This is a genomic window from Chryseobacterium sp. PMSZPI (assembly GCF_002835665.1).
Taxonomy (GTDB): domain Bacteria; phylum Bacteroidota; class Bacteroidia; order Flavobacteriales; family Weeksellaceae; genus Chryseobacterium.
Window position 1 is genome coordinate 1 of the sequence record NZ_PIZV01000002.1, and the last position, 57,671, is coordinate 57,671.

At 34.3% G+C, this 57,671-nt stretch carries 54 protein-coding genes (1 of these 54 running past the window's edge); 26 read left to right on the forward strand and 28 right to left on the reverse strand.

Translation table 11 applies throughout. The features are described from left to right. Positions 1 to 122: 122 nt before the first annotated feature. From CW752_RS00220 to CW752_RS00240, 5 genes are read left to right on the forward strand one after another with little or no spacing between them, the layout of a single operon-like run. Positions 123 to 497 carry a GxxExxY protein gene (locus tag CW752_RS00220; protein ID WP_101237792.1) on the forward strand — a complete coding sequence of 125 codons (375 nt, stop codon included), beginning with the start codon at positions 123 to 125 and terminating at the stop codon, positions 495 to 497. Positions 498 to 552: 55 nt separating this feature from the next. Next, positions 553 to 903, forward strand: a complete 351-nt coding sequence (locus CW752_RS00225) for a DUF7009 family protein (protein WP_101237793.1) — start codon at positions 553 to 555, stop codon at positions 901 to 903. Between the two features lie 21 nt (positions 904 to 924). Next, positions 925 to 3,321, forward strand: a complete 2,397-nt coding sequence (locus tag CW752_RS00230; RefSeq protein WP_101237794.1) for an FdhF/YdeP family oxidoreductase — start codon at positions 925 to 927, stop codon at positions 3,319 to 3,321. A 15-nt stretch (positions 3,322 to 3,336) separates the two neighbouring features. Further along, positions 3,337 to 3,831, forward strand: coding sequence for a molybdopterin-dependent oxidoreductase (locus CW752_RS00235; protein WP_228401544.1), 495 nt, complete (start codon positions 3,337 to 3,339; stop codon positions 3,829 to 3,831). A gap of 34 nt (positions 3,832 to 3,865) precedes the next feature. Beyond that, on the forward strand, positions 3,866 to 4,783 hold the full coding sequence (locus tag CW752_RS00240; protein ID WP_101237796.1) for a bestrophin family protein: 918 nt from the start codon (positions 3,866 to 3,868) through the stop codon (positions 4,781 to 4,783). A 482-nt stretch (positions 4,784 to 5,265) separates the two neighbouring features. Here the strand turns inward: CW752_RS00240 and CW752_RS00245 are convergent, their stop codons facing one another. The 5 genes from CW752_RS00245 to moaA all read right to left on the reverse strand — a co-directional run bounded on the left by CW752_RS00245 (position 5,266) and on the right by moaA (position 9,891). Further along, the gene (locus CW752_RS00245) at positions 5,266 to 6,306 is read right to left on the reverse strand and encodes a HesA/MoeB/ThiF family protein (protein WP_101237797.1); all 1,041 of its coding nucleotides are present in this window, start codon (positions 6,304 to 6,306) and stop codon (positions 5,266 to 5,268) included. A gap of 190 nt (positions 6,307 to 6,496) precedes the next feature. After that, positions 6,497 to 7,102, reverse strand: a complete 606-nt coding sequence (locus CW752_RS00250) for an NTP transferase domain-containing protein (RefSeq protein WP_101237798.1) — start codon at positions 7,100 to 7,102, stop codon at positions 6,497 to 6,499. Then, positions 7,080 to 7,559, reverse strand: coding sequence for a cyclic pyranopterin monophosphate synthase MoaC (moaC, locus tag CW752_RS00255; RefSeq protein WP_101237799.1), 480 nt, complete (start codon positions 7,557 to 7,559; stop codon positions 7,080 to 7,082). Before moaC ends, CW752_RS00250 begins: the two co-directional genes overlap by 23 nt. A gap of 139 nt (positions 7,560 to 7,698) precedes the next feature. Then, positions 7,699 to 8,901, reverse strand: a complete 1,203-nt coding sequence (locus CW752_RS00260) for a molybdopterin molybdotransferase MoeA (RefSeq protein ID WP_101237800.1) — start codon at positions 8,899 to 8,901, stop codon at positions 7,699 to 7,701. Positions 8,902 to 8,904: 3 nt separating this feature from the next. Beyond that, positions 8,905 to 9,891, reverse strand: a complete 987-nt coding sequence (moaA, locus tag CW752_RS00265) for a GTP 3',8-cyclase MoaA (RefSeq protein ID WP_101237801.1) — start codon at positions 9,889 to 9,891, stop codon at positions 8,905 to 8,907. Positions 9,892 to 10,201: 310 nt separating this feature from the next. Here moaA and CW752_RS00270 point away from each other — a divergent pair, with 310 nt between their 5' ends. Further along, positions 10,202 to 11,062 (forward strand): helix-turn-helix domain-containing protein, encoded by an 861-nt coding sequence (locus tag CW752_RS00270; protein ID WP_101237802.1) that lies wholly within the window; start codon positions 10,202 to 10,204, stop codon positions 11,060 to 11,062. 6 nt (positions 11,063 to 11,068) lie between these two features. Here CW752_RS00270 and CW752_RS00275 read toward each other — a convergent pair whose 3' ends face one another. The 3 genes from CW752_RS00275 to CW752_RS00285 are packed head-to-tail and all read right to left on the reverse strand — an operon-like array spanning position 11,069 to position 13,857. Then, complete coding sequence (locus CW752_RS00275; protein ID WP_101237803.1) at positions 11,069 to 11,824, reverse strand: LytR/AlgR family response regulator transcription factor; 756 nt, start codon at positions 11,822 to 11,824, stop codon at positions 11,069 to 11,071. Then, the gene (locus tag CW752_RS00280) at positions 11,821 to 12,888 is read right to left on the reverse strand and encodes a sensor histidine kinase (protein ID WP_101237804.1); all 1,068 of its coding nucleotides are present in this window, start codon (positions 12,886 to 12,888) and stop codon (positions 11,821 to 11,823) included. Before CW752_RS00280 ends, CW752_RS00275 begins: the two co-directional genes overlap by 4 nt. A gap of 60 nt (positions 12,889 to 12,948) precedes the next feature. Beyond that, entirely contained in the window at positions 12,949 to 13,857 is a 909-nt protein-coding gene (locus tag CW752_RS00285) for a DUF6268 family outer membrane beta-barrel protein (RefSeq protein ID WP_101237805.1), read from the reverse strand. A 706-nt stretch (positions 13,858 to 14,563) separates the two neighbouring features. Here CW752_RS00285 and CW752_RS00290 point away from each other — a divergent pair. Continuing rightward, the gene (locus CW752_RS00290) at positions 14,564 to 16,030 is read left to right on the forward strand and encodes a tetratricopeptide repeat protein (protein ID WP_101237806.1); all 1,467 of its coding nucleotides are present in this window, start codon (positions 14,564 to 14,566) and stop codon (positions 16,028 to 16,030) included. Positions 16,031 to 16,818: 788 nt separating this feature from the next. Continuing rightward, on the forward strand, positions 16,819 to 17,229 hold the full coding sequence (locus CW752_RS00295; protein WP_228401546.1) for a hypothetical protein: 411 nt from the start codon (positions 16,819 to 16,821) through the stop codon (positions 17,227 to 17,229). A gap of 134 nt (positions 17,230 to 17,363) precedes the next feature. On the opposite strand, the gene CW752_RS00300 is transcribed toward CW752_RS00295, so the two are convergent. After that, positions 17,364 to 17,801 carry a hypothetical protein gene (locus tag CW752_RS00300; protein ID WP_228401548.1) on the reverse strand — a complete coding sequence of 146 codons (438 nt, stop codon included), beginning with the start codon at positions 17,799 to 17,801 and terminating at the stop codon, positions 17,364 to 17,366. Positions 17,802 to 17,804: 3 nt separating this feature from the next. Continuing rightward, positions 17,805 to 18,152: a DoxX family protein gene (locus CW752_RS00305; RefSeq protein WP_101237807.1), complete on the reverse strand. Its 348-nt coding sequence runs from the start codon at positions 18,150 to 18,152 to the stop codon at positions 17,805 to 17,807. A gap of 842 nt (positions 18,153 to 18,994) precedes the next feature. On the opposite strand from CW752_RS00305, the gene CW752_RS00310 reads away from it, so the two are divergent. Next, positions 18,995 to 20,236, forward strand: coding sequence for a hypothetical protein (locus CW752_RS00310; RefSeq protein WP_101237808.1), 1,242 nt, complete (start codon positions 18,995 to 18,997; stop codon positions 20,234 to 20,236). A gap of 575 nt (positions 20,237 to 20,811) precedes the next feature. Here the strand turns inward: CW752_RS00310 and CW752_RS00315 are convergent. From CW752_RS00315 to CW752_RS00330, 4 genes are all read right to left on the reverse strand, one after another. Further along, on the reverse strand, positions 20,812 to 21,222 hold the full coding sequence (locus tag CW752_RS00315; protein ID WP_101237946.1) for a hypothetical protein: 411 nt from the start codon (positions 21,220 to 21,222) through the stop codon (positions 20,812 to 20,814). Positions 21,223 to 21,417: 195 nt separating this feature from the next. Then, positions 21,418 to 22,620 carry an MFS transporter gene (locus CW752_RS00320; RefSeq protein WP_101237809.1) on the reverse strand — a complete coding sequence of 401 codons (1,203 nt, stop codon included), beginning with the start codon at positions 22,618 to 22,620 and terminating at the stop codon, positions 21,418 to 21,420. 179 nt (positions 22,621 to 22,799) lie between these two features. Continuing rightward, positions 22,800 to 23,411 (reverse strand): response regulator, encoded by a 612-nt coding sequence (locus tag CW752_RS00325; RefSeq protein WP_101237810.1) that lies wholly within the window; start codon positions 23,409 to 23,411, stop codon positions 22,800 to 22,802. Positions 23,412 to 23,416: 5 nt separating this feature from the next. After that, complete coding sequence (locus CW752_RS00330; RefSeq protein WP_101237811.1) at positions 23,417 to 26,410, reverse strand: sensor histidine kinase; 2,994 nt, start codon at positions 26,408 to 26,410, stop codon at positions 23,417 to 23,419. A 506-nt stretch (positions 26,411 to 26,916) separates the two neighbouring features. Here CW752_RS00330 and CW752_RS00335 point away from each other — a divergent pair. The 8 genes from CW752_RS00335 (at position 26,917) to rsgA (ending at position 34,713) form a co-directional block, all read left to right on the forward strand. Further along, positions 26,917 to 27,126: a hypothetical protein gene (locus tag CW752_RS00335; protein WP_185117543.1), complete on the forward strand. Its 210-nt coding sequence runs from the start codon at positions 26,917 to 26,919 to the stop codon at positions 27,124 to 27,126. Between the two features lie 528 nt (positions 27,127 to 27,654). Next, entirely contained in the window at positions 27,655 to 28,017 is a 363-nt protein-coding gene (locus CW752_RS00340) for a helix-turn-helix domain-containing protein (protein WP_101237813.1), read from the forward strand. A gap of 443 nt (positions 28,018 to 28,460) precedes the next feature. Beyond that, a complete protein-coding gene (locus CW752_RS00345) occupies positions 28,461 to 29,717 on the forward strand; it encodes an aminotransferase class I/II-fold pyridoxal phosphate-dependent enzyme (protein WP_101237814.1) in 1,257 nt (418 codons plus the stop codon). A gap of 6 nt (positions 29,718 to 29,723) precedes the next feature. Beyond that, positions 29,724 to 30,356, forward strand: a complete 633-nt coding sequence (locus tag CW752_RS00350; protein WP_101237815.1) for a TetR/AcrR family transcriptional regulator — start codon at positions 29,724 to 29,726, stop codon at positions 30,354 to 30,356. Between the two features lie 98 nt (positions 30,357 to 30,454). Then, the gene (dnaX, locus tag CW752_RS00355; RefSeq protein WP_101237816.1) at positions 30,455 to 31,540 is read left to right on the forward strand and encodes a DNA polymerase III subunit gamma/tau; all 1,086 of its coding nucleotides are present in this window, start codon (positions 30,455 to 30,457) and stop codon (positions 31,538 to 31,540) included. A gap of 278 nt (positions 31,541 to 31,818) precedes the next feature. Next, positions 31,819 to 32,154: a hypothetical protein gene (locus CW752_RS00360; RefSeq protein WP_101237817.1), complete on the forward strand. Its 336-nt coding sequence runs from the start codon at positions 31,819 to 31,821 to the stop codon at positions 32,152 to 32,154. 391 nt (positions 32,155 to 32,545) lie between these two features. Continuing rightward, positions 32,546 to 33,631 (forward strand): chorismate mutase, encoded by a 1,086-nt coding sequence (locus tag CW752_RS00365; protein WP_101237818.1) that lies wholly within the window; start codon positions 32,546 to 32,548, stop codon positions 33,629 to 33,631. A 155-nt stretch (positions 33,632 to 33,786) separates the two neighbouring features. Next, a complete protein-coding gene (gene rsgA, locus CW752_RS00370; RefSeq protein ID WP_101237819.1) occupies positions 33,787 to 34,713 on the forward strand; it encodes a ribosome small subunit-dependent GTPase A in 927 nt (308 codons plus the stop codon). Between the two features lie 362 nt (positions 34,714 to 35,075). Here the strand turns inward: rsgA and CW752_RS00375 are convergent, their stop codons facing one another. After that, complete coding sequence (locus tag CW752_RS00375) at positions 35,076 to 35,393, reverse strand: hypothetical protein (RefSeq protein WP_101237820.1); 318 nt, start codon at positions 35,391 to 35,393, stop codon at positions 35,076 to 35,078. A gap of 363 nt (positions 35,394 to 35,756) precedes the next feature. Here CW752_RS00375 and CW752_RS00380 point away from each other — a divergent pair, with 363 nt between their 5' ends. Continuing rightward, complete coding sequence (locus tag CW752_RS00380) at positions 35,757 to 36,173, forward strand: nucleoside-diphosphate kinase (RefSeq protein ID WP_050021164.1); 417 nt, start codon at positions 35,757 to 35,759, stop codon at positions 36,171 to 36,173. 72 nt (positions 36,174 to 36,245) lie between these two features. On the opposite strand, the gene CW752_RS00385 is transcribed toward CW752_RS00380, so the two are convergent. Next, entirely contained in the window at positions 36,246 to 38,093 is a 1,848-nt protein-coding gene (locus tag CW752_RS00385) for an alpha-L-fucosidase (RefSeq protein ID WP_101237821.1), read from the reverse strand. 192 nt (positions 38,094 to 38,285) lie between these two features. Between CW752_RS00385 and CW752_RS00390 the strand changes: the two genes are divergently transcribed. Genes CW752_RS00390 through CW752_RS00400 form a run of 3 tightly spaced genes read left to right on the forward strand, consistent with a single transcriptional unit; the run spans position 38,286 to position 40,136 of the window. Then, positions 38,286 to 38,513, forward strand: coding sequence for a hypothetical protein (locus CW752_RS00390; protein WP_101237822.1), 228 nt, complete (start codon positions 38,286 to 38,288; stop codon positions 38,511 to 38,513). A gap of 3 nt (positions 38,514 to 38,516) precedes the next feature. Beyond that, entirely contained in the window at positions 38,517 to 39,614 is a 1,098-nt protein-coding gene (locus CW752_RS00395; RefSeq protein ID WP_101237823.1) for a DUF692 family multinuclear iron-containing protein, read from the forward strand. A gap of 30 nt (positions 39,615 to 39,644) precedes the next feature. Continuing rightward, the gene (locus CW752_RS00400; RefSeq protein ID WP_101237824.1) at positions 39,645 to 40,136 is read left to right on the forward strand and encodes a DUF1772 domain-containing protein; all 492 of its coding nucleotides are present in this window, start codon (positions 39,645 to 39,647) and stop codon (positions 40,134 to 40,136) included. A 181-nt stretch (positions 40,137 to 40,317) separates the two neighbouring features. On the opposite strand, the gene rpe is transcribed toward CW752_RS00400, so the two are convergent. Both rpe and CW752_RS00410 read right to left on the reverse strand, forming a co-directional pair. Then, a complete protein-coding gene (gene rpe, locus CW752_RS00405) occupies positions 40,318 to 40,968 on the reverse strand; it encodes a ribulose-phosphate 3-epimerase (RefSeq protein WP_101237825.1) in 651 nt (216 codons plus the stop codon). Positions 40,969 to 41,072: 104 nt separating this feature from the next. Further along, positions 41,073 to 42,146 carry a M28 family peptidase gene (locus tag CW752_RS00410; RefSeq protein ID WP_101237826.1) on the reverse strand — a complete coding sequence of 358 codons (1,074 nt, stop codon included), beginning with the start codon at positions 42,144 to 42,146 and terminating at the stop codon, positions 41,073 to 41,075. 51 nt (positions 42,147 to 42,197) lie between these two features. On the opposite strand from CW752_RS00410, the gene CW752_RS00415 reads away from it, so the two are divergent. After that, on the forward strand, positions 42,198 to 42,902 hold the full coding sequence (locus tag CW752_RS00415) for a DUF4294 domain-containing protein (protein WP_101237827.1): 705 nt from the start codon (positions 42,198 to 42,200) through the stop codon (positions 42,900 to 42,902). A gap of 28 nt (positions 42,903 to 42,930) precedes the next feature. On the opposite strand, the gene CW752_RS00420 is transcribed toward CW752_RS00415, so the two are convergent. Then, positions 42,931 to 43,347: an NUDIX domain-containing protein gene (locus CW752_RS00420; protein ID WP_101237828.1), complete on the reverse strand. Its 417-nt coding sequence runs from the start codon at positions 43,345 to 43,347 to the stop codon at positions 42,931 to 42,933. Positions 43,348 to 43,539: 192 nt separating this feature from the next. After that, the gene (gene mnmD, locus CW752_RS00425; RefSeq protein WP_101237829.1) at positions 43,540 to 44,214 is read right to left on the reverse strand and encodes a tRNA (5-methylaminomethyl-2-thiouridine)(34)-methyltransferase MnmD; all 675 of its coding nucleotides are present in this window, start codon (positions 44,212 to 44,214) and stop codon (positions 43,540 to 43,542) included. An 85-nt stretch (positions 44,215 to 44,299) separates the two neighbouring features. Between mnmD and CW752_RS00430 the strand changes: the two genes are divergently transcribed. From CW752_RS00430 to CW752_RS00440, 3 genes are all read left to right on the forward strand, one after another. After that, on the forward strand, positions 44,300 to 45,370 hold the full coding sequence (locus CW752_RS00430) for a branched-chain amino acid aminotransferase (protein WP_101237830.1): 1,071 nt from the start codon (positions 44,300 to 44,302) through the stop codon (positions 45,368 to 45,370). A gap of 713 nt (positions 45,371 to 46,083) precedes the next feature. After that, complete coding sequence (locus tag CW752_RS00435; protein WP_101237831.1) at positions 46,084 to 46,596, forward strand: FKBP-type peptidyl-prolyl cis-trans isomerase; 513 nt, start codon at positions 46,084 to 46,086, stop codon at positions 46,594 to 46,596. Positions 46,597 to 46,677: 81 nt separating this feature from the next. After that, positions 46,678 to 47,715, forward strand: a complete 1,038-nt coding sequence (locus tag CW752_RS00440) for a peptidylprolyl isomerase (RefSeq protein ID WP_228401559.1) — start codon at positions 46,678 to 46,680, stop codon at positions 47,713 to 47,715. A 536-nt stretch (positions 47,716 to 48,251) separates the two neighbouring features. Here the strand turns inward: CW752_RS00440 and CW752_RS00445 are convergent. The 8 genes from CW752_RS00445 to CW752_RS00480 form a co-directional block, all read right to left on the reverse strand. Continuing rightward, a complete protein-coding gene (locus CW752_RS00445) occupies positions 48,252 to 48,497 on the reverse strand; it encodes a hypothetical protein (protein WP_133121629.1) in 246 nt (81 codons plus the stop codon). A 796-nt stretch (positions 48,498 to 49,293) separates the two neighbouring features. Then, positions 49,294 to 50,652: a M20/M25/M40 family metallo-hydrolase gene (locus CW752_RS00450; protein ID WP_101237833.1), complete on the reverse strand. Its 1,359-nt coding sequence runs from the start codon at positions 50,650 to 50,652 to the stop codon at positions 49,294 to 49,296. 2 nt (positions 50,653 to 50,654) lie between these two features. Next, complete coding sequence (locus CW752_RS00455) at positions 50,655 to 52,016, reverse strand: M28 family peptidase (RefSeq protein ID WP_101237834.1); 1,362 nt, start codon at positions 52,014 to 52,016, stop codon at positions 50,655 to 50,657. 1 nt (position 52,017) lies between these two features. Beyond that, positions 52,018 to 53,424, reverse strand: a complete 1,407-nt coding sequence (locus CW752_RS00460) for a M28 family peptidase (protein WP_101237835.1) — start codon at positions 53,422 to 53,424, stop codon at positions 52,018 to 52,020. 55 nt (positions 53,425 to 53,479) lie between these two features. After that, positions 53,480 to 54,724 carry a DUF1015 domain-containing protein gene (locus CW752_RS00465; protein WP_101237836.1) on the reverse strand — a complete coding sequence of 415 codons (1,245 nt, stop codon included), beginning with the start codon at positions 54,722 to 54,724 and terminating at the stop codon, positions 53,480 to 53,482. Between the two features lie 2 nt (positions 54,725 to 54,726). Further along, positions 54,727 to 55,692 (reverse strand): D-2-hydroxyacid dehydrogenase, encoded by a 966-nt coding sequence (locus CW752_RS00470; RefSeq protein ID WP_101237837.1) that lies wholly within the window; start codon positions 55,690 to 55,692, stop codon positions 54,727 to 54,729. Positions 55,693 to 55,806: 114 nt separating this feature from the next. After that, positions 55,807 to 56,871, reverse strand: a complete 1,065-nt coding sequence (gene serC, locus CW752_RS00475) for a 3-phosphoserine/phosphohydroxythreonine transaminase (protein ID WP_101237838.1) — start codon at positions 56,869 to 56,871, stop codon at positions 55,807 to 55,809. A 117-nt stretch (positions 56,872 to 56,988) separates the two neighbouring features. Further along, entirely contained in the window at positions 56,989 to 57,339 is a 351-nt protein-coding gene (locus CW752_RS00480; RefSeq protein ID WP_101237839.1) for a 4Fe-4S binding protein, read from the reverse strand. Between the two features lie 59 nt (positions 57,340 to 57,398). On the opposite strand from CW752_RS00480, the gene CW752_RS00485 reads away from it, so the two are divergent. Beyond that, positions 57,399 to 57,671: the 5' portion of an acyl-CoA reductase gene (locus tag CW752_RS00485; protein ID WP_101237840.1), read on the forward strand. The gene runs 762 nt beyond the window's last position; 273 of the gene's 1,035 nt are visible here — the first part of the coding sequence; it begins with the start codon at positions 57,399 to 57,401; the stop codon falls past the right edge of the window.

Sequence of the window (57,671 nt, forward strand, 5' to 3'; positions counted from 1 at the left end):
AATCTTCGCAGTGGTAAAAAGAGAGGAACCTTTTGTAAATTTAACAAGATATAATTTGCACATGTCTTAGAATACACGAATAAAAAAGTCTGTATTGAGTGGAGATAAAAACAAAATGATGAATGACAAATTTAGTTTATAAGCAAGAATCCTATGCTATAATCGGTATATGCATGGAAGTGCATAATAATTTAGGTTCGGGATTTTCAGAGATTGTTTATAAAGATGCCTTGGAATACGAAATGAGGCACGCTAATATTTTATATGAAAGAGAGAAAGAATATCTCATTCATTATAAGGGAACTGTACTTCCACATAAGTTTTATGCTGATTTTGTGGTGTTTGATAAGATAATACTAGAAGTAAAAAGCAGATCGGATATAGCGGATGAACATATAGCACAAGCAATAAATTATTTAAAAGTATCCGAAAATAAATTAGCACTGATAGTCAATTTTGGAGAGTTAAAATTAGATTACAAACGAATACTATTATAAATAACCAGCATGCATTTGAAATTATTCGTGCATTCGTGGCAAAAGAAAGAAACTAATGAAAATAAGAATAAAAGATAACTCAGTAAGATTTCGTTTAACCCAATCAGAAATTTCAGAATTAGGAAAAAACGGAATTGTTTCGAGCTCTACAGAATTTGTAGACCGACCATTTATCTATGTCATAGAGAAAACAGATGATGAAGAATTGTCTGCTGTATTTATTGAAAATAAGATGGTAATGAAAATGCCTGAAAGAATGGTTGAAGAGCTTGTGTCTACGGATATTGTAGGCTTCGATGGCCAGTCAGGATTAGTAAAACTATTGGTAGAGAAAGATTTTGTGTGTATAGACAATACTTTGGAAGACCAAAGTGATAATTACCCGAATCCCAATCTTACCTGTTGATCACTTACAAAATAGAAGGTTATGGAAGAAAATAACAAAAACAAAAGAGTAGAAGAAGAAATCAGCAGAGAACCTAATGCTGAGAATCCCTTTACTTTATTGGATCTTAAACTTACCCATGTAGAAAAAGCCGCCGCGGGGGTACCTGCTGTAATGGCAGCTTTTAGTGATTTATTTGAAGAAAAAACACCTGTCCGTGGAATGAGGGCATTATTCAAAATGAATCAAATGGGTGGTTTCGACTGTCCCAGTTGTGCATGGCCTGACCCTGATGATGAACGTTCTGTGTTGGGTGAATATTGTGAGAACGGAGCAAAAGCTCTTGCTGAAGAAGCTACAACAAAAAGAGTTACTCCGGAATTTTTTAAACAAAACTCTGTATATGACCTTGCTAAATTAGATGATTATCAAATTGGCAAAATGGGACGTCTTACCGATCCTATGTATCTGGCCCCGGGGGCAACCCATTACGAACCCATTAGTTGGGATAAGGCTTTCAAAAAAATAGCTGAACATTTTAATGCCTTAGAATCTCCCGACGAAGCAGCTTTCTATACTTCAGGAAGAACAAGTAACGAAGCATCCTTTGTGTATCAACTATTTGCAAAAGAGTTCGGAACCAATAATATGCCGGATTGTTCCAATATGTGTCATGAAACTTCAGGATCTGCTTTACGTCCTACAATAGGGATTGGTAAAGGAACGGTGACATTGGAGGATTTTTATGAAGCTGAAGTTATTGTTATTATAGGTCAAAATCCTGGAACCAATGCTCCAAGAATGATGAGTGCTTTGGCAAAAGGAAAAAAGAATGGTGCTAAAATCATTGCGATTAATCCATTACCTGAAGCAGGATTAATGGGATTTATTAACCCGCAGAGTGTAAAAGAAATCCTTACAGGAGGAGTACAGCTTGCAGATCTTTATTTACCTGTGAAAATCAACGGAGATATGGCTTTGCTAAAGGCGCTTGAACTTCTGTTAATAGAATTTGAAAAGAAAAATCCGGGTAAAGTTTTTGATGAAGACTTTATTAAAGATAAAACAATAGGATACGAAGACTTTATGAAGCAATTTGATCAATATAAACTGGATGAGCTTGCCGAGCTTTCAGGAGTATCCGGAGAAGCTTTGTATCAGGCTGCTGAAATGATCGCCTTCAAGAAAAAGATTATTGTAAGCTGGGGAATGGGGCTTACCCAACAGCCTAATGGCGTAGATATGATTCGTGAGATTCTTAATATTCTTTTGCTTAAAGGAAGTATAGGAAAGCCTGGAGCAGGGGTTTGTCCTGTTCGTGGTCATAGTAACGTACAAGGTAACCGTACCATGATGATTGATGAAAAACCTACAGATGAACAACTTGATCGTCTTGAAAATTTCTATGGTTTCAAAGTTCCCCGTAAACATGGATACGATGTAGTAAGAGCTATAAAAGCAATCCATGAAGAAAAAATAAAAGTAATGTTCTGCATGGGAGGAAATTTCCTTTCTGCAACACCGGATACAACGTATACCGCAAATGCATTGAGAAAACTTAATCTTCTGGTATGTGTTTCAACAAAATTGAACAGAGGACATCTTGTTCATGGAAAAGAAGCTTTGATCCTCCCAACTTATGGAAGAAGTGATAAGGATATTGTAAATGGAGAAATACAGATCATCAGTACGGAAAACTCTATGGGAGTCGTTCAAAGCTCAAAAGGAATGTTGGATGCCGTATCTGATAACCTGATCAATGAAACCCAGATTGTATGCCGCATGGCTATGGCTACCTTAGGAGACCGATCTGTAGTGGATTGGCAGCGTTTTCACGACAGCTATGATGCCGTAAGGGATGATATTGAGCAATGTATTCCGGGATTTACAAATTATAATATCCGTGTAAGAGAAAAAGGAGGATTCTACCTTCCAAATGCCGCAAGAGATGAGCAAAGCTTTTCTAAAGAGCTGGGAGGGCGTGCTCCGTTTACTTTAACGGAAATACCGGATAATACATTGGCTTCCGATGAGTATATGATGGCAACCACACGTACGCATGATCAATTTAATACCACAATCTACGGATTAGACGATAGATATCGCGGTATTAAAAATGAACGACGTGTAATTTTTATGAATCAAAATGATATCGATAAAGCAGGATTTAAAGCCGGAGATAGAGTAGATCTGTACAATTATGATGACGGAATTGAGAGAATTGCTCCTTTATTTATCATTGTTTCTTATCAGATCCCTGAAAAAAATACAGTGACCTATTTTCCTGAGACCAATGTTCTGGTTTCTGTAAATAACGTAGTAAAGGAAAGCAACATGCCTGCTTCGAAATATGTTAAAATTAAAATTAAAAAACATGATCCGGAAGTATATAAAAAAGTAGATAATATGCTTTATCAGGGAGCTATTCAAAAACCATAATGATTGATATTTAATATGATTATACTGAAGAAAATCTTGCCGTTGATTTTATTGCTTACTTCGGGTTGGATGTTTTGCCAGTCCGATTTCAGACTTAAAGTAATTGGAGAAGTTTCCCGGCCTCTGGAGTTGAGCCTGAGCGATTTATCAAAAATGCCCAGAAAAGAAGCCTCATTAAAAGATAAGGACGGAAGCATTCATATTTATAAAGGAGTTTCCGTATCGGATATTCTGGCAAAGGCAGGAGCTCCTTCCGGGAAAGAGCTTCATGGTGAAAATATTTCAAAATATCTGCTGGCAAAGTGTACAGATGGGTACCAGGTATTATTTTCATTGGCCGAACTGGATGCGTCCATTGCGGATAAAAATGTGATTGTTGCAGATACAGTAGACGGAAAGCCATTACCTGAAACAAAAGGACCACTGCGTCTTATTGCCGAAGGAGAGAAAAAGCCTGCACGTAGCTCCTATCAATTAGAATCCTTATCAATAGGGCAGATTAAAAAATAATTTTTTAAATTAAGGGTTTTTACGAAAAAACTGTATGATTATAAGAAAGAAGGAACATTGGTTCAAAATGCTTTTTGTATGGAACGGTTCCGTATTACCGGGGCTGTTGCCTCGTCTTTTTTTACTTTTTATTTTATCGTTGGGAGTAGTGTACCTGCGAGGGGTAATTTTTTCCTTTAAAGTCCCGCTTAATCCGGCTCCGTTAACGTTGTTCGGATTCGTGTTGGCTTTGTTTTTAGGATTCCGGAATAATGCAAGCTATGACAGATTTTGGGAAGGGCGAAAATTATGGGGTGCTTTATTGAATACGGCACGCTCGTTAACCCGTCAGGCCCTTACTTTGAAAAACATAAACGAAACTAATGTTTCTGTTTCTGAATTTATAGAATTATTGGGAGCCTTTATTTTTGCTTTAAAACATCAGCTTAGAGGCACAGATGCTTACGAAGATTTAAAAAATAAGCTTACCGAAGACCAATTGAGAATCGTTATTGCCTCAAAATATAAACCTGCTGTTATTATGCGACTACTGGCAGAATGGGTACAACAGGCAAAAGCTAAAGGTTGTATAGACTCTATTCAACAAGCACGTTTTGATGAGAATTTTGATAAACTTTCTGATATTGTAGGAGGATGTGAAAGAATAGTTTCTACACCCATTCCTTACAGCTATCGGGTTTTACTACATCGTACAGTATATATTTACTGCTTTTTGCTACCTTTCGGTCTGGTAGACTCTTTGAGGTGGTTTACTCCGCTTATTGTTGTTTTTGTAGCGTATACATTCGTAGCATTTGAGGCAATAGCAGATGAAATTGAAGAGCCTTTCGGAACAGAAGCGAATGACCTTGCCCTTAACAGTATGTGTGTAATGATCAATGAAACTATTCATGAAATGGGTGGAGAACAGATCACAACATCTCAAAAAACAGATAGGAATATTATAGATTGATATTTATTCTGAATAAATACAATAAAGATGTCTGAATCACCTGTTATTTATACCATTGGACATTCGGTTCATCAATGGGAATATTTTATTGAAATGTTGAATTCGTTTGATATTAAAATCCTTGCGGATGTACGGAGATTTCCCGGTTCTAAAAAGCCAGTCTTTATGCATAATAAGTACACCTGAGTTTTGTGAAAATCTTTGATTTTTACCTTATGTGAACTTTTTAGCGGAATCATTTTAAACTTATTTAGGCGAACTAGATTGTTTTAGAATGAATATTTTGTGACTTTTGTGGTTTTGTAAAGTTAAATAGCTTTGGAGTCTATATACAATTTTACACCATTGTCATTCTGACGAAGGAAGAATCTCATATTTGGCTTAGATTCTTCATCTCACTTCGTTGTATTCAGAATGGCAAGGTCAAAATAATAAAACATTTGGGTTAGTGTAAAATTGTATATAATTACCATAACTTTTATTTATTGAGACAGTTGATGTATTCCGCCTTTTAAAGAAAACACTTCTTTTTCAGGAAATACTTTTATTATTTTTCTGGCTGCTTCCAGGCTGCGTTTTCCAGATTGGCAATATACAATAATAGGAGAGTGTACAGAAGATATGCTGTCATAATGAGTCTCCAGTGTTTCCAAAGGCATATTTTTTCCTCCGATATTGAAAGTATGATGCTCCTGTTCTGTACGTACATCTATAACTTCGAAATCATTTTTGTTTTGTAAAAATTGTTCAAATGTAATAAGTTGTATCGTGTGAGGTAAAGCTGTAATTCTGGTGGCGCTTTTTTTTAATTTGATGATTTGCGTTTTGCCATTCATTACATTCATCAGCCACAATTTTCCGGCTAAAATATCTTCTGATCGGGTTAAATATTTGATGGCTTCATTCGCTTGCATACAGCCTACAATACCCGCCAGAGTTGGAATAACGCCACCTTCTCTGCAATTAGGAACCTGTGATTCTTCTGCATTAGGAAAAACATCGCGGTAATTTGGTGAATAGGTACCGTCTTTTTGTAAAACATTCCATATGCTTACCTGGCCCTCATATTGATAAATAGCACCATAAACCAAAGGCTTTTCGGCTAATACACAGGCATCATTCAACAAACATTTGGTCTCAAAATTATCCGTTCCTTCAATGATGAGGTCAAATTCTGCAATCAAATTCATAATATTAGAAGAGGAAGCCCTCATTTTATAAGCAACAATAGAAATCGAAGGATTCTGTAACTTCAGTTTTTGAGTGGCAATATCTACTTTATAGGCGCCGATATCATCAGGAGTATACAAAATCTGACGGTGGAGATTACTTAAAGAAACTACATCATCATCTACAAGGCCAATGGTTCCCACCCCGGAGGACGCAAGATATTGTGCAGCGGGACATCCAAGTCCGCCCATGCCTACAATCAGAACTTTGGCATTTTTTAGCAATTCCTGTGAAGAAATACCGAATCCGGGTAAAGCCATCTGACACTGATAACGTTCAAATGAATCAGTCATAATTTATATTTTTAACAATATTATGTTCTAATATTCTAGGATTTTATTCGTGCATTCGTTACATTATTATCATCGGGAATCTGAATTTATAATAATGTTTTTTAAGTTTAAAAATCTGCGAAATCAGTGCGATCTGCGTGAAATTAAACTTTTTAAATTTCTAGATTTCCCAATTAATCTATTTATCAGATTATTTTTTCAATCTTTCCTGGGCTTTGACAGCTTCTTCCGGAGTGTTTACATTCATCAAAGCATGTGGGTTATCAGGTTTGAGAATAAGAGTATCACTATTCATCAAAACCTTTCTTGGGCAAGTATTCCCTATTCCTAAAAAATTCAGAAGTAGAGGATAGCTTTTCGGTTCCCAAATGGTAATCAATGGTTCAGGTAATCCGTCAAAAGGACTTTCATAAGTAGTTGCAGCTTTTTCCGGATCCCTGGATTGTATTAAAAAGTCTAATGATTTTTTGTCTAGCAAGGGCAGATCGCAGGCAATAACTAGCCATGCCTTATCTCTTTGAGCCCGCAATGCGGAAAGAATTCCTCCAAAAGGCCCCATATTCAGGAATGTGTCGGTAAGGAATTGATAATGAGGGTTAAAATTTTCCAGTTGATCCTGTCTGCAGGAAATAAAGACTTCATCACAAAATGAAGCCAGCAGATCAGCAGCAAAATAACGTTGTTCTTTCCCATGCCAGTTTAGAAGATCTTTGGCGGTTCCCATTCTTCTGCTTTTTCCCCCGGCAAGGACGAGGCCGTTGATAGCCGGAATTTTATTCTGTTCTTGTGAAATCATTTTTACCTCCGGATTTTTCTATTAATTTAATCTCTTTAATGACAATATCATGGCTCAAAGCTTTACACATGTCATAAATCGTCAGGGCAGCAACAGACGCTCCGGTAAGAGCTTCCATTTCTACTCCGGTTTTTGCTTCGATGCTTGTTGTACATTCAATCACAATTTCATTGTTATCATTCAATTGTATATGCAAATTACAATTATCAAGCCCAATGGGATGACAAAGCGGGATGAGTTCGCTCGTTTTTTTAGCTCCCATAATTCCGGCGATAATGGCAATCTGAAAAACGGAACCCTTTTTTGTATTGAAATCGTCTTGTTGTAATGCTTTTAAAACAGAATCAGGCAAAGAAATAATAGCTTGTGCAGTAGCTTTTCTTGCGGTAGTTTTTTTGTGGCCGACATCTACAATGGCAGGTTCTCCGTTTTTATTAAGATGGGTAAATTCTGACATATTCTATCTTTTTAATCAAAAACACAAAGTTTTTATTCGTGAATTCTTGGCATTATTTTTAAAAACTATGAGCAACAAGATTGTCCTGTTTTTGCCACCAGTGCACGATTTGTTTTCTGTGAATTTATAACGTTATTTATTAAAAATTATAGCTCCATATTTTATAAACTTCACCTTTTCTGAAACTATTTTGTTCTAAAGGGAGCTCTATAAAAGCATTTGTATCAGCCAAATGAGAAAAATCTCCGGAACCGTTTGTATTTACTGATTCTGCAATGAGTTGTCCCAAATGATTAACATTAAGCTTTACTTGTGCAAAATATTGAAGAGGATAAGGAAAATCAATATCGTTTTGTAAAACGGCAAACTGCGGTGTATTGTCAATAATGGCTAATGATTTTTCAAGCCAGGGAATAAAATACCGGTGCAGACACATAAATACAGAAACAGGATTTCCCGGAAAGGCAAAAACCGGTTTCTGATCTTGAGTTTTACCAAACCAGAAAGGTTTCCCGGGTCTTTGCTTTATTTTGTGAAAAAGTTTTTCTACTCCAATGTCTTCGCAAACTTTAGGTAAATAATCAAATTTTCCCATAGAAACACCACCACTCATCAAAAGAACATCATATTCCTTCATGCATTGGGAAACTTTCTGTCTGATTTCATCATAATCATCGTTAAGATGGATAGCATCCGCCTGAATGCCATATTTTTTTAAAACAGATTGTATGGTGATTCCGTTTGAACGTCTCAATTGAAACGGGCTGGGAACAGATTCTGCACTTACCATTTCGTCTCCCGTAGAAATAACAACAACTTTAGGTAATTTTTTTACAGATATCGTTGTTTTCCCAATAGATGAAGCAATACCGGTAATGGCAGGAGTAATTACCTGATGAGCTTTTACTAAAACCTCACCTTCTTTTTTATCCCTTCCTTTAAGATGAATATTTTGTCCTTTTTTAATGGCTATATTAATTGTTGCAATTCCATTATCTATTAAGATATCTTCATAGCGAATAACCGTGTCTACTGAAGAGTCGAGCGCTGCTCCGGTCATGATTTCAATACACTCAGTCTCCGAATCAACAGATAGGGAGCTTTCTCCTGCAGATTGTATGGCTTTAATAGTAAAAGCACGATTCCCTTTTTCATAACCATCATAGCAAATGGCAATGCCATCTACTGTAGGCCTGTCAAAAGGTGGTAAATCACGATCAGCACTAAGATCTTCTGCCAACACTCTTCCTAATGCATTAGTGTAGGGAATTGTTTCTCTGCCAAAATCCTGAGTTTGGGAAAGTATAATATCTTCTGCCTGTTGTACGGTTATCATTTCCATAATTTATCCTCCTATTGTAGCCATTGACTGATGAATTGAAGAATCTGTAAGTGTCAGTTTTTCGGCTTCCCATCCGTCTTTTGGTTTTTTATCTATACTGTTGATGATGATCTCTTTAAGTTCCTGATCTGTTTTTCCCGACCTGATTTCATCTTTTAAATTAATACCGCCTCCTTCATACAAACAGGTTCTCAGTATACCGGAAGGAGTAATCCGGATTCTGTTACAGTCTCCGCAAAATGAACGGGTATAAGCGGCAATAATGCCAACATCTCCCTTGAATCCCGGTATTTTATAGTGATAAGCAGTGGAGCTTTTAGGATCAGCTATTTTTTCTATGGTAGGGAAGTGTTCCTGAATATACTTGTAGATCTGCGGATAATTCCATTTCAATGAAATGTTTGTATCATTTCCGTTAAATGGCATTTCTTCAATGAAGCGTACGTCAACCGGCAATTCTTTTGTCAGCCCAACCAAAGGAACAATATCCTCGATATTCTGATTTTCCATCACAACAGTATTAATTTTTACTTTGAAATGATATTTCAGTAAGCCGTCTAATGTTTTCATGACTTTATCAAAGCTTTTCCGACGGGTGATCGTAAAGAAACGGTCTTCATTTAAAGTATCAAGGCTGAGGTTGACAGATTTTACCCCAAATTCTTTAAGTTGTGGTAAGTATTGTCCAGTAAGAAGTCCATTGGTTGTCAAACTTAGATCGGTAAGTCCTTCAAGTTTTGATATCTTTTCAATAAGGTCAATACAATTTTTTCTTACGAAAGGCTCGCCTCCGGTTATTCTGATTTTATCAATACCTAAATCGGTAAAGACAGAACATATTCTAAGCATTTCCTCATCGGTCATCAATTCATGTTGCTTAATCCATGTAAGACCATTTTCCGGCATACAGTAGGTACAACGGAGGTTGCAGCGGTCTACAACTGCCAGTCTTAAATAATTAATATGTCTTCCGAATTTGTCTTTTAACATGTTTAAAGGGTAATGAACCTTATACAAATATACTTATTGTTTTAACGACATACTAAAAATCTCTATATTGAAATTAAATCGGTTGAATTGAGTTATAAGACATTGAAAATGAGTGGTAAAGATTGGTTATTTCAATATGTTTTTATTTTTTTGAGAGTATAATCTATCGTTAATTGTATTAAAAGATGATATTCCTGTCACGGTTTCTGATATTCGTAGGAAGTAGAGAGAATGTATCTTTGCACGAGCAAATTATTATAGATATTTCATAAATTAGTTTGAGATATAGTGGACTTGTACTAAAAAATATATGGTAATAGATAAAACATTGATCAATAAAAACTCTGTGGAAGAGGTTTATAATAAAGGAATAGACGTTGTTTTTCAGGATGAAATCAATGCAGAATCACTCAACTTTTTTCCGGAAAATTCTTTTACTATTATTTTATTAGATGAATGTGAGCGAGGAAAATGTACTACCGGTCTGGGTAAATATGATTTAAAGGGGCAACAATTATTCATCCACCTTCCGAAAAGAGAATATAAATGGGATTTGCCTCCTGATACGGTCGGAAGAAGGCTTATTATCAATGATTCTGTTTTAAAAACATTTTCTCCTACACTAAAATATACATTTTCTTCTTACAGTAAGTTTGAAATGATTAATCCCGACGATGAAACATATCATCGGTTCAGTGTTGAATTTAATGCAATCAGAAAAGAGATTGTTGCAGATACTGTTTTTCCTGAGCTAATTAATGCAAGGGTGAGGCTTTTAGCTTTGATTATCAATTTATGGGTTGAACATGCCTATGGTAACAAAGCGCTGAATACTCCGGATAACCTTGCCTTTCGTTTTCATATGTTGGTTGACAAGAATTTTAAAACCCAAAAAAATGTAGCTTTTTATGCCAAGGAATTATGCATTACCCCTAATTATCTTGGCGTAATATGTAGAAAGCAATATCAAATTTCACCTTTGGAATTTATTAAAGAGAGGGTTATTCTTGAAGCTAAAAATTTACTCCATAGTTCCGATAAATCCATTAAAGAAATTGCCTTTGAACTGGGATTTCAGAACTTCTCTCATTTTTCTTATCTTTTCAGAATAAAAGCAGGATTAACTCCCAAGAACTACAGAAAGAAGTTGGAAGATTCCAGCTTAGAATAATACACTTTAATCATCATTCAGCCACTCAAGAAAGTGCTGAACACGTACCCGGCTTACAATGATTTCATGTGGGCATTGAGGTTCAAATTCAATGGCGAGTCGACTGTTGGCTACTTTCTTAATTCCTTTAATGGCTTTTAAATTGGCAATACAATTGCGGGAAACTCTGAAAAACAGGTCTTTTGGCAACTGATTTTCTAGCTGGTCCAAAGTATAATTAACAATATATCTTTTATCATCAAAGGGATGAAGCATGACTACTTTTTCTTCACTATAGAAGTAGGCAATATTTCTGGATTCTACATACAGATAACCTTCTCTGGAGTGTACCAGAAAACGGTTTTTAATTTTTTTCATTAAGGAATCTTCCACCATACGGATTCCTATGGCTTCCCGTTCCTTATCAAAATGTAAATCTTCCAGTTTGATAATAGCACGTTCCAAGTCCTCTTCTGAAATAGGTTTCAGAAGGTAATCAATGCTATTAACCTTGAAAGCCTGAATGGCGTATTCATCATAGGCTGTAGTAAAGATAATGGGAACTTCCACCTTGATATGATTAAATATTTCAAAACAGCTGCCGTCAGACAGGCTGATATCCATTAGAATAAAGTCCGGCTTATTCTCCTGCAGAAATTCTACAGATTCTAAAACACTTTGAGTCCTTTCCAATAAAGTATAATCCGGACGAAGTTTGTCCATCATTCGTTTTAGTTCAGAAAAAGCCAGACGTTCATCCTCAACAATTAAATATTTTTTCATTCTATGAAAGGTATTGTTACAATAAACTGATCGTTAATTTCTTCTATTTTAAGTTTCTTGTGATAACGGTCATATTGAGTATTCAGAAAAGAAAGACCTATTCCTTCTCCTCGTGTAATATCATTACGCAAAGATATTTTGTTTCGGAAAGATACTCCGTTTTCATCAACAGAAATATAAATAAGTAAAGGATCGGCTGCTGAACTTATATTATGTTTGAACGCATTTTCAAGAAGAAGCTGAAAACTGAATGCGACCAGTTTATGGTGTTCCCATTCTTCTATGGGGGCTATATCAATTTTAAATCCATTTTCAAATCTTATTTCCATTAAGAAGAGATACTGCCGGAAAAAGTGCATTTCCTCTTTCAAGGTGTTTAATGGCTTTTTACTGACAGACAAAACCTGTCTGTATACCTGTGATAACGCTTTTGTATATTTATTGGCTTGATCCTGATTTTCATAGATAAGAGAAGATAGCACATTCAGTGAATTGAATAGAAAATGAGGATTTACTTGTGCTCTTAACGCATTGTACTGATACATTAGCATATCCCTCTTTGATTTTTCGGAAACTTTAATGGCATTACGTTCTGCCTGGAAATAAAATAGTAAATCCAGAACCAGAAGGATGGGTAAATTGGCTGTAATATTAAGAATAAGACCGGTTTTATACGAAAGAGATTGCTTAATTCCTACATCGAATATCTCTGTAACCATAAAATTGAATGCAAAATACAACAGGATACACAGCAAAATATTACTCACAAATAAAGATGAGGCATGTCTGTACATACTGGTGTGCATGGGAGTGATCTGGTTGATCAATTTGATCAGAAGGTAATCCAAAAAAGTCATCACCAATACAATAGGGTAGATCAATACAAATTGTAACAGAAAATTATCCCAAAGACTGACTTTAGATAAAATACTGCTGTTCATAATGGTATTGAAGAAAAATATCTGATATACTGTATAAATAGCAGTGACAATAAAATAATAGAGAATGAGCACATATCTCTTAGTCTTCTTTTCCTGATCCCGGAAAATTTCAGAAAAATCCATACGTCGTTTTATATAAGATTTTTATTAAAATGTATGTTTATCATTGATATGAGTTCGTGATTATTTTCGTTTTCCTGCAAAGTTATACTTAATCCCTGCAGAAACATAAAATGAAGGGTCAAAAGTAGCATTTCCCCATTTCAAAAACTGGGAAGGTTCTCTATCCCTATATCGGTCGGTACGTCCAAAATTAGCACCAAAGGTACCACTAACAATCCAATTATTTATTTTATACTCAGGTTCTAAACCCAGGCTTACATAGTGGTGATCAAAATATTTTTTTTGACCATCAATTTTGGCAGTGGAGAAGAAAAATTTAGGTCGGTTCACGATGCGTAACGCAAACTCATTATTGAATCTGTATCCCACAGAAAATTTAGGGGTATAACTCAGTTCTGCATGATATTCCATTCCACGTTTTTTCTCGCTATGGTATTGAAAGTAGGGCATAGGTATCAGCATAGGTTTGTCAAAAGCATTATTACCGACGAGAGCTACTCCGATTTTTATTTTAGGTCGGATCTGCCATATAAATGATGAATACATATTGACAATGATGTTATCCGCTTCCAGTTTTTTAAGGTTGGTATGAGTAGAGTATACGCCTGCTGATACACCTCCTATAAACATTAATTTTTCATGTATAGGGCTCATATATAACACTCCCAGATCTGCAGAACCTATTTCTTTTGGAAGGACTTCTGCAGCTACGCCGTCATTATCAAACGAAGTGTAGGATGCATTGAGTGTAGCAGCCCACACTCGAGGTTGTGGATAAGCCGTAGGCTTTACATTTACAGGAATCATAGCATTCAAAGTTGTTGTTATTACAGAGCTTTTACCTTCTGTTTTATCGCCATTATCATTAATATACTTTTGCTTCGGCAAATATTCTGATCGTAACTCTATTTGTGCAAAAGTGTGAACTGCCTGTACCAGTGCAGCTATTAAAATCCATTTTTTTCTCATTACTTTCTCATTTGAAAGCACAAAGAAACTTTAATAATTTTGTAACTAAATGATATTTAATTGGTTAAATGATGGAGTTGATTATTCTAAGGATGAATTGCATTATTTCAGGAATGAATTTTTACCTATTACACTCAAAGTTATTGATCTATGTGATAAAGGAGAAGGAAATAACCTCCGATTAATGAATCAAGTGTTAGAATGAAAAACTTGAGATGTATTTATATGTTCATTGTTTGAAGAAGCAATCTGGAGAACATGTGTTTCCCCTTCGCAAAGCAGATAATTCCTCTTTTTTAGTTGTATAATTTCTAATTCCGTAGTGTTATAATCAATACCTACTTCTTTTATAATCACTATTTATCTTAAATATTCAATAAATAGTGAAAAATTAAGGTTTGAGCTCATATTACTTTATCTTTAGGATGTGAAATAATTAAATCATAATTACGAGAATAATATTAAAAATTTATGTAAATATAAAAGATTCGTTTATATGAGCCAGTATAAATACAAACTACTCGTATTGTACCGTTTATAATTATAGATATATATCTATAAAACTATTATCGAATTGGATTGGAATGTTATTTGTAATGCAATATTTAAATGTTATCTAATCGAATTTATTAACAATCAAACAATTATAATTAATCGTAAATGATTAAAGCTTTAGTAGTAACTATTTTATTAAAAAAAACAAATCATGTTCCCACCTGAAAATAAAGTAAACAGAGTACACATTTCAAGTAATAATTTCTTATTATTCCTGTTTTCCTGTCTTTTTTTGAATGCCGGTTTAGTTTATGGCCAGGGGCGTTTTTCCCCTAAAAATTTTGACAGTATCTTGCTTAAAAAAACAGAATCCTTGCGTATTCAAGGGGATTATGAGAGCCTTGTTCGCCTTAATAAGGATTACCTTCATGTGGCTGAAGAGAATAAATATAAAGAAGGAGTTATTCTTTGTTACATTAATATTTCTAATATTTCTTCCACCATAGGAAACTATAAAAGAGGATTATCTTATCTTGCTTTGGCAGAAAAAGAACTTAAAACAATTAATAATCCTGTTCTACAGGCCAGAGTTTATCAAGAACATGGCCAGTTGAATGGTGTTATCAAACTTTATAAAAGTGCATTAGATCTGAACTCAAAAGGAATGTACTATTTGAAGACTATCTCGGATGCTGATAAAAGAAAATTTTATTTATATAGATTATATTCAAACAGAGCTGACTTCTTGAGCAAAACGAATAAAGTGGACTCTGCTTATATTTATCTCCAAAAAGGAAAAAGAGTAGACAGTCAGGGAGTTTTGCTGAATACCCTTTTGGCAAAACATCATTTACAATATACCAAAAACAAAGATTCAGCTTTGATTTACCTCCAAAGAGCTTCGGAGCGAATTGAAAACACAGGTAAAGAGAATGTTCAGAGTGGATTTGTTAATTTAATTTATGGAGACTATTATTTTGAATCAAAAGACTATAAAACAGCTTTAGAATATTATAATAAAGCCCTTGATAATTATAATAAAACAAATAGATTATATTATATTCCCGACGTATATCAATCCATAGCCAAAGCATATAAAATGCTTAATGAGCCTCAAAAAGAGGAGGAAGCCATGCAAAAGTATGCGGAAGAAAAGACAGCGTTGGAGAATATTCAAAATGATGCAATTAATATATCAATAGACCATATGTTGACGGATAAAGATGAAGAATCTTATGGTTTTCAGAAAAAAATATATTTTTATAGTGGGCTCATTGTTATTTTATCAATTATCGTATTTATTTTACTTTACAGACATAACAGGTTATTGAGACAAAGAAAAAATGAATTCAAAAGTGAAGCTCTTTCATTGAAAAGCAAGATCAATGACTCATTTGATGAGTTGGTAAATTTGGCTAAAAAGAATGATTCTACATTTTTGACAAGATTTCAGGAGATTTATCCCGATTTTTGTCCGAAATTATTGGAAATTAATCCGAAATTAGGTGCATCTGAACTAGGGTTCTGTGCGATGATCAAACTTAATTTTACCTCGAAAGAAATTGCTGAATATACCTTTATCCAACATAAGTCGGTTCAGCAGAAAAAACACCGTCTGCGTAAGAAACTCAATGTTCCAAGCGATCAGGAGCTCTTTATCTTCTTTGATTCTTTATAATCATCAGATATAAAACTTTAAAAACAGCCTTAAAAATCTTCAATTAATTAGATTTTTAAGGCTGTTTTTTATTATAATGATTTGAAAATAAGAACGATAATGAGATTGATGTATATGTGTGGTATATGAGCATCTTTAATTTTTCTTTGATTCTTTAATTTTTCTGTTACTTAGCAGTTCCAATCGTTCTTATTTACTATACTTTCTCATATGATGATTGGAATGTGGTTTAAAAATCTTAGTGTAGGGAGACTATTCATCTTAATGAATAGTCTCTCTTTTTTATAAGCATTTTTATGGTGTTGATTTAATTCTGGTTATCAGTATTCTATTACCCGGTGGAAACAAAAACTGAATCAATTATATTGATTCTTTCTAAGGGTAGGCGTATCTACATCGCTTTATCAGTGACCTTTGTCGCCTTCTTAGCTCCTTTATCAATAATGAATTACATCTTGTCTTTGCATTGAAATATGAATATCGTTTGGAAATTATCTCTTCTATGAAAAAAATAATAGATGTTTTGATTTTTACTATTTTTTTTACATAAAAATTCAATGTAAAAGTCCTGTTTATCGTGAAAAAACTCAAATGTGGTATATGTGTAGTAGGATGATGTAGTTGTTATTTTTAATAAGTTTTTAAAATTTGCAAAACAAAAGAGGGGCATTAAAAATATGCATTAAAAAATTCTAAAAACACAAATGATTCGCCCCTCTTAATATTTTAGAAAAGTTTGTCTCATCAATAAATAATAAAATTCAATTTTAAAAATTAATATAAATAGAATGAAAAAAGTAAAATATTTAATTACAGCAATGACGGTTACTTTATTTGCTACAGGGGTTGCAGCACAAAAGATAACTCCAAAAGGAGCGGATTCTGATAAACATGGATGTAAAGGTTCTGCAGGATTTACATTTTCAGTAGTAAAGAATGATTGTGTGAGACTTTTTGATGAGAAAATACAGCTGAAAGAAGTTGCCTCTAAAAAATCATACACCTCAGGTGCAGCAGTGATCCTTAGTACAGACGAAAGCAAAGCAGAGGTCTTCTTACCGTCATCTACAGGAAGTATTGTCCTTAGCAAGTCCCCATCCAAGAATGCTAATATCTACAAAAAAGGACAATATACGTTGACTAGAGACAAAGATGCATATACCCTTAAAAAATCAAATAAAGTAATTTTTAAAAGTTAAACAAGAAATAAAAAACAATCTTCATTAAGTATAAAAACACAAACGAACTGTGTTTTAGAGAGGCTACTTGTAGTCTCTCTTTTTGTTTTTGCACAGGCGCAATATACTTTTGAGAATAAGAAGTTCTTATTGCACTATTTGGCTTGCCCAATATCTAGCCTTTCAAATTTTCCTTCAGCATTTTTATGAAATTTAAAAAACACAGGAAATGTTCCCCATTGCCCGGCTTTAAAATTTCCATAAATATCCTTTCCATTATTTTCAACCCGATCTATACTAAGAAACAATTCTTTACCCAAAGCATTTGAAAAAAACGATTTGAAATCTACAATATTGCCATCATCAGTCATGATAGGACTTTCTGTAAAGTAAGTATACCAGGTCTTATTTCCTGCTTGTAATGCCTCTATGGCTCCCTTTACCATTGCGTCAGTAATTTTTGATGTATCCATTTTTTGTTGTTTTTGAGTTGAAACTGTCTTTTGATGATGTTGACCTTTTGCTGTATTCTGTTCATAAGCAATCATAGGGATGGCTATAGTGAAAAGAAGTATTAAGCCATATTTCTTCATATTTTAATTTTTAAGTGGATGTTGTAAATAAATAATAAGGAGATTCAGAAAAAAGAAAGGAAGTTCTATCATAACACCTTTTAGATCTTTATCAATAAGATGAAAACAGATAATGAGTAATATACCGGCTGCCATTATAAAATTACCCCAGACAAATGTTTTTGGAAATAATATCATGATAGAGGCAAGAATCGTTACAAGACCATTAATCATGAGACCTGTTTTATCAAAGCCCCATTTTCCAAACATCTCTGTCATCGCAGGCTTTCCTGAAAACATGGCAATTCCTTGTTTAAATCCCATAAAAACGGCTGTTAGAATAAGAATAGAATTTATAATTTTTAGTACCATTTGTATATTTTTATGTTGTTATTATTAAAAACAAATATGCATTAAATGAATGAGTTGTAAATGGTGAGTTTTTCGGAAATTATTTTTTATCCGAATATTCTTAGTCATTTATTTAAGAATATCTACTTGTTTGAAATTTTTCAATAACATTTGAGTTCCAATTAGGTTTGATTTAAAGTGTTACTAGCTTACTCATTCATATAAGGCAAAAGTAAGGTGTAGTAGGAAAGTGTTTAATCTGATACATCGTTTCAGTAGATGAAGGTCACCCCGGCTGAGAATAAGAATCTTGAAAAGAAAATATGTGCTTTGAAAGCTGTGTTGTTTTTATTGTGAAAATTGACAAATTTATTAAAAATCATTGTTTTTATTTAATATAAGTGATATTTAATACATTATTAATAATAGTTTTTTTTAACTAATAATTAGTTTTTTATTAAAAATTAATTATTAGTAATATGGTAAGATCTTAATAATTATGTATGACATTATAAATTATAATATAAATCTGTCATTGGTGATTTTTTTAATAATTTAAAATATTAATTAATAGTTAATTATGATTATTTATGCTTAATTTTTATTCACGAATTGAAGATTTATTTTTATTTATAATACTTTTTTATATATATTTGATTCACCAAATTTTTAACAATTTTATTTTATCTAAATGGTTCTAGAAACTGCAATTATTAAGAACGATATTCTTTTTTCTCTCCTTTTTATTGGAGAAATCATTTTTAAACAGATTTTTGGCAATGTTAATAATGATGCCTCTTTCATTTTTTACTATAAATTTTACACACCATAAATAATTATCAACTTATAAATTATTTTACATTATGATTAAAAAAAGTTTATTACTACCTCTTGTATTAGTTACTTCTTTATCAACGCATGCACAGGTAGGTATTCAAACACAAAACCCTCAAGGAGTTTTCAATGTAGACGGATTAAAAGATAATCCGGCAACCGGAACTCCTACGCCAGCTCAACAGCTTAATGATTTTGTCATCACTTCTAATGGAAGTGTCGGGATTGGAACCACATCTCCCGATAATAGTGCAAAATTTGAAGTTAAAGCTCAAGATAAAGGAGCTTTGCTGCCTAGAATACCCCTAACCAGCTCAACGGATCAAACCACAATTCCTTCACCTGCAGTAGGACTTTTGGTATATAACACAGGAACAGGCGGACTTGGATATAAGGGCTATGTTTTCTGGAATGGGACGGAATGGAGAACTTTCAACAATTCATCAAGTGATGATGGAACTGTAGGATCAATTATTTGCGGTAGTGCAAATTTATCTCCGTCTTCTTATACTGCAGGTACTTTTTATAATGGTACAATGACCGTTCCTTATACCGGAGGTAACGGAGGAGCGTATCCTTCCCAGGTGATAGGCCCTGTAAATGGACTTACGGCAACATTAACCCCCGGGAATTTCAATATAGGTTCAGGCACTTTGGTGTATAGAATATCCGGTACACCTACTGTTACAAGCCCAGTAACAACTACTTTTCCATTGAATATTGGTGGGCAAACCTGTAATGCAACTGTAGGCCAGGGGACACAGCTAGATGTGGGAGGTGTAACAGGAACAACCTATTTTGCCGATGCTACTACAATGAACGTAGCAGGAAAGTATATGTCGGCTAATGTTAAATACGGAGCTTCAATGCCTGTTTTTGAAGGACTGATGTTTGATGTAGTTTCGGTAAATGCAACCTATTATAAACCTATTTTAAAAAATATAACAGGAAGTCCGATTGTAGTTCATATCAACACTGCTGCACACTCCGTGAATGAAGGAAGACAGCTGATTGGTTTAACAATACCTCCAAATGTAGAACAGGGAATTGATAGTAATGATATTGTTTTTTGGCAAGGTCCACCAGTAGGAACTGTACCAACAGCACCTGTAGGAGGAACCAATTATAATGCCGAAGTTTCAGAACTTTTCCTTGCAGTAAGAGTGGCAACAGGAGCTCCGGATACTTACAAATTCTATAGATTCCTATATCAGATTGTCCAGTTTAATGGTGAAAAGGTAATGTTTACTACACTTCAAAGAGTTATGTAAGTTTGCATATTTAGCTGTGAAATAAATATGTTCCCAAATCCTTATTAACAGCTAATAATTAACTTAAAAAGAAGCGTACATTCTAAAAACAAAGCAGTTCAATATTGATGGATTTTATTGTCCAATGTTTGATATTGAGTTTGCTTGATCTAACAAATGAATAGTTTTTATTACAATCAAAAAAAATTTATTAACGATCTACTTATTCATTATATTCTAAGTAGGTATTCAAACATAACACCCAAAGAGTCTTTAATGTAGGCAGGTGTAATTTGGCAATCAAAATGCCTATTTTTCCTTCTGCAGTGAGACTTTTGTATGCAAAACTTTAGTATTGATAAAATCCTGCATGATCAGGTAATTAACAATATCATTTTTTTAAAATTAGTGAAGAGAGATTACAGTATATGGGATAGAAATATCCCGTATCTGTAATTTCGTTTTATAAGGTTTTTATTCTTATTCATGGAGTATAGAAATAAAACTTACGTTCTAAGCTAGATTAATTGATAAAAAAGAAGCCACTACAAATTTTGCAGTGGTTACTTCTTTTAATAACTAAGAACTATTTAATATTATTCTGCCTTTAAGTAGCCATAATTGTAGGTTGGCTCTTTTCCGAATAAACACGAGAAAATATTTTGGAATTCGTGAATATATCTACATTTTATAGTATTTCCATAGATTTTAAGGCCCTCCAGAATTTTTCGGGAACTAAGGTCAAAATCATACTTTATAAATGCTTCCGGTCTTTCATACCGTATTCTCTGATCAGAGCTGTAAGTTCTCGAAAATCCAAATTTTTCAAGCCACTCTTCCGTTATCTTGATTGGTTTAATAGAATCTGTCGGCACTGAAATACGGTGAATATCATTTTCAATTTTAACAAAATACGCCTGTTCGACACTCTGAAAAATTTCAGTGATCATATAAATCTGATTTTTGTACTCGACTAAATTTTTGATTTTAAGATCTGCTACGTTCATAATATTTTGATTTTTTAGTGATTGTTTGGATGATATTGGTATATCATATAACTGCAAATATTATGCCTTGCATCCTATTGTAAATGAGTGTTTTAATCAATATTGTGTTAATTTTTTTAATTAAAAATTAATAATTCGTTAAAGAATAGAGTGTTATCGGAATATACAGATTGTTTTCGTGGTATGTATGTGGTACTAATGTATTTTTTGAGCGCTTTGGGATTTACTTCCGGTTGCCAATAAAAGAGCGAATATGATGGAAATCATAAGGATGGAAATAAAAGTATTCCATGAAGAAGCATGCAGCAAATATCCGGTACCACTTCCTAGGATACTGGAACCAAAATAATAAAATAGCCAGTAAATAGAAGTAGCGGAGGATTTTCCCCGTTTCGCATACAATGCAGTCATTTGGCTTGCTATGGTATGGGCTGCAAAAAATGTCAGGGTAAAAATACCGAGTCCAACAATAAGAATATAGATGTTTTCTGAAAGCAACATGCAAGCTCCGACAAGCATGAATAGGATGGAAGCTTTCAAAATACTATTGTGTGGTAATCTTTTGGAAAGTTTACCAACAATCATTGTCCCAAAAACGCCAAAAATGTACATTAAAAATATAAATGCAATGATAAAATGACTTAAAGAAAAAGGTTTTGCCTCCAACCTGAAAGTAAGATAATTATATACACTCACAAAAGATCCCATCAATAAAGCTGCAATAACATATAAACGAAGCATATAAAGATTTGTTAAAAAGAACTTCATTTGTTTTATCTTTTGATGGTAATCTGTTTTCTGTGGGTTAAAAAATCTGGACTCCGGAAAGAGTTTCCAGAATATTATTCCCAGAACTAAACTTTCTATTCCAATGATAAGAACGGCATTACGCCATCCGAACTCTCCGGCTAAAAGCGTTGCCAGAATCCTTCCGCTCATTCCACCGATGGTATTCCCGCTAAGGTACATACTGATGGCCGTAGCTACTGCCGTAAGACTTACTTCTTCTGTAAGATAGGCAAGAGCAACAGCAGATACTCCTGAAACAACGAACCCTTTAAAAACTCCAATAGCAATCAAAAGGCTAAGGCTGGGAATCCAGGTGGAAATAATAGTGAGCAAAGCCGATGAAATCAAAGAAAAGACCATTAAACTCTTTCTGGAATAACTATCCGCTTTAAAAGCAAAAAATAATAGTCCTAATGCCATACCGATTGTAGAAGAGGAGACCAGCAATGATGTATCTCCAACACTCACATTAAAATTCTCAGCAGCCATTGGCAGTATCGGCTGGAAAAGATAAAGCTGGGCAAATACAGAAAGTCCTGAAAAGAAAATACAAAGTTTAATATATCGGAAACGTAGGCTTCCCTGATCTGCTTTTTCAGATGAATTCATGATTTTTTGCAATTAAAATGCGATGGTTTCTACAGGAATTATAGTGCTGTAAATTTCATGATTATTTTTTTACTAGAAAAATTATTATTTCAATCATGATGATAGTCCCTAATAATCATTACCGGAAACTGGAAGAAACAAGGCTAATATTGTATAATTTTTCTTCCGGTTCCATTATTTTAATGCATCATCTCATAAACTTTAATTAACTCAGCAATATTATTGACATCAAGTTTTTGAAAAATCCTTTTTTTATAAGTACTTACAGTAGACATCTGTATGCTTAGCTGATTGGCGATTTCCAAATTTCCATTACCATCAGCCAGAAGTTTAAAAATCTCATATTCCCGGGAAGAGAGTTTCTCTGCAGGATTGTCTCTTTTATTTTGAATAATAAGTCCAATAAGTTCAGCAGGATAAAAATAACCTTTTTCTATGACGGTTTTTACAGCAATCTTGATTTCCTCTTCACTACTTTGCTTGTTCAGATATCCCTCAGCTCCCTCTCTGATGTACTGTATAGCTACATCTTTATCATATCCTGAAAAGACAAGAATTTTAATGTTCTTTTGAATAGCTTTAAGCTCCGAAATCATTTTTTTATATTGAGTGCCGGGCATATCAATGTCTAAAACAAGCAGGCTGTACTGTTGAACTTCCAGCATTTTTTTAACCTGTTCATAATTTTCTGCAAAATCTATGGTAAGCTCAGGATAAGCCGTTTCTAAAACCAAAGCAGTTCCTGCTCTTACTACGTAATGGTCATCAGCAATTAATATTCTATCATTCATATAAATTAAATTTTACTAAGTGTTATTTCAACAATGGTACCTGTGGGATGATTATGTTTAAAATTGATTTCTGCTTCAATTTTTTTGATCAGATGAATCACCATGTGTAGTCCGAGTCCTTTTCCTTTAAAACTTGGAGTTTCCATATTAGGGTTTTTGAATATGTTCATATACATAGCGATTTGTTCTGTAGACATTCCGGTGCCTGTGTCTTGTATCGTTATAATAGTTTTTTGTCTGTTTTCAGTAAGGCTGAGATTAATTTCTCCATCAAATGTATTTTTCACAGCATTATCAAGAATGTTATGAATAATGGCAGATAAAATACTTTCATTTACTTTTGTGTAAATTGTATGTTCCGGAGTATTGATGATGATGGTTCCTTTTTCTTTTGCAATTTCACAGAAGAGTTTTCTCTTTATTTCCAGTATTTTACTAATAGCATATTCCTGTTTTTCAAAAATATTTTCTGCTTTATAAAGTTCAGTGTATTCCTTTAAATTCAAGGTAAATTGATAGAGTTGCTCCGAAGATTTATAGATACTGTCAAAATATTTTTTCTGAAGCTCCAAATCGTCCGATTCATGAAGTTTCTGTGAAAGCATTGAAATGAATCGGATAGGAGTTGTGATATCATGACTAATGGTTTCCACCAGTTTTTTCTGATATTCAGTTTCTTTTTGTAAATTATTTTTAACCATTTCAAGGTTAAAGGCAGTCTCTTTAAGCTCAGAATTCTTATTATGAACAATCTGTTTTAAAGCTTTATTTTTAATCCTTAAGAAGTTGGTGGTTAATTGAATAATGACAATAATGACCATTAAGATAAAAATCGAAAAAGCTACTCTGAATAACAATGTCTGATAAAAAAGAGGCTGAATTCTGAATTTGACTTCTTTTTCCTCATATTCTCCATTGGGAGAAACCAGCACTCTTACTTTGAGCGTGTAGTCTCCCGGACTAAGGTTATTGATGGTATACTTTAATTCCTTTCCTGTTGGGATAGGTTCCCAATCAGAGCTTTCCCTACCTGATATTTTTGCTTCAGGATATAAGTTGTCAAGATTAGAAAAATAAGGGATGTCAATTAAAATATCGGCCGTTTTATAATCATTTTTCAGATCCAGAAAATGATTAAAATAAACTGTTTCAGACTTACCGATTTTAGCACGTTCAATAAAAATTTTCTTTCTGTCAGGATAATAAGTTTTTATTTTTTCAGGATCAAAAAAAACAAATCCGTTCATCGAAGGAAACACAAATGTTCCGGTTTCTAATTCGTAGGCATTGGGTTGTGAACTTCCATTGAATTCATTCGTAAGAAAGCCATCCTTTTTGGTATAACGATAATAAAAAACCGATGTGTTTTTATTATGTGCATATTCTAATAATTGTTTTTTAGGTACTTTAAATAGGCCATTGTTGGAAGATATCCAATAAAAGCCATACTGGTCTTCAAGAATATAATGTGCGGATAGCAAATGTCCGTTTTTATCATTAGGCATTTTGACTAGCTTCCTGTTTTTTAAAAGATAATAACCATTCTTATCAGTCATGATCCAGATCAGATGATCCTTGGTTCTTATAATACTTTTAACATGGATATTCTTATAAATAGGAGTAATAGTATTTTTTCCCAGAATGATAGAGTATAAGCCGTCACTATTGCCCACTAAAATCTCATTTTCACTGTACTGAAAAAAAGTATTTACAAAACTTTTAAAATTAAAAACATAATCAGGATTTGTGAATTGTTCTTTTTTAAATAGATACAATTGATTGTTGGAGAAGTTAGTCAGTGAGAATCCATAAAGGTTTCCGCTTTTCAGAAAAGCTTCGAACCCTTGTTTGATAAAGGTCGAATCTTTCTTTTTATATCCAGAATCCTTATGGAACCTAATAATGCTGTTTCTTTTTCTTATCAGAATGTTCCCGGCCTTATCATACATCATCAGATAATTATCATTGTTTCCAAAAGGATATTTATGAACAATACCGTTCTGTGCGAATTCGGTTCCGTCTTCTGTGATGATGGTGTTTTTACTGAAGGGTAGAGAAGCATAGCATACATTATTAGAAAATTCAGCTTCTTTTTTAGCAACATAAAAATTCGAAAGACTGAGAATATTAAAGCCGTTATTTAAAGTTCCTAAATAAAGCTTATCGAAATCCTTATCATAAAACATAGAACAATAAGAATGGCTGCCAATTTCATTATACCTCACAAGAAATTTTAATGAAGGCTCTGCTCCTTGATTTTCAACAATATAAATGCTATTATGATTGATGATAAAAGTCTGATTCGTAATTTGCTGCCAGTAAATTCTGGTATCAGGATGGTTAAAAAGACTTGGCTTTTTTGATACAGACATATCTCCCTGATTAATAGAATAGGTTTTTCTTGACTTCAGATCATTGATGTAAAGGGTCTCATTCAGCATAAAAATATTGCTCAGATCTTCATTGGAAAAAGGGATGACTATTTTTGCTTCTTTCCCGTTCTTATCCCTATAGACAATTAAATTCTTTTCTTTAAAGCTATAAGAGGAGTTTTTAAGCTGTATAAAATAATGGATATCATTGTAAAAGTTGGATGATATAATATTGTTGGCAACCCTGTGCATAAATTGATCTCCATTAGTGAAGGTTATTTTGTCTTTTTTATAGAAGCGGGTAAGAGTCGGAATTCTGTTTTTAATAATAATTTTATTTTCCTCAAAATTATTGAGAACAGTGATGCTGTCCATAAGGGGTTCTCCAATAAACTCACCAAAATGAAGATTATTAACTTTGAAATTATTAAAAGTTATAAATGAGATCCCGTCAAACCGTACCAGTCCGTTTTCTGTAGATATCCAGATAAAGCCATACTTATCCTTAACAATGGCCTTGGCGCTGCTTTGCGGAAGTCCGTTGTCCAAATTATACCATGTAGAAGTATAACGTTGTCCGTGAATATTTATATATAAGAAAGCAAAAAACAATGCCCAGGGCCTCATATGTGCAAAACTGATCTAAGCCTTTTGCGTATTAAAGCAAAAAACGGTTAATAATAGTTTCTGTACAAGTCAAAGTTTTTTTAAGAGTCGGGAACGTTTGAAAATAAATTTTTATCATTAAGTTTTCTTGGCCTTTGTGTTTAGTTTTAAATAAATTGATTTTGAGGGTGTAAAAATAGTGAAATTATACACATAAACCAGTATCTTTTATTTTGTCTTCATATGAGTTTTATCCGTATTTATAGGGCGTATAGCGCATATAACCTTCGTTTTTGTAGAACTAATTCTACAAAATGTGAAAATTAATTCTATAAAAACACTTCTGAATACCTGTGGATCCGCCTGTCATTTTAGGTAAGAATTATAAATTTTTATAGAAAAAGAGCATTAAAAATATTAAAATATCAGGTTTTTTTGAAAGATAAATTGGTCATTTTTAATGAATTGAGGGGCCTGTTTTCAATATTATGGCCTCAATTTTGATGCTTAAACGCAAACACAACATTATGAAAAAGGAGAACTTTAACCATTTGATGGGGAAGACCCGTCATGAAATTAAAAATGAACTAGGCGATGGTTTTAATTTTTTTATAGGTGATACCTGGACCTACGAATTAGGTAGAACCTGGATCGGAAGGAAAATCATATTGTCTATTGTATTTAAAGAAGGTAAAGTGGCTATAATAGATCTATACAAAACTTTTAGCAGAAACTAGAAACATTTTATGGGTACGGCTACTACCAATTTTCTCTGAGTATTAATAAAAAATAAAAAGTGGAATTGTTATAAACAGTTCTACTTTTTTTATACTAATAAAAATGATTGAATAGAAAACGGAACAAGAGCAAACGTTTTGGGGCTTAGAATATTTAGATCTGTTTAATTTTAAAATTTTACGCAAAGGATTTCTATTATTTGCTGTTGTATTTTAGGAAGCAAAGGCTGAATCAATTGTAAGCGTACGCATATCTACATCGCTTCGTCAGCGACTTTTGTCGCTTTCTTAGCTCCCTTATCAATAATGAATTGAATATTGTCTTTGCGTTGAAATAAAATTTCAATATAAAGTTTAGAGGAGTAAAAAGGTAATTCATTTTTTTCTTCAGATTAACTAATTTTTTACCTAGTCCCCCAATTTTGCACCTGATCCTAGAAAACAAATATATAATCTCCGAAAAGATCACCATATTGATTTTTTTCTTATTTTTTAAATTTATAATTTGAACTGATTTTAAAATAGCAAATGATGAAAAGAAGTGAAGAGATTACCAATCAATACTTTAGTTTTTTGGAAAAACACATACAAGATGTAATTTCCGGGATCACTCCTGAATTTATGGAAGTTAACGAAATTGCAGGTAAACTTGCCGTTTCTCACAAACATCTTACAGATACGATTAAAAAAGAAACAGGACAGCATCCATGTTTTTTTTATGATGAAAAAATTATTCTGGAAGCGCAATCGATGCTTACAACATCTGATAAATCCGTTGCTGAAATTGCAAGGATTTTCACGTATGATCCTTCCAATTTTTCAAAATTCTTTAAAAAAATGACAGGTAAAACGCCAGGAGAATTCAGAAAAATAAAGACCAATAATTTTTAATGTTAATTTTTTTCATTTTCGCATTTTTATCGTTTTATTTCTCATTTTAGGGATTTAGGTAACGCTAATAATTGCGTAAAAGTAAGCCCCTCATAAATAGGGAATAGATATGGGGGAAATTTTAAAAAAAATAATGTTTTATAAATGAGGGAGTTGTAGAATACAAGAACATTTTTTATTACTTCTTTAATGATATTGCTTTATCATTTTCTTTTTTTTTCTAAATTTAGATTAGAAAAACTGACTTATTAAAATTGAAAAAATATACTGAAAAAAAACGCAAATATATAAATGACCGACCCTCAGGAATTAGGGGTATCACTGTTATTTCTTTAATAATATTTTAATTTTAATCTAACAGCTGATGCCTTGTTATTAATATATATTTGCTATACTAAACCAAACCAAACAACCACAACCGAACTAACATAACAACATTAAGGATGAATATTGACTTTACAACAGCAACTTTTAAGGATTTTGAGAATATCCCGGATTATGATATTACTCAAAGAGCAGAATATTTTTATGACTTTCTAGATCATATGACGGCTAGAGGACATAATAATTATAGATTAAAAAACACATCAGGAACTAATGCAACACTAAGTATCAACATTGCAGACAAGAATAAAGAATATGTTAGCTTTGTTTCCAGTGATTATTTAGGTTTTTCTCAACATCCAAAAGTAAAAAAAGCAGCTATTGAAGGAATAGAAAAATATGGCACAGGTACAGGAGCATCCCCTCTTATTGGTGGATATTTTGATTATCACAATGCTTTAGAAAGAAAAATTGCCGAATTTTTTGGAAGAAACGAAGATGAGGTCGTATTGTTTACCTCAGGTTATACAGCTAATAGTGCCACTTTGCAGATCTTAATGCAGAAAGAAGATATTGCAATTCTGGATATGGGAGTACATGCCAGTGTACATGAAGGATGTGCTTTTACCAATAAAAAAACATTTCCGCATAATAATTTGGAAGCTTTGGAACATATTTTGAAGGTATCTGAAAATATGTACCGCACAAAGCTTGTCATAGTGGACGGAGTGTACTCTCAAGAAGGGGATACTTCACGCACTAAGGAAATTTGTGATCTTGTGAAAAAATATAATGCTTATCTTATGGTAGATGATGCACATGGAGTAGGAGTTTTAGGAAAAACAGGAAGAGGAGCTCTGGAAGATGATGCCTTATTGGATAAAGTAGATTTTATAACAGGAACGTCCAGCAAGACGTTTGGTAATCTGGGAGGATATGTGATTGCGAATAAAAAGGTTGCATCATTTCTTAAGTTCCAGTCCCGACAACATATTTTCTCAGTGACGCCTCCACCTTCTTCGTACGGAATTTTGAAAGCGATTGATTTAATTGATGAAGAACCATTTTGGCAACAAAAATTATGGGACAATATCAATTATTTCAAAAAAGGACTGAATGATTTAGGTTTGGATACAGGTATTACTTGCTCTGCTATTATTCCGGTAAAAATCGGTGATCAGAGTAAAATGTGGGATATAGGCCGAATATTACTTGAACATGGAGTCTATACAAACCCTATTATGTATCCTGCTGTAGCCAGAAAAGATGCCCGTATTAGGATGACTGTTACAGCGCGACACGAAAAAGAACATCTTGACAAAACACTGAATGTCTTTGATGATATTAATAAAAAATTGCATATTGCGAAAAAATAATAAATTATGCCTAGAAAAGTAGTGCAGGGCCCTATTAGGGACAAAGAAAAAACAAAACAAAAACTGCTTGCAGCAGTTGGTAAAATTTTGAGAGTAAAAGGTTATTCTGGTCTGAAAGTAAGTAAGATTGCAGCAGTAGCCGGATTTGACAAAAAGCTTATCTATGAGTACTTTGGAAGTACAGATAAACTTATTGACGAATATATTAAATCTCAAGATTATTGGAGCAAATTCAGCCCGGATATTGAAGAAGAAGTACAAGTGGGGAAAGGTAAAGAAGCCTTAACTCAGGGAATTCTTACACAATTTGAAAGCTTGAAGAAAAATAAAGAGCTTCAAAAAATTATTCTTTGGGAGCTTTCTGAAAGTAAGCCGATACTTAAAAATATATTGAAGCAAAGAGAAGACGTTGCAGCAAATTTATTTGAAAATGTAACGGACCCTTATTTCGGTGAAAATGCTACAAACGTCAGAGCGATGTTAGCCTTAATAGCAGCCGGAGTTTACTATCTGAACTTATTCCCTGCATACAACGGAACTGAATTCTGTGGTATCGATATGAGAACTGACGAAGGAAGAGACGAAGTTAAAAAAGTAATTGTTGAGATTATAGATTATTACTACAAGACAAAAAAATGATCATTAAAAGTTTTCAATTTGACCTAAAATAAGTTTTTTGTGGATAATTTGAAAACTTTTAATTTTCAAATTAAAACTATATTTCTTACTTTTGACCAATGGAAAATTTTATAGTATCTGCAAGAAAATATCGCCCTCAGGAGTTTGATACGGTTGTTGGGCAATCCCATATTACGGATACTCTAGAACATGCAATTGAAGAGAGCCAACTGGCTCAGGCCTTGCTTTTTTGTGGACCTCGTGGTGTAGGTAAAACTACATGTGCCAGAATTCTGGCGAGAAAGATCAATGAAAAAGATGGCTCGGTTTCAGAAGACGGTTTCGCCTATAACATCTATGAATTGGATGCTGCATCCAATAACTCTGTAGATGATATCAGGGAACTGATAGATCAGGTGCGCTTTGCTCCTCAGGTTGGTAAATATAAAGTATATATTATCGATGAGGTCCACATGCTGTCTTCTGCCGCTTTCAATGCTTTTCTTAAAACACTTGAAGAGCCGCCTGCTCATGCTATTTTCATTTTGGCCACAACGGAGAAACATAAGATCATTCCAACCATCTTGTCACGTTGCCAGATTTATGACTTCAAAAGAATTACAATTGAAGACATACAGGGGCATTTAAGGAATATCGCTCAGAAAGAAAGTATCCAGTATGAAGATGATGCACTGTATCTGATTGCTCAAAAAGCAGATGGTGCGTTGAGAGATGCTCTATCTATTTTTGATCGGCTTTCTACATTTTCCCAGAAGAATATTACCCTGGCAAAAGCTGCTGAAGTATTGAATATTCTGGATTATGACCAATATCTCAATATTGTGGATCTGGCCAAGGAAAATAAAATTCCTGAAGTACTTTCAGCCTTTAACGAAATTGTAAAGAAAGGATTTGACCCTCATATTTTTATTGCAGGATTAGGGAATCATTTCAGGGATTTAATGATGGCACAGAACGCTTCTACAATTGATTTGATTGAAGTGGGTGAAAAAACAAAGGTCAAGTTTGTTGAACAAGGACAAAAATGGGCCGCCCAACAATTGATCGATGGTATTGAAATTTGCAATCATGCGGATATTAATTATAAAAACTCGAAGAATCCAAGACTTACAGTAGAAATTGCATTAATGCAGCTGTCTTCACTGACTGCTAATTTAGGCGATACTAAAAAAAAAAGTTCTTAATACTAGCACCATTTCTTAGCGAGAAACTGGAAGTAAAAATTCCTGAAAAGGCTCCGGAGAAAAAGGAAGTTAAAGTTGAACAAACAGTACAGGCTGAGACCACTCAGGAAGTTACTGTTGTAAGTAAAACAACCAGACCTTTATCGAGACAAGGTGTATCGTCAGGATTCAGTATCAATTCTTTTTTAAATAAAGAAGAAAAAGAAACTGTAGAAGAGACAGTTATCTTAAAAACTGAGAATCTTCCACAAAACCATTTTACAGATACAGATCTGCAAATGGAATGGAATCTTATGCTTAAACAGCTTCAGAGAAAAGATAGTTTTATTTTCAATGCTATCAAAACCTTTAAGCTGGTAAAAGAAGGGGAGAATAAAATCCGGGTTTTATACCCTTCAGATTCTGCAAAAGTAGAGTTTGATAAAATAAGTGGAGAATTTTTTAATCATTTTAAAAGAAAAGTTCACAACCATACTATTGAGGTAGATTACCATAGGGACGTTGAAAATCTGAAGATTGAGGTAGTTACCAAGAGAAAAATATTTGAAAAATTCATCGAGAAAAATCCACTTTTGAAAGATCTTGATGATTTAATGAAGTTTGATTTGACATAATTTTTATATATTTGTCAAAGATTTTTGCGAAAAAAAGTTTTCGACAAAAACAAAATTTAATCAGAAACGTTAAAACAAGACATTTCCAGACCAAAAATGGAAAACATATTCAAAACATATCTGTCTTATTTTACACCCGCTAATTACTTTAGCGGTTATTTTAGCTTTTCTGCTTCTTATTATAGAAATTTTAGAACGTATTACCGATTTTACTGGTACTATTAACTGAATTTCTTTCCAAAAAATAACAGGAGGAGTAAAGCCCTTTTAATCTCCTGATTCCTTTAAAAGACTTTGAACGGCATTTTTTGAAAAGAATTATAAAATGAATTTTATAATGAAAGGGCCGTGCTGTGAACTTAACGAAAAAATAAAACAATAAATTTAGAATATGAACCTAAAAGAATTAAAAAACGAGTGGATCAACGAGCTTACACAGCCGTTAATGATCGCAGGACCATGTAGTGCGGAAAGTGAAGCTCAAATGCTTGAAACAGCCAAAAGAATAAAAGAATCAAATGCACAGGTATCTGTTTTCCGCGCAGGAATCTGGAAACCTCGTACCAAACCGAATGGTTTTGAAGGAGTAGGAGTGATCGGTTTGAACTGGCTAAAAAAAGTAAAAGAAGAATACGGATTTAAAACCGCTACGGAAGTAGCTAATGCTCACCACGTATTTGCAGCATTAGAAGCTGATGTGGATGTCCTTTGGATTGGAGCACGTTCTACTGTAAACCCTTTTACAGTACAAGAAATTGCAATGGCTCTAAGAGGTACAGATAAACCTGTGTTTGTTAAAAACCCTGTTAACCCGGATCTTGCATTATGGATTGGTGCGTTAGAAAGGCTTTTAGGACAGGATATTAAAAACTTAGGAGTAATCCACAGAGGGTTCTCTACTTACCAAAAAACAAAATACAGAAATAATCCAAACTGGCAGATTGCATTAGACTTCAAAAGCCAATTCCCGAATATTCCAATGCTAATCGATCCGTCTCACATCTGCGGAAACAGAACCGGTTTAGCAGATATTACTCAGGAGGCATTGAACGTAGGCTACCAAGGAGCTATTATCGAAAGCCACTGTAATCCTGATGAAGCCTGGAGTGATGCGGCTCAGCAAATTACTCCTGAAGTACTTTCGGAACTTATCGGTAACTTAAAAGTAAGAAGTTCAAATCTTGCAGGATTTGAAGGGGAAATGGGAAGACACAGAACATTAATTTCTGATCTTGACTTCCAATTGATAGAGCTTCTTTCTCAAAGGATGAAGATCTCAGAAAAAATTGGTAAGCTTAAAAAAGAAAATGATATTGCAATCTTCCAGCCGGAGCGTTGGAAAGTCATTACAGAATACGCCAACCAAAAAGCTAAAGAAACAGGAATGTCTCAGGAATTTATTGAGAAAATCTTTAAAGCGATTCACGAAGAATCTATTGAAGTGCAAAATAATATTATGATTGACAAGATTAAATAAAGCTTAGAACTTGGGGAGATTATCAACCTAATGACGAGTTGTGTCAATAAAATCAGGGCTTAGATCTGGGCTTACAGGAGAATTGAAACGTTTGTTTTTAATCCTATTTCCAGAATCCTAAGCCCTAATTCCTTATATTTGCACCAGTATTATCTATGAAAGGAAAAATCATTAAATCAACAGGCAGCTGGTACCAGGTTTTGGAATTGGAAACAAATAAAATTTTCGAAGCCAGAATCCGGGGAAAATTCAAATTGATTAAAACAAGACTTACTAATCCACTTGCTGTAGGAGATTTTGTTGAATTTCAATTGGAACAGGATGATATTGCGTGGATTACCAAGATCGAACCGCGTAGGAATTACCTGATCAGAAAGTCTGTAAACCTTTCAAAAGAAGCCCATATTATTGCTTCCAATATTGATTTGGCATGTTTTATATTTACTCTGAAACATCCGGAAACTTCTTTAGGTTTTTTGGATAGATTTTTGGCGTGCTGTGAAGCGTACAATATTACACCGTTAATTTTATTCAATAAAATTGATGTTCTTCATGAAGAAGAAATTGAAATCGTAAAGGATATCGAATTCCTTTATCAGGAAATCGGATATGATAGTTTAGAAATTTCATCTTATTCCCGATTAAATCTTGATCAGCTTCAAGAGTTACTTAAAGATAAAACATCAGTGTTTTTCGGGCACTCGGGGTGTGGAAAATCTACTTTGGTAAATGCTTTACAGCCAGGATTGAATTTAAAGACCTCTGAAATTTCAGATACCCATTTGAAAGGAAAACATACCACGACTTTTGCTCAAATGCATTTCTGGGATTTTGGAGGAAATGTTATTGATACTCCCGGAGTTCGTGAATTTGCAATGATTGATATCGAAAAAGAAGAGGTACAGCATTACTTTCCGGAAATTTTCAAGAAAAGGGAAGATTGCAAGTTCCATAACTGTCTTCATATTAATGAACCCAAATGTGCTGTGATTGACGCTCTGGAAACCGGAGAAATCCAGCATTCTCGTTATTCCACTTATATAAAATTAATGGAAGAAGCAGAAGAAGCTTCTCAAAAATAATGTAAGGTTATTCTTTCACAATAAATATAGCACGGATTACTATAAAGTATCCGTGTTTTTTATAGGTAAGTCTTAATTTTTTTGGAATCAAGCGCAAAAGTTTTGGAGAATTTTATATATAAATACAAAGAAAAACGACGATAAAAAACGGGTGGACTTGAATGGGTAATTAATTGACCTAGGAAGCAGAAGCGTTAAAAAAATTGAGATTGAATCCGTTAAAAAATTTCCACTGTTTGAGCATGGGGTGGAATTTTGAGTCGAAGAAGAAGGATTTGATTCCATGCGAGTTTGGAAATTTTAGGAGTCAATATCCATTTTTAGTGGATGATTCCTGTCTTGAATTTTTGTATACTTTTGTTTTAAGACAAAAGTATAAATAAAAAAGTAATTTTAAATTTACATCCATGTATTTCTATGTTGCCTCCAACTTTTGAGATTGATTCATTTTTCCTCTTTAGATGAACCAAACTTTTTGCGTAGTCCACAACTTTTGGGAATGATCCCAGTTTTGTCCAAAAGATTGAATGATGAGTGGCTTGCAGGACCAATATCTTGAATGTATTTAAATTATTTTCAGATGATTTTTTTTTAATTTTAAATAATTTTTCTTTTTTGATCTGAAAAAAATTAATTGATTTTAGAATAACTCCACTTTTTGACATTGAAAATTCTGCCATTTATGTCTATTTTTCTTATTTTAAAATGTTGACAGAAAATATATTTTAAAAAAAATGTTATTATTTCATTGATTGAAATAGAAGCAATAATGTAGAAATATGATTTTATATACTTTTTAATTTTATCAAATTCGCAATAAAACAGCTTGATTTATGAAAATAAAAAACCCAGCCGAAGCTGGGTAAAAACTAATAACCATGAAAACTCAAATTAAACATGAGAATCGTAATAGAATTAACAATTACTGTGCCAAACTTTAATTCACGATTTCTTAATAAAGGTTATTTTTATGTTAAAAAAAAAATAAAATAAAAATCAAAGATATTTTTTGTAATTTTGCGCCATTAAAAAAATATACATTTATGTCTAACATTACATTCACTATGATTAAGCCTGATGCAGTTGCTGACGGACATATCGGTGCTATATTAGGTAAGATCGCTGAAGGAGGTTTTAAAATCAAAGCTTTAAAATTAACTCAGCTTACAGTAGCTGATGCTAAAAAATTCTATGAAGTACACGCTGAAAGACCATTCTATGGTGAGCTAGTAGAATTCATGAGCTCTGGTCCTATCGTAGCTGCTGTTTTAGAAAAAGAAAATGCAGTTGAAGATTTCAGAACATTAATCGGTTCTACTAATCCGGCTGAAGCAGCAGAAGGTACAATCAGAAAAATGTTTGCAAGAAGCATAGGAGAGAATGCAGTTCACGGTTCAGATTCTGACGAGAATGCATTGATCGAGGCTCAGTTCCATTTTTCAGGAAGAGAGATTTTCTAAGAAAATTATCTTACAAAATAAAAAATCCGGAGAATCTTCTCCGGATTTTGTTTTTATATTACTTCTGTAATATTATAGATTGCTTTCGATAGCGCCTACTTTTCCTTTGTAAAGATCCAAAGGTTTGTCCAGTAAAATGGATATGACTGTCATATTTTTGTCAAGTTTGTCAGTCGGTATGTCAATATAGACAATTCCTGGTGTCTCACTCCAGTAAAGTTTGTTATAAATTCTATGATTAAGTAATGTACCTTCTCCTGTCACTCTTATTCTTGCAATTCCATTTTTTATACCTTTCAAGGCAATAGGACCTGTTGGAGTTCCTTCTACAAAAAGAAAAATGGTTTGTTTATCTTTTGATATGGCACTCATTCCCGAGTAATATCCTTCTGGCAATCCCATTTCTGTTTCAAAAAGAGCTTCAGCGTGTTTACTGATCCAGTTAAAAGTTTCAGGATTGGATTTTGTTGTTTTAGGAAGTTTCATATCAAGGCCGTCGCTGGTTAATCCGACATTTGTCAGAATATTATTTCCGTGATGAAGTTCATTGGCGATATCATAAGCTGAAAACAGGGTGCTTTTATTTTCCAGTACCTCAGAAAGACTATGTTTTTTCTGTTTAATATCTTTAAAGAATACGGGTTGGGTATCAAAGATGATTTCTACAACAGTGACATCTTTGTCATATTTGACAGCGGAGAAGTTCAATGTCAAAGTTTTTTCATTGTTGTAATCCATGTTAACAATAGCTTTGTCATCACCTATAATTCTCACAGCACTAGGTTTAGTTTCCAAACCATAAATCTTTGTGAAATTTTTAGCTTCTTCCAAATAGAGAAACAATGATTTTTTAGAAGTTGATAAAGAAGATTTACCCCTGTAGTTTTCAAAAGGAATTCCTCGATCTGTTTCGTAGATGGCATCTTTATGTTTGAAAGTCCATCTGCCAAGGTTTTTTAATATGTCTACCTGTTGCTCGGGAATAGTTCCATCAGACTTAGGCCCAATGTCTAATAATAGATTTCCTCCCATACTGATAACATCAGCTAATGTCCGGACAATCATATTGGGTGTTTTATAGTTGTTGTCGTTGGGCTGATATCCCCAGGAATCATTCATAGTATAACAAAGTTCCCAGTATGGGTTTTGCGGAGGAGTAACAGGAATACCTTGTTCAGGGGTGTCGTAATCTCCATGATTATTTAACCTTGAATTAATGATGATATTGGGGTTGTATTTTTTCAAAATACCCAATGTCTGAGGAGCGTTCCATTCTTCGGAAGTGTGTTCCCAATCACCATCAAACCAGAGAAGATCGGGAGCATATTGTATCGAAAGTTCCTGCAACTGGGTCTGATAATAAGCGGTGAAATTCTGCCAACGTTTGGGGTCTTTTTTTATGTCATAGCGCTTTTTGGTCCGGGTATTAATATCATAGTAAGGGTGGCTCCAATCCGGAAGTGAGAAATAAAGTCCGGTTTTTAATCCTGAAGCTTTAAGACTGGATACAAAAGGGCTTACAACATCTTTCTTTGCCAGAGCGTTATCAGGAATATTTATGGCTTTATCTGCCTTAGAATTCCATAGAGAAACTCCATCGTGATGTTTTGTGGTAAGTACTGCATATTTTGCTCCGGATTCTTTAATGAGTTTTGCCCATTGATCAGGTTGGTAATGTGAAGCTGAAAAACCATTCAATTGCTTCATATAATTCTCATAATTGACATAATTATTAAAAAAGGACCAGGACTCTGAAATTCCATTAACGGAGTAAATTCCCCAGTGGATAAAAACACCTAATTTTGCATTTTTGAACCATTCCATTTTCTTATTGTTGTCAACAGATTGAGTTTGTGCATCAATATGATATGCCGATAATGTTAACCCCAGGAAAACAGCTTTCATCAGCTTGTTTCTCATTATTTTTCTTTTTAAGGTTAAATATAAATAAAGAATATCTATTTCCGGGTATTGAATGGATCTTCTTTTTTAATAATAAAAATAATACATTAGAAAGGTAAACTTTATACTACTCAGTCTTAAATTATTGTATTTTTAGAATAAAAAATAAATGGAACGCTTATTGCAAATTTTTCTCATAAAAAAAGGATTATGAAAATTCCAATGTTATTAATGGCTGGGTTATTGGCAGTTGGCGTATCTGCACAGAGTACAAAGCCTGTTGCGAAAAGCAAGAAACCCATAAAGAAGGTTAAAAAAGTAGTTACTGCAGATACTATGGAAAAACCAAAACCAAAACCTACTCCTTCAAAAGTTATTGTTAAAAAAGATACCATTAAAAATGGACCTCATTATTGTCCGGCGTGCGGAATGGGATAGGAGATGAAAAAAACATTGTTAGGACTCTCAATGATGGCGGAAGCCGACTTTGTTTCCGCAATTTTGCCTTTACTGGAAACACATTCAGTGGATGTGTTGGAGTGGTCTTTTGATACCTTTTATGATGTAGAGGAGCCGGATTGGCTGAGTGGATTGCTCAATTTTTATGCTGAGAATAATGGGTTGATAGGGCATGGTGTTTATTATTCATTATTTGATGCTCGATGGACGGACAGGCAGGAAGCTTGGTTGGAAAAGTTAAAAAAAGAAATCGATAAACGGAGGTACAAACATATCACGGAGCATTTTGGGTTTATGAATACTGAAAATTTCCACCAAGGTGTACCATTGCCGGTTTCTTTAAATCCCCAAACATTACAGATAGGAAAGGATAGGCTTTATAGGTTGCAGGATATCCTGCAAATACCTGTTGGGGTTGAAAATTTGGCATTCTCTTTTTGTACAGATGATGTCAAGGAGCAAGGAGAATTTCTTGATAAACTCGTAGAAGATATTGATGGGTTTCTTATCCTGGATTTACATAATATCTATTGTCAGTCTTGTAATTTTGGTGTGGACATGGAAAATATCATTAGATTGTATCCTTTGGAAAAAGTGAAGGAAATTCATTTGTCCGGAGGAAGTTGGCAAGAGAGTGCTTATGGAAAATCACCCATTAGAAGAGATACACATGATGATGCTATTCCCAAAGAAATATTAAATATTCTGCCAATTGTGTTTTCGAAATGTGAGAATCTGGAATATGTGATTATCGAAAGGCTAGGAAATACCATTAAAACCGATAAGGAAAAGAAGAGCTTTTTTGATGACTTTGTTCAGGTTAAAACCATTTTGGAATCCTCAAGCCGAAAATCACGAAAGAAAAGCTCTTGGGCTAAAAAGGATCTTGAATTTTCAGAGGTACCCCTTGAAGATTTGATATTGTATGAAGAACAAACAATGTTAACAAAACTTCTTTTTGATAACACTGATGTTACTTCCATTAAAAATTATGATTTTAAATATTTTAAAACGGAAAAATGGGATCCTGAAATGATACTGACTGCTCAGAATATTATAAAAAAATGGAACCCCTATTAAACTAATTCTAATAACCACAACTTAAATTATATGAAAATGACAACCTTGGTATTGATTATTACAGCTGTACTTACAGCCCTTGTTGCGGGGCTTTTTTATTCTTATTCATGCTCTGTAGTTCTTGGATTGGGAAAGCTCTCAGATGCAGAATATCTAAAAGCTATGCAGAGTATTAACCGAGAGATACTGAATCCGGTATTCTTTATAAGTTTTATGGGAACTGCAGTCCTTTTGCCGATCTCTACATTCTTAGTCCGTGGACAGCAGCCAACCTTTCTCTTTCTTTTATTAGCAACACTGGCTTATCTGATTGGCGTTTTTGGGGTGACAGCAGGAGGAAATGTCCCGATGAATGACGTATTAGATAAATTTGATATAACAAACGCTACAACTGAAACACTCAAACAGATGCGCGACGGCTTTGAAGATAAGTGGAACTTCCTGAATAATATCAGAACGTTTTTCTCCGTGGTGACAATTACCCTGGTTGTATGTGCCTGTATCTGGTATAAGAATGTCTAGAATAAGTAGAAATACTGAGTGATAAATTCCGTATTTCTACGGATGAATATATCATGTTTTATTAAGACCTTTGTGTTGTTAGCGAGAGAATTTAAACTAATAACCACAAATGGCTCAAATTCCAAAAAAGAGAAAGGCGGTCTTAATAGACTGCCTTTTTCTGTATTTTTAAAAATATTTTTTAAATTTTTAAAAGTTCAATGGTTCTTTCCGGATCTTCTGTTGAAAATACTGCATTTCCGGCTACCAAAACATCGGCTCCGGCTTCGAAAAGTTTAGAAGCATTGTCAAGATTTACCCCTCCGTCTACTTCAATAAGTGCTGTAGAGTTGTTGCTTACAATTAAATCCTTTGTTTCAGCGATCTTTTTATAAGTGTTTTCAATGAATTTTTGGCCACCAAATCCCGGGTTTACGCTCATCAACAATACAAGATCTACATCTGCAATAATATCTTCCAGCATTAATACCGGAGTTGAAGGGTTCAGCACAACCCCTGCTTTTGCTCCTCTACTCTGAATATGATGGATTGTTCTGTGAAGGTGAGTACATGCTTCATAATGCACAGAGACAAGATCTGCACCATGATTGATGAATTCATCAACGTATTTTTCAGGTTCTACAATCATCAGGTGAACATCCACGAATTTTTTAGCATGTTGCTGAACGGTTTTCATAACAGGAAAACCAAATGAAATATTGGGGACAAATCTCCCGTCCATTACATCAATATGGAACCAGTCGGCCTGAGATCTGTTTAGCATTTCAATGTCTCTTTGCAGATTCCCAAAGTCTGCAGATAGAAGGGATGGAGCAATAAGCTTCGTTTTCATTTTTACTTTTTACTTAATATTAGATTTAAGATGTTAGACATCGGATATCAGACGTAAAGTACTATTATTATAGTCTAGTGTCTGATGTCTTTTATCTAATGTCTTTAATGATACTTCAGTTTCATTTCAGGCTTAATCTTCAGAACTGTTTCGTAGATCAATTTGATTACATTGGCAACGTCTTCTTTAGATACCATCTCAACCGTTGTATGCATATAGCGCAAAGGTAAGGAAATTAAGGCACTTGGCACACCACCATTAGAATGAGCAAAAGCGTCGGTGTCGGTTCCTGTAGCTCTGCTTGCCGCAGCTCTTTGGTAAGGAATTTTTTTAGTTTTTGCAGTATCAATGATTAATTCTCTAATAGTGTGATGAACACTTGGTGCAAAAAATACTACAGGTCCTGCACCACATTTCTGATCACCTTCTTTCTTTTTTTCGATCATTGGAGTAGTGGTATCGTGAGTAACGTCAGTCACAATTGCAATATTAGGTTTAATAGTATCCGCAATCATATCTGCTCCATACAAACCAACCTCTTCCTGAACGGAGTTGGTGATATAAAGACCAAATGGAATGGATTTTTTATTTTCTTTTAAAAGTCTCGCTACTTCTGCAATCATAAAACCTCCGATTCTGTTGTCTAAAGCTCTGCATACAAAATATCTGTCGTTCATTTCGAAGAATTCATCAGGGTAGGTGATCATACATCCTACAAAAATTCCCATTTCTTCCACCTCTTTTTTAGAAGTCGCTCCGCAATCGATGAAAATATTTTCGATTTTTGGAGTTGGTTCATTTTGATTGCTTCTTGTATGAATAGCTGGCCATCCGAAAACTCCTTTTACAATACCATTTTCTCCATGGATGTGAACTACTTTTGAAGGAGCTATGGTCTGGTCCGAGCCTCCATTTCTGATTACATAGATCAATCCATCATCTGTAATATAATTAACGTACCATGAGATTTCATCAGCATGAGCTTCAATTACTACTTTAAATTCAGCATCGGGATTGATTATTCCATAGCAGGTTCCGTAATGATCTACTTCAATCTTGTCTACATAAGGTCTTATGTATTCCATCCAAACTTCTTGTCCTTTGTGTTCGTAACCTGTTGGTGATGAGGTATTTAAATATTTTTCTAAAAATTTCAAAGATTTCTTTTCAAATTTCATAAAAAGGAATGATTTTTGCGTTCAATTTTTGTTCTTATAAGTGTAAAAATAATGAATTTTAGTAAGATTATCTGCCTTTTTATTTTCTTTTTTGGAGTCAGCGTTTTTGGTCAAAAGGATTCTGTAGTGGCAAAACCCCTTAGCCAATACCCGGCTGAATCTCTGAAAGTGGATGAATTTGGTAATAAATATTATTACGACGAACAGCAGAAAGTCAAGATTTATGAAATCAACGGTGAACCTGTAGTTGTGTTGGATGAATTGGTTTTAGTGAATAAACCAAGATTTAATAACCAGTTGGATAAGAATTACTATTATTTTTTAAATAAAAAATTGTATAGAGTATATCCGTTATTTGTAACTGCTTTACAGCAATACAGAGATATTCAGAAGGATATGAGCGATATGGATAGCAAAGCCAAAAGAAAATTTGTAAGAGAAAGGCAAAGTATGCTGGCTGATCAATATGAAAAACAGCTAAGAGATCTTACAACAACGGAAGGACAGGTTTTTGCAAAACTGATGAATAGAGCTACCGGCAAAAGTGTTTATGAAATTATCAAAGAGCTCAGAGGAGGATGGAGTGCCTTTTGGTGGAATGTAAAAGGTAAAATGGCTGATATCGATTTGAAATATCAGTATGCTCCTCAAAAAGACAGAACAGATGAATTTTTGGAATCGCTGCTGCAGTCTAATTGGAATTCAGGATATTTGAAACCTTATCCGGGAGCGAATGATTTTAAAACAAGAAAATAATAGAGTATAAAAAATTCCTGTAAGAGTCTTACAGGAATTTTTCTTTTAATTTATCAAATACGATTTTGTCTACAGGAAGGGGGAATGGGTTGTCGGGTCTGTCGATTTCAATCCATTCTGTTTTTTCTATACATGGATCCATGATGAGAAAATCTTCTTCGTTGACAATATTCACTATATAATATATGGTAAGAAGTTGTTCATTTTCTCTGAAACGGGATACCAGAAAATTTTCCTGGGTATAAAAATGTTCTGCTACTTCTATTTTTACATTCAGTTCTTCATCAAACTCACGGTGCAGGCATTCTAAAACTCCTTCACCATATTCCAATCCGCCACCCGGAAATTTCATTAAAGGTTCGCCGGCATATTCTTCAAATAGGGTTAATACTTTTTTGTCTTTCACGGCACAAGCATACACTCTAATGTTGATCTTGTCTATCATATATATAATGTATAATATTTTGTAAAGCTAAGGTAAGGAATTTTCAGGAAGGGAAAGGACAAAATTGTAAAAAGGCAAATGTTGCTCAGAAGGTAAAGAAGGCTGAGAGATGGACAAATGGATATACTTTTCTTGAATTCCAGTTGTTGTTTAATTTTCCTTGCTTTCTTTGTCTTCTGAGCTTTCTTTACCTTATAGTTTTACTGCATTGATCATCTCTCTTTTTCCTGGAGGGCCTTGTTTTTTCTCCACTTTAAAATTCAGGTCTTGTAAAATTCTTCTTACGCTTCCTTTAGAAGAGTAGGTGGTTAACAATCCGTTAACGGCCATTTTGTCAGAAACAAGTTCAAATAATGGCTTTTCCCAGAGGTCAGGTTGTACTCTGGCTCCAAAACAGTCGAAGTAGACAAGATTGATTTTAGGCAAATCGATGTCCTTCAGGTCGAAAAAGTCACATTTTATCTTTTTTAGATTGAATCCATTAATAATTTCAACTGATTTTTCCCAATCTGCTAGATGAATTTTCTGATAAATATTTTTAAATTCTGGATTATCAAAAAGTTCAAAATAGGCTAAATCGTTAACTTCGGATTCATTTATGGGATATTTTTCCAGCGAAAAATAATTAATGACATGATTTTTGTCAGTTTTTAAATATTCATTAATTGTCACTAAAACATTCAAACCTGTCCCAAAACCGAGTTCTAAAATATTAATTTCGTAATCATTTAATAGATTTAGTCCGTTTTTAATAAAGACATGTTCTGCTTCCTGAAGCGCACCGTGATGAGAATGGTAATTTTCATTTAAATCATTGATAAACAAAGTTTTACTACCGTCGTCTGTGGTCTTAATTTCTCTTTTCAAGCTATTTTTTTGTCAAATTTACTCTAAAATTTTTATATTTAGAAAATTATGTTAAATTTGTAGAACATCGTAAAAATTTTAAAAAATGATAATTCAAAAAACTGAAAACTCCAGAATTTCTACATTTGACCCTAACAATTTTACATTTGGAAGTACTTTTATTGATCATATGATCATATGTGAGTATGAAAACGGAAAATGGGGTGATGTAAAATTAGTTCCTTACGGTCCAATACCATTTACACCTGCCATGATGGGAGTAAACTATGGACAAGCTTGTTTTGAAGGTATGAAAGCCTATAAAGACAAAGATGGGCAGGTTTTCCTTTTCAGGCCTGAGAAGAATTTTGAACGTATCAATAAGTCAGCGAAACGTCTTGCAATGCCGGAAGTGACTGAAGAAATGTTTTTAGACGGATTAAAAGCATTAGTAGATATCGACAGAGACTGGATTCCTCAAGGAGAAGGAATGTCATTATATATCAGACCATTGATTTTCGCTACAGAGGAAGCTTTAAAAGCAAGAGTAGCTAATAAATATATGTTTGCTATCGTTGCAACACCGGCGAAGAGTTATTATGCAGAACCGGTTTCTGTAAAAATCTCTGACCACTATTCAAGAGCTGCAAACGGTGGAGTAGGTTCTGCTAAAGCAGCGGGTAACTATGCCGCTTCTTTCTATCCTACACAACTAGCGATCGAAGAAGGATATGAGCAAATTATCTGGACTGATGATGCTACCCACGAATATTTTGAAGAAAGTGGAACTATGAACGTATTTGTAAGAATTAACGATACGATTTATACACCTCCAACTTCTGAAAAAATTCTTGATGGAGTAACAAGAGACAGCTTCATCCAATTGGCTAAGAAAAGAGGTATTGAAGTGAAAATTGAACCTGTTGCCGTGAAAACTGTGATTGAAGCTTTAAAAGATGGTAGCCTAAAAGAAGTATGGGGAGTAGGTACTGCAGTGGTTACCACTGAGTTCCAGGCTTTAGGGTATCAGGGTGAGAAATTGGAGCTTCCAAGATTATCAGCAGAAGAAAGCTATGCTGCAATTCTTAAAAAAGACCTTGTTGATTTACAAAATAACCTTTCTGAAGATCCATTCGGATGGAGAGTAGCAGTTGATCATGCACTAGAAACAGTTTAATCTTAATTAAATAAACTATACGAAGTCGGGATTTTTCCCGGCTTTTTTTGTTATGTGTTCTGGATGATATCGTTGGTGAAATTAAATCTCACGCAGATTGAGGTGATACCGCAGCTTTCTAAAAAAATCTTTGATTTTTAAAACTTAAGTGTACTTCTGAGCGTCTAGTTTTTAACTTTATAAAACTAAAGTGTTTGAAAAAACTTTTGTAGTTTAATTTTCCCGCAGATGACACAGATTTTCACAGGTCTTTGTATATGATTTTTTGCTCGAAGATGAAGTAGATACCGCGGATTTCTAAAAAAATCTTTGATTTTTAAAACTTAAGTGTACTTCTGAGCGTCTAGTTTTTAACTTTATAAAACTAAAGTGTTTGAAAAAACTTTTGTAGTTTAATTTTCCCGCAGATGACACAGATTTTCACAGGTCTTTGTATATGATTTTTTGCTCGCAGATGAAGTAGATACTGCAGATTCTTAAAAAAATCTTTGATTTTTAAAACTTAAGTGGACTTCTGAGCGTTGAGCTTTTAACTTTATAAAACTAAAGTGTTCAAAAACTTTTGTGTTTAAGCTTTCACCCTTGTTTAGACAGGTGTTTATACATCATTTATTTTAAAGATTTAACAGTTTTTTATACATGATTAATTAGTTTCTGTAAATCCATATAAGTTTTGTAATTGATTGACGAAATGCTTATTTTCGCAAAAGTTTATGAGAAAATTACTCTTCATATCAGCCATAAGTTTATTGAGCTGCAATAGAAATACACAGACGGCGCATCCTCCGGTAGGCGGTGTTTTAAGCCAGAAAGATCTGGATGTTTCTAGGAACAGGATGAAAAACCTGAATACAATTGAAAGAAATCAGATCCAGGAATGGATTAATGGACAATCTGTCAGGTATTATCCAACACGGCTCAATTATTGGGTAACTGTAGAAGGTTTTGATCAGAGAGAAAAAAGAGCGGATAATAGTCTGATTTCTTACTCCTATGATCTGTATGATTTTGACGAAACCAAAATCTACGACCAGCCTATTGAAAGAAGAAATGCCAAATTTGGGCATTTTGATGAATTGAAAGCGGTAGAAAATGCTTTACGTTTTATACGTGATGGGGAGGAAGTGACGCTTTTGGTACCGTCTTCTTTGGCTTACGGAACTTTTGGAGACGAAAAGAAAATAGACAACGATATCCCATTAATCATAAAATTAAAAGCTTTATAATACATGAAATTGTTTAACAAAAATATAATTCTGGCAGCGGCAAGTATTTCGCTGATGAGTTGTACCCCAATTTATAAAAAAATGAACGTAGACAAAGAAACTTACGAAGGTCTTAATGACGGACTTTATGCAAATTTTCAAACGACGAAAGGGAATATGATCGTTAAGTTTGAAGACAAGAAAGCACCAGTAACTGTAGCCAACTTTATCGGTCTTGCAGAAGGGAAAATCGACAACAAAGCTAAGGCTAAAGGGGTTCCTTATTATGACGGAACGATTTTCCACAGAGTAATCAAAGATTTCATGATCCAGGGAGGTGATCCTCAGGGAACAGGAATGGGAGATCCGGGATATAAATTCGAGGACGAAAGAAACGACCTTAAGCATACAGGAAAAGGAATTCTTTCTATGGCGAACTCCGGACCGAACACAAATGGTTCTCAGTTCTTCATTACTGAAGTGGCTACACCTTGGTTAGACGGAAGACACACAATTTTCGGTAAAGTGGTAAAAGGTACTGAAGTGATTGATGCTATCGCTAACGTTGAAAAAGGAGCTCAGGATAAGCCTAAAACAGATATCCTTTTAGAAAAAGTTTCTGTTTTCGGTAAAGGTGATGAGTACAAAAATTATGATGCTGCTAAAACTTTCAACGAAGGAAAAAGCAAAATAGCAGAAAACAATAAAGCTTTCATCGCTAAAGAAGAAGCGGAGAAAAAGAAAAAAGAAGAAGAATTCAAAGCAAACCAGGAAAAATTGGTTGAAAACCTAAAAGCCGGAATGCAAAAAACAGAATCAGGTCTTTACTATAAAATCACCAAAACAGCTGATGGTAAAGCTCCAAAAGCTGGTGACAACGTATCCGTACATTATGCAGGAAAATTAGTAGACGGTACTGAGTTCGATTCTTCATTCAAAAGAAATGAACCAATCGAAATTCCAATCGGAATGGGAAGAGTAATCAAAGGATGGGATGAAGGTATCCTATTATTGAAAGAAGGTGAAACTGCTACATTATTGATTCCACCAGCAATGGCTTACGGAGAAAGAGGAGCAGGAGGAGTGATCCCACCAAACTCTTGGTTAGTATTTGATGTTGAGCTTGTAAAAGTAAAATAAATAAGTCTTTTTTAAGATATGAGGCCGCCCCGGAAGGGGCGGTTTTTTTGTGGGAAAAATAAAAAGAATCTCTTTCTTTAATTCATATCGTAATCAGCTTGCTCGTGAAGAATCAAAAGAAAAAGGGGGCTAGTCTCAAAAGCTGGGGGATTATATTGTTTGTATTGATGGAATTTAATGTAACGCAAAGATTTTTAGCCTATTATTTCACATTTTCAAGGGAGCTAAGAATGGAATCAATTTCATTGATTCTTTCTAAGCGAATGCGTATTCACTAAGCTTCTTCAGCGACAGAGTCGCACTTCTTAGCTCTCTAAAATAAAGTATTTGAATGATTTTTCTTTGCGATAAAAATGATCTGTTTGTTCGGTAAAATGTTTAGATTTTGTACTAATCCCCAAGTTTTGTACTTGATCCGAAAAAGGGGAATAATAAAAAAAGTTGAATTTTCACAAAAAATTCATCAACATTTCTTTTAGTTAAAACAAAAAACCGCCCCATTAGGAGCGGTTTTTCAAGTAAAAGTAAATAAAAAGTTATATGTTTCTGTTGGATTTCTTTTTCATACTTGTTCCGGCTAGGGAACTGATGAATACAAGACCGAATCCGATGTACGCAGCAAATGCGGTCAGGTATATTAATAAGCTGTTTAGGCTTGGTTGTGAGGTGTATACCAATACAGAAAAGGCAGCAAAACTCAACACCAACAATAGGCTCCAGATATGCATTTTTGCAGCATCTTCATTTCTCTTAAAAATCATTTCAAAAAAGGCTCTCATCATTACTAACATTTTAAGGGTTATACATTAATTAATTTATATCATAAATCTGCACTGCATCACGGTAAAAAGAAGGCATATCCTTTTACTAGGCTAAGGTTCGTGATGACTTGCCATTTATTCAATATCATTATACCGGATTAAAAACCCGGGATAGTTTACAATTTTTTTGAATCATTGCTACATGATTCGAGGGTGAAAGATACCAGTTAGATACGGGGCATAAAACTGCTGTGAAAAATCAACCGAAGGGTTAATTAATCAACGTTCCCGTATCTTTTACGGCATCGTAGAAAAAAAAGGATCATATACTTGATATGACTTTGAAATCAGTGGAAAACTGAAAATCCACAGAAAACCTTTTTTCTCATCCTTAGTGCTTTTTTATAATTTTTTCTCGAAAAAGTACATGCCAATATCATGCCAAAGTGATAAGTATGCTATTAACACTTTATTTTTATAGAATTTAATTTGTTGTTTTTCAATTTTTTATTATTAATTTATCACTAAACAGGGAGTAAAATAGAGATAGACTCTACTTTAATAAATATCCGATAGATAGAGAGGTAGTGGGCTGTAATTGAAATCGTTTTACCAGATTATTTGAATAATGCAAGAATTTATAAATCTGCGAAAACTTTTTAAAATAAAAGTTTTCATAACGATACAGTTGATTATTAAATTTTGGCTAAAATTTAATAACTATAGGAAATAAAATAATTAGTGAATTCGTGGCAAAATAGAAAAAAGAGTCCATAAAAATATTTACGGACTCTTCTATATCTAAGCTGGTAGGTGACTACCAATTCTTATCAATCATATAAATAATCTGTGTCATGGCAACACCTCCTAATAAAAGTTCTCTTCTGTTGACTTTATCAAAGGTATCCTCTTCTGTGTGGTGGATATCAAAATAACGCTGTGAATCCGGCATCAGTTCGGCTGCTGGAACTCCCATGTCGTGAAGTGGATAAAGGTCTGTTCCGGAGAACTTTTCCTGAAAGTTATACACTCCATATGGTAAAAATAGTTTTGACCAACCTTGAATTTGTTTTCTTTTGGCTTCATCCATATCCAAAGCAATTCCTCTTGGCGCAAAACCTCCCGCATCGGATTCTATAGCAAATAGATGTTTCTCGTTGTTTTCCTTTACGGTTTTGCCATATTGGATACCTCCTTTAACCCCATTTTCCTCATTGGCAAAACATACGACTCTGATTGTGTGATTGTTATTAATGCCTAATTTTTTGAAGGTTCTTAATACCTCAATGCTTTGTACGATTCCTGCACCATCATCATGAGCTCCTTCACCAACATCCCAGGAATCAAGGTGTCCGCCAACAACGATGACACTTTGATCTTTTTTACCGGTAATTTCACCGATTACGGAGTGGGAGAGCTTTTCACCTTTCATTCCGCAATTGGAATTTAATTTTGCAGTAATGGTTTGATTTCTTAACAAAGCCTCAAGTTCATCTGCTGTTGTGCTTCCAATAGCTACAGCCGGAACTTTAGAAACTTTATCTTCGTAACGCATTGCTCCGGTGTGGGGAACATCATCAAAAGCCGAAGATAAAGAACGAATGATAGCAAATTTACCTCCTTTTTTGGCTGTTAAAGAAGCTGCAGTTGTTCTGTATTTGGCAGCATCACCATATCCTTTAAACGTTTCAATAAAGGATTGACTGAAAGGGTAGTTGAAAAATACAATTTTATCTTTTACTTTTTCAGCCGGCAGTTTATCATATTCTGCCATAGATTTTACCATAATAATCTCTCCGGAAACATCTTTTCCACCTGTCCCTTCCGAATTGCCTAATGAAAGCATTTTTAAGCTTTTCCAGCTGCCATTGGAAGTTTTGATGTGTAATGATTCTTTTCCTCTTTCCCAAACCGGGATCATGACTTCCTGTAGCCATACTTTATCTGCCCCGGCATCACGAAGCTTTTGTTCTGCCCATTTTACAGACTTTTCATAGGCTTCGGAACCGCTTAGACGATGCCCGATATTTTGAGTTAAATCTCTCAGTTCTGTATAACTTTTTCCATTGTTCAGAATTTCTGCTGAAATTTTACTGAAGTGAATAGAATCTTCTTGAGCCTGGCCAAAAGCTGCGATTCCCAAAAATAATAATGAGGTTCCTAGTATCTTTTTCATGGTTACCAATTTTTATCAATCATATAAATAAGTTGTGTCATCACCGTTGCTCCGAGAAGGAGTTCTCTGCGATTGACTTTTTCAAAAGTATCTTCTGCAGTATGGTGAATATCAAAATAACGTTGTGGGTCAGGAACAAGCTCAGCGGTAGGAACTCCCATATCATGGAGTGGGGCAATATCTGAACCTGAGTATTTTCCTTCGAAGTTGTAAACGCCATAAGGCAAAAATAAATTACCCCAGCTTTTAATCTGGTTTCTCTTAACATCATCCATTTCCAATGAAATTCCTCTGGGAGAAAAACCTCCGGCATCAGATTCTATGGCAAACAAATGTTTTTCGTTGTTTTCCTGGGTTACTTTTCCGTATTGTTTTCCTCCTTTGGTACCATTTTCTTCGTTCGCAAAACAAACAGCTCTGATTGTATGATTATTTTTAATTCCTAATTTTTTAAATGTTCTCAGTACTTCAATGCTTTGGACGATGCCTGATCCGTCATCATGAGCTCCTTCACCAACATCCCAGGAATCAAGGTGCCCACCAACAACGATGACACTTTGATCTTTTTTACCAGTGATTTCGCCGATTACAGAGTGGGAGCGTTTCTCGCCTTTCATGCCACAATTGGAATTTAATTTGGCAGTAATGGTTTGATTTTTTAATAATGCTTCCAGTTCATCTGCAGTGGTATTTCCGATGGCTACTGCCGGGATTTTAGAGGTGTTGTCTTCATAACGCATGGCTCCGGTGTGAGGAACATCATCAAAAGCAGAAGATAAAGAGCGGATGATGGCAAATTTACCCCCTTTCTTAGCTGTTAAAGAAGCAGCATTTCTTCTGTATGCACCTGCTTCCCGATAAGCAAGAAAAGTTTGAACATGTTCTTGGTTAAAAGGATAATTAAAGAAAACGATTTTGTCCTTTACTTTTTCAGCCGGAAGTCGGTCGTATTCTTCTAATGATCTTACCATGATGATTTCTCCGGAAATATCTTTTCCATTTGTGCCTTCCGAATTTCCCAGGGAAAGCATTTTCAGGCTTTTCCAGCTGCCATTGGACGTTTTGATGTGTAATGATTCTTTTCCTCTTTCCCAAACCGGAATTATTACTTCCTGCAACCATACTTTGTCTGCGCCCGCTTCACGAAGCTTTTGTTCTGCCCATTTTACAGACTTTTCATAGGCTTCGGAACCGCTTAGACGATTACCGATCCCTTTTGTAAGTTCTCGAAGTTCGGTATATCCTTTTCCGTTGTTCAGAATTTCTGTTGAGATTCTGTTGAATTGTATGGAGTCTTCTTTGGTTTGGGCAGATAAAAGTGCCATTCCAAGAGTTAATAATGATAGATTTACGATTTTTTTCATGTTACCAATTTTTGTCAACCATAAAAATCATTTGTGTTATTGCCACTGCCCCGAGAAGAAGTTCTCTTTTATTTACTTTATCGAAAGTATCTTGTTCGGAATGGTGGTAATCGAAATATCTTTGTGTGTCTACAACGAGTTCAGCTAAAGGAATGTCTAGTTTTTTTAAAGGTGAAATGTCTTGGATTGCTTCAGTTTGGTCGAAATCATAAACCCCATAAGGCAGAAAATATTCTTTCCAGGGATAAATCAATCTTCTTCTTTGAGGAGACATATCCAAAGAAAATCCTCGTGGAGAGTACCCTCCTGCATCTGTTCCTAAGGCGAAGATGTGTTTTTCTTCTTTCTTTTTCACATAAGCAGCATACATTTCGCGGCCTTGGCCTCCGTTTTCGCTGTTGGCGTATAAGACAACTCGGATGGTATGGTTATTTTCATATCCGAGCGCTTTTAATGTTCTTAAAACTTCAATACATTGCACAACTCCTGTTCCGTCATCAATAGCACCTTCTCCAATATCCCAGGAATCCAGCTGGGCACCTAGTACAATCACTTTAGAATCTTTTTTGCCTTGAATTTCGGCGATGATATTGGGATTTGTGGTGCTGCCTTTTGATTCGGCAGTCATATTGATTTTAGCTGTAATTTTTTGTTTTTTTAAAATCTTTTCCAGTTCATCTGCAGATTTTGTACCTATTGATAAGGCAGGGATCTTGACTTTATCATCCGGCTCATAGTAGATCATTTTAGCATGAGGAGTATCGTCATTAGCTGTTGTTAATGATCTTATGATTAATGCTTTTGCACCTGTTTTGGAAATAACGGAAGGGGAAATTAATTTTGATTTTGCCGTCAGTAAATAGGAATCGCTGGTGTTAATGATTTTTGGATCCATAGGGACATTTACGAAAACTATTTTGTCTTTCAGCTGACCTATCGACATTGCATTGAGTTCTGAGGTGGAATTAATTAAAACAACTTCACCAATCAGGTCTTTTCCACCTGTTCCTTCAGAGTTTCCGAAAGAAAGCATTTTGATGCTTTTCCAGTCTCCATTTTCTACTTTGATCTGTAAAGATTCTTTCCCTCTGACCCAGACAGGAGCCTTCGCTTCTTGTCTCCAGATCATATTAATGTCAATTTCTTTAAGCTTTTTTTCTGCCCATTCTACTGCTTTTGCATAACCGGGAGTTGCGCTGAAGCGCGGACCAATTCCTTTTGTGAGTTCTCCAAGATTCTCATAAGCCTTGCCATTGGTCATTATTTCGTCTGAAATCCTTTTGAATTCCTCGTGGTAATTTAATTTTACAGGAATAGCTGTTTTACCGACAGGTTTTTTCTGGAGTTTTTTTTGAGAAAATAAAAATCCACTCAAAAAGAGTGGAAGTATAATGAATATTTTTTTCATTTATTATTTACCTTTCTTTTTCCGAGGATAAAAGTAGGGAAAAAATGGGAAATTATTAAGGTTTCATGTCGTACATTAGCAAAGCTGTAACCAATTTGGGTTCAATAAATGTACATTTCGGAGGCATGCTTAGTTTTAAATCTGAAATTTTAATCATATCATTAAAACTTACAGGATAAATTCCAAAACCTACTTTTCCTTCTCCGCTATCAATTTTTTCTTTTAAAATATTGATTCCATTGATGTTGGAAGTTCCTTTTACATAAGAAATGAGTTCAGAGCTGTCCGGATCTTCAATTTTTAAGACATCTTTGAAAATATATTTATCTAAAAGATGGTGATCCAGGTTATCCAGAGACATTTCTTTTGAACGCAGATCATGTTTTACGTGGAGAGAATAGAATTTACCATCCATATACATTGAAATATGAAATTTCTGCGAAGGGTAGTACGGTGTTTCTCCTTTTTCGTGGATGAGGAAATATTTCTCAAGTTCTTTAAGGAATGCTTCACCGGAAACTCCGTTCAGGTCATGTAAAACTCTATTGTAATCGTGGATTTTAATAGATTGGTTGGAAACGATAAAGCTATATACAAAGTTGTAATGTTCTGTACCGTTATGTCTTTTATTTTTCTCTTTGTGACGTTTTGCATTCAATGCTGTCGATCCAATTCTATGGTGTCCGTCGGCGATGTAGAACGAGTCGATCTGATCGATTACTTCTTTAAATTGCTGAAGTTTAAGACGGTTGTCTATTCTCCAGATTTTATGTCTGATTCCAAGAGAATCTGTATGATTGAAGATCGGAACATTCTTTTCTTCATGGTTCATCAGCAATTCAATTTTTGAATTGGCAGGGTAGGTAAGCAATACAGGTTCAGCCTGTAAATTTACTTTTTCCAGATAATGAGCCAATTTTTCTTTTTTCTGAGGAATGGTACTTTCGTGTCTTTTGATTTTTCCATTCCAGAAATCCTCAATACTGGCTAATCCGAGAAGCCCTCTGAAAACCTGTTTATTTGGATAGATCTGCTCATATAGATAATAGGCTGAATTGTCCTGGACTAATTTCTTGTCTTCCAGAAGTTCTTCAAATGTAGAACGAATTTTTCTTAGATTTCGGTCAATATCTTTTGATTTACTTACAACGTAGGGTTTAATCATGTTGATGTAAGTATTTTCAACTTGAGCCTTCTCTGCAATCTCTTCCTGGGTAAAATTATCCAATGGATGTGTAGGGAAAGTCTCCTCGAAATCTCTATGAGGTCTTATTCCACGGAAAGGTTTAAAAACAGGCATATTTATTTTATAGTTTCTTTTTGTAGCTTAATAATTTGTTCTGCAAGTTCGACACCGATTTTCTCTTGCGCATCCACGGTATTTCCTCCCACATGAGGAGAAAGCGATAATGCCGGATTCATTAATAAAGGCAGTTCCGGGTTGGGTTCGTTTTCAAAAACGTCTAATGCCGCTCCGGCTACTTTTCCTGAATCAATAAAATCGATCAGGGTTACTTCATTGATTACACCACCTCTTGCAGTATTTACAATATAAACACCATCTTTCATTTTTTCAAACTGAGGAGTGTCTATAATGTATTCATTCGTTTTAGGCGTATTGATACTGATGAAATCAGCATCTTTAAGGAATGCATCCATATCATTGGTAGAGGTGATTTCAAAGTTGACAGATTGTCCGTCAAAAAAGTTCAGGGTAAGAACTTTTGTTTTCGGGTTTCTTGTCAAAACCTGGATTTTCATCCCTAATGCTATTCCTATTTTTACAACTTCCTGGCCAATACTTCCGAAGCCGATTACTCCTAATGTTTTTCCTGAAAGTTCATAGGCATTACTGAACGACTTTTTCATGGCATTGAAATGAGTTTCTCCCTCCAAAGGCATTAGTCTGTTAGATTCGTGAAGGAATCTGGCTAATGAAAGGAAATGTCCAAATACTAATTCTGCCACTGATTTTGAAGATGCATTAGGAGTATTGATTACTTTAATTCCTTTATTTTTTGCATATTCAACATCAATATTATCCATCCCGATGCCGCCTCTTCCGATAATTTTAAGACCGGGACAGGCATCGATCAGATCTTGTCTTACTTTTGTTGCACTTCTTACAAGAAGAACGTCCACGTTATTATCGTTGATAAAATTAATAACGTGATCTTGTGCCACTCTATTGTCCAGGATTTCAATTCCGGCCTCTTTTAAAACCTGTTCTCCTGCTTTTGAAATTCCATCGTTTGCTAAAACTTTCATGTGTTATTTTATTATAGATGTTAGATGTAAGATGTCAGACACTAGACGTTGGGGTCTGTTGTCTGATATCTGTTGTCTGATATCTTTTTATTTTTTTCGGTCGCCTAATATAAGCTATTTTATTGACTTCATTACATCCACTAAAACCTGCACACTTTCAATAGGCAAAGCGTTATATAAACTGGCTCTGTATCCGCCTAAACTTCTGTGTCCGTTAAGTCCGCTGATGCCGGCAGCTTTCCAAGCGTTATCAAATGCTTCTTTTTTGCTTTCGTCGGTAATTTTGAAAGAAACATTCATTAATGAACGGTCTTCTTTTACACAGAACGTTTCGAATAGAGGGTTGCTGTCGATTTCATCATATAAAAGTTTGGCTTTAGCTTCATTTCTTTGTTCTGCTGCAGCGATTCCTCCGTTTTTTTCAAGATATTGAAGGGTTAATAATGATGCATATATTGGAAATACCGGTGGGGTATTGTACATAGATTCTTTAGAGATGTGTTGAGAATAATCCAGCATAGAAAGCATATTTTCTCTTCCTGTTTTACCAAGGATTTCCTTTTTGATTACTACTAAAGTCACTCCGGCAGGTCCCATGTTTTTCTGAGCACCGGCGTAGATTAAATCAAATTTAGAGAAGTCAAGTTGTCTTGAGAAAATATCAGAACTCATATCGCAGACCATTAAGGTATCTACTTCCGGGAACGTTTTCATTTGAGTTCCGTAAATTGTATTGTTTGAAGTACAATGGAAATAATCGTATTCTGAGCCTACGGTATAGTTTTTAGGGATAAAAGAATAGTTTTCTTCTTTTGAAGAACCTACCACATCTACTGTACCTAGTTTTTTAGCTTCTTTAATGGCTCCGGCTGCCCATGTTCCTGTGTCCAGGTAAGCTGCTTTTCCGCCTACTTTCATCAGGTTGTAAGGAACCATTGCAAATTGCATACTGGCACCGCTTCCTAAATAAAGGACTTCATAATCGTCTCCAAGATTCATCAGTCTTTTTACAATTGCACGAGCTTCGTCCATTACGGCAACAAAATCCTTGCTTCTGTGGGAAATTTCAAGAAGAGATAACCCGATACCGTTAAAATCTAAAATAGCCTGTGCAGATTTTTCAAATACTTCCTGAGGTAAAATGCATGGCCCTGCGCTGAAGTTGTGCTTTTTGTTCATATTGTTATTTTTTGGTTGCTTCCGGAGGTTTCTCTCCTTTAGCTCTTTTTGGTTTTTATTTATTTTTAAATTTTAGGGTAAAAAAAGCCGCCTCACACATCATGAGACGGAGTTTTTTTATTCACCGTGTAAAAATGCTTTTTTATTAAGCAGAGCATCTTCAGTCTCTACGTGATCTTCATCAGGAACACAGCAGTCTACAGGGCATACAGCCGCACACTGTGGTTCTTCGTGGAATCCTTTACATTCCGTACACTTATCTGTTACAATGAAATAAACATCATCACTTACAGGCTCCTGTGGTGCATCAGCATCTACAGTAAGTCCCGACGGTAATGTGATCGTCCCTTGAAGAGTAGTACCGTCAGAAGCTTTCCAATCTACAGCTCCTTCATATATTGCATTATTTGGACATTCCGGTTCACAAGCCCCACAGTTAATGCATTCATCAGTTATTTTAATAGCCATCGCTAATTTTTTTTAAATTTGCACAAAATTACAAAATATTCCCCAATTTTAAAGTAATTATGAATACCGAAAATCAAGTTTTAGGACTTATTAAATTAAGTAGTTATATAAAAGCGTTTTTAGCGAAGAAATCAGAAGAATATAATGAGGATGATTTGAATATTGAATTATTGTTAAAGAAATCTGAAATAGAGAATCCGTGGTTTACTGTTGATAATCAGAAATTTGCTTTGCAGCAATGGGCTGATCTCCTTACGGAAGCTCATCTTAAAAACTGGCTCGAAAATTATTCAATCTCTAAAATATCAAAGAGAGTTGGACTTATTTTAGCC

Bases quoted from the DNA above. Each gene is read 5' to 3' on its own strand.
- CW752_RS00220 (WP_101237792.1), top strand. From the start codon at position 123: ATGACAAATTTAGTTTATAAGCAAGAATCCTATGCTATAATCGGTATA.
- CW752_RS00225 (WP_101237793.1), top strand. From the start codon at position 553: ATGAAAATAAGAATAAAAGATAACTCAGTAAGATTTCGTTTAACCCAA.
- CW752_RS00230 (WP_101237794.1), top strand. From the start codon at position 925: ATGGAAGAAAATAACAAAAACAAAAGAGTAGAAGAAGAAATCAGCAGA.
- CW752_RS00235 (WP_228401544.1), top strand. From the start codon at position 3,337: ATGATTATACTGAAGAAAATCTTGCCGTTGATTTTATTGCTTACTTCG.
- CW752_RS00240 (WP_101237796.1), top strand. From the start codon at position 3,866: ATGATTATAAGAAAGAAGGAACATTGGTTCAAAATGCTTTTTGTATGG.
- CW752_RS00245 (WP_101237797.1), bottom strand. From the start codon at position 6,306: ATGACTGATTCATTTGAACGTTATCAGTGTCAGATGGCTTTACCCGGA.
- CW752_RS00250 (WP_101237798.1), bottom strand. From the start codon at position 7,102: ATGATTTCACAAGAACAGAATAAAATTCCGGCTATCAACGGCCTCGTC.
- moaC (WP_101237799.1), bottom strand. From the start codon at position 7,559: ATGTCAGAATTTACCCATCTTAATAAAAACGGAGAACCTGCCATTGTA.
- CW752_RS00260 (WP_101237800.1), bottom strand. From the start codon at position 8,901: ATGGAAATGATAACCGTACAACAGGCAGAAGATATTATACTTTCCCAA.
- moaA (WP_101237801.1), bottom strand. From the start codon at position 9,891: ATGTTAAAAGACAAATTCGGAAGACATATTAATTATTTAAGACTGGCA.
- CW752_RS00270 (WP_101237802.1), top strand. From the start codon at position 10,202: ATGGTAATAGATAAAACATTGATCAATAAAAACTCTGTGGAAGAGGTT.
- CW752_RS00275 (WP_101237803.1), bottom strand. From the start codon at position 11,824: ATGAAAAAATATTTAATTGTTGAGGATGAACGTCTGGCTTTTTCTGAA.
- CW752_RS00280 (WP_101237804.1), bottom strand. From the start codon at position 12,888: ATGGATTTTTCTGAAATTTTCCGGGATCAGGAAAAGAAGACTAAGAGA.
- CW752_RS00285 (WP_101237805.1), bottom strand. From the start codon at position 13,857: ATGAGAAAAAAATGGATTTTAATAGCTGCACTGGTACAGGCAGTTCAC.
- CW752_RS00290 (WP_101237806.1), top strand. From the start codon at position 14,564: ATGTTCCCACCTGAAAATAAAGTAAACAGAGTACACATTTCAAGTAAT.
- CW752_RS00295 (WP_228401546.1), top strand. From the start codon at position 16,819: ATGAAAAAAGTAAAATATTTAATTACAGCAATGACGGTTACTTTATTT.
- CW752_RS00300 (WP_228401548.1), bottom strand. From the start codon at position 17,801: ATGAAGAAATATGGCTTAATACTTCTTTTCACTATAGCCATCCCTATG.
- CW752_RS00305 (WP_101237807.1), bottom strand. From the start codon at position 18,152: ATGGTACTAAAAATTATAAATTCTATTCTTATTCTAACAGCCGTTTTT.
- CW752_RS00310 (WP_101237808.1), top strand. From the start codon at position 18,995: ATGATTAAAAAAAGTTTATTACTACCTCTTGTATTAGTTACTTCTTTA.
- CW752_RS00315 (WP_101237946.1), bottom strand. From the start codon at position 21,222: ATGAACGTAGCAGATCTTAAAATCAAAAATTTAGTCGAGTACAAAAAT.
- CW752_RS00320 (WP_101237809.1), bottom strand. From the start codon at position 22,620: ATGAATTCATCTGAAAAAGCAGATCAGGGAAGCCTACGTTTCCGATAT.
- CW752_RS00325 (WP_101237810.1), bottom strand. From the start codon at position 23,411: ATGAATGATAGAATATTAATTGCTGATGACCATTACGTAGTAAGAGCA.
- CW752_RS00330 (WP_101237811.1), bottom strand. From the start codon at position 26,410: ATGAGGCCCTGGGCATTGTTTTTTGCTTTCTTATATATAAATATTCAC.
- CW752_RS00335 (WP_185117543.1), top strand. From the start codon at position 26,917: ATGAAAAAGGAGAACTTTAACCATTTGATGGGGAAGACCCGTCATGAA.
- CW752_RS00340 (WP_101237813.1), top strand. From the start codon at position 27,655: ATGATGAAAAGAAGTGAAGAGATTACCAATCAATACTTTAGTTTTTTG.
- CW752_RS00345 (WP_101237814.1), top strand. From the start codon at position 28,461: ATGAATATTGACTTTACAACAGCAACTTTTAAGGATTTTGAGAATATC.
- CW752_RS00350 (WP_101237815.1), top strand. From the start codon at position 29,724: ATGCCTAGAAAAGTAGTGCAGGGCCCTATTAGGGACAAAGAAAAAACA.
- dnaX (WP_101237816.1), top strand. From the start codon at position 30,455: ATGGAAAATTTTATAGTATCTGCAAGAAAATATCGCCCTCAGGAGTTT.
- CW752_RS00360 (WP_101237817.1), top strand. From the start codon at position 31,819: ATGGAATGGAATCTTATGCTTAAACAGCTTCAGAGAAAAGATAGTTTT.
- CW752_RS00365 (WP_101237818.1), top strand. From the start codon at position 32,546: ATGAACCTAAAAGAATTAAAAAACGAGTGGATCAACGAGCTTACACAG.
- rsgA (WP_101237819.1), top strand. From the start codon at position 33,787: ATGAAAGGAAAAATCATTAAATCAACAGGCAGCTGGTACCAGGTTTTG.
- CW752_RS00375 (WP_101237820.1), bottom strand. From the start codon at position 35,393: ATGGCAGAATTTTCAATGTCAAAAAGTGGAGTTATTCTAAAATCAATT.
- CW752_RS00380 (WP_050021164.1), top strand. From the start codon at position 35,757: ATGTCTAACATTACATTCACTATGATTAAGCCTGATGCAGTTGCTGAC.
- CW752_RS00385 (WP_101237821.1), bottom strand. From the start codon at position 38,093: ATGAGAAACAAGCTGATGAAAGCTGTTTTCCTGGGGTTAACATTATCG.
- CW752_RS00390 (WP_101237822.1), top strand. From the start codon at position 38,286: ATGAAAATTCCAATGTTATTAATGGCTGGGTTATTGGCAGTTGGCGTA.
- CW752_RS00395 (WP_101237823.1), top strand. From the start codon at position 38,517: ATGAAAAAAACATTGTTAGGACTCTCAATGATGGCGGAAGCCGACTTT.
- CW752_RS00400 (WP_101237824.1), top strand. From the start codon at position 39,645: ATGAAAATGACAACCTTGGTATTGATTATTACAGCTGTACTTACAGCC.
- rpe (WP_101237825.1), bottom strand. From the start codon at position 40,968: ATGAAAACGAAGCTTATTGCTCCATCCCTTCTATCTGCAGACTTTGGG.
- CW752_RS00410 (WP_101237826.1), bottom strand. From the start codon at position 42,146: ATGAAATTTGAAAAGAAATCTTTGAAATTTTTAGAAAAATATTTAAAT.
- CW752_RS00415 (WP_101237827.1), top strand. From the start codon at position 42,198: ATGAATTTTAGTAAGATTATCTGCCTTTTTATTTTCTTTTTTGGAGTC.
- CW752_RS00420 (WP_101237828.1), bottom strand. From the start codon at position 43,347: ATGATAGACAAGATCAACATTAGAGTGTATGCTTGTGCCGTGAAAGAC.
- CW752_RS00430 (WP_101237830.1), top strand. From the start codon at position 44,300: ATGATAATTCAAAAAACTGAAAACTCCAGAATTTCTACATTTGACCCT.
- CW752_RS00435 (WP_101237831.1), top strand. From the start codon at position 46,084: ATGAGAAAATTACTCTTCATATCAGCCATAAGTTTATTGAGCTGCAAT.
- CW752_RS00440 (WP_228401559.1), top strand. From the start codon at position 46,678: ATGAACGTAGACAAAGAAACTTACGAAGGTCTTAATGACGGACTTTAT.
- CW752_RS00445 (WP_133121629.1), bottom strand. From the start codon at position 48,497: ATGATGAGAGCCTTTTTTGAAATGATTTTTAAGAGAAATGAAGATGCT.
- CW752_RS00450 (WP_101237833.1), bottom strand. From the start codon at position 50,652: ATGAAAAAGATACTAGGAACCTCATTATTATTTTTGGGAATCGCAGCT.
- CW752_RS00455 (WP_101237834.1), bottom strand. From the start codon at position 52,016: ATGAAAAAAATCGTAAATCTATCATTATTAACTCTTGGAATGGCACTT.
- CW752_RS00460 (WP_101237835.1), bottom strand. From the start codon at position 53,424: ATGAAAAAAATATTCATTATACTTCCACTCTTTTTGAGTGGATTTTTA.
- CW752_RS00465 (WP_101237836.1), bottom strand. From the start codon at position 54,724: ATGCCTGTTTTTAAACCTTTCCGTGGAATAAGACCTCATAGAGATTTC.
- CW752_RS00470 (WP_101237837.1), bottom strand. From the start codon at position 55,692: ATGAAAGTTTTAGCAAACGATGGAATTTCAAAAGCAGGAGAACAGGTT.
- serC (WP_101237838.1), bottom strand. From the start codon at position 56,871: ATGAACAAAAAGCACAACTTCAGCGCAGGGCCATGCATTTTACCTCAG.
- CW752_RS00480 (WP_101237839.1), bottom strand. From the start codon at position 57,339: ATGGCTATTAAAATAACTGATGAATGCATTAACTGTGGGGCTTGTGAA.